General features: G+C 63.0%; 47 protein-coding genes and 1 tRNA gene (1 of these 48 running past the window's edge). 16 read left to right on the top strand and 32 right to left on the bottom strand.

Annotated elements, in window-relative coordinates; genetic code table 11:
- Positions 1 to 736: the 3' portion of an aldo/keto reductase gene (locus FHS78_RS14745; protein ID WP_167095144.1), read on the top strand. It extends 95 nt beyond the left edge of the window; the window shows 736 of its 831 coding nt (coding positions 96-831); its start codon lies off the left edge, out of view; its stop codon occupies positions 734 to 736.
- A 7-nt stretch (positions 737 to 743) separates the two neighbouring features.
- Here the strand turns inward: FHS78_RS14745 and FHS78_RS14740 are convergent, their stop codons facing one another.
- From FHS78_RS14740 to FHS78_RS14715, 6 genes are all read right to left on the bottom strand, one after another.
- A complete protein-coding gene (locus FHS78_RS14740) occupies positions 744 to 1,211 on the bottom strand; it encodes a DUF2269 family protein (protein ID WP_167095143.1) in 468 nt (155 codons plus the stop codon).
- Positions 1,208 to 2,503, bottom strand: coding sequence for an SDR family oxidoreductase (locus FHS78_RS14735; protein ID WP_167095142.1), 1,296 nt, complete (start codon positions 2,501 to 2,503; stop codon positions 1,208 to 1,210). Before FHS78_RS14735 ends, FHS78_RS14740 begins: the two co-directional genes overlap by 4 nt.
- A gap of 109 nt (positions 2,504 to 2,612) precedes the next feature.
- Complete coding sequence (gene tig / locus FHS78_RS14730) at positions 2,613 to 3,998, bottom strand: trigger factor (protein ID WP_425500304.1); 1,386 nt, start codon at positions 3,996 to 3,998, stop codon at positions 2,613 to 2,615.
- A 37-nt stretch (positions 3,999 to 4,035) separates the two neighbouring features.
- A tRNA-Leu gene (locus FHS78_RS14725) sits at positions 4,036 to 4,120 on the bottom strand.
- A 136-nt stretch (positions 4,121 to 4,256) separates the two neighbouring features.
- A complete protein-coding gene (locus FHS78_RS14720; protein ID WP_167095141.1) occupies positions 4,257 to 5,792 on the bottom strand; it encodes an NAD(P)H-hydrate dehydratase in 1,536 nt (511 codons plus the stop codon).
- A 59-nt stretch (positions 5,793 to 5,851) separates the two neighbouring features.
- Entirely contained in the window at positions 5,852 to 6,421 is a 570-nt protein-coding gene (locus FHS78_RS14715; RefSeq protein WP_205305331.1) for a histidine phosphatase family protein, read from the bottom strand.
- A 115-nt stretch (positions 6,422 to 6,536) separates the two neighbouring features.
- On the opposite strand from FHS78_RS14715, the gene FHS78_RS14710 reads away from it, so the two are divergent.
- Positions 6,537 to 6,908, top strand: coding sequence for a DUF4870 family protein (locus tag FHS78_RS14710; protein ID WP_167095140.1), 372 nt, complete (start codon positions 6,537 to 6,539; stop codon positions 6,906 to 6,908).
- A 254-nt stretch (positions 6,909 to 7,162) separates the two neighbouring features.
- On the opposite strand, the gene FHS78_RS14705 is transcribed toward FHS78_RS14710, so the two are convergent.
- From FHS78_RS14705 to FHS78_RS14690, 4 genes are all read right to left on the bottom strand, one after another.
- Positions 7,163 to 7,819 (bottom strand): transglycosylase domain-containing protein, encoded by a 657-nt coding sequence (locus FHS78_RS14705; RefSeq protein ID WP_167095139.1) that lies wholly within the window; start codon positions 7,817 to 7,819, stop codon positions 7,163 to 7,165.
- A 95-nt stretch (positions 7,820 to 7,914) separates the two neighbouring features.
- A complete protein-coding gene (locus FHS78_RS14700; RefSeq protein ID WP_167095138.1) occupies positions 7,915 to 9,468 on the bottom strand; it encodes an acetyl-CoA acetyltransferase in 1,554 nt (517 codons plus the stop codon).
- Positions 9,469 to 9,590: 122 nt separating this feature from the next.
- Positions 9,591 to 10,256 (bottom strand): alpha/beta hydrolase, encoded by a 666-nt coding sequence (locus tag FHS78_RS14695; RefSeq protein WP_167095137.1) that lies wholly within the window; start codon positions 10,254 to 10,256, stop codon positions 9,591 to 9,593.
- Entirely contained in the window at positions 10,253 to 11,431 is a 1,179-nt protein-coding gene (locus FHS78_RS14690) for an aminotransferase (RefSeq protein WP_167095136.1), read from the bottom strand. The genes FHS78_RS14695 and FHS78_RS14690 overlap by 4 nt, the downstream gene beginning before the upstream one ends.
- 343 nt (positions 11,432 to 11,774) lie before the next feature.
- Between FHS78_RS14690 and FHS78_RS14685 the strand changes: the two genes are divergently transcribed.
- Positions 11,775 to 12,113 (top strand): P-II family nitrogen regulator, encoded by a 339-nt coding sequence (locus tag FHS78_RS14685; RefSeq protein ID WP_167095135.1) that lies wholly within the window; start codon positions 11,775 to 11,777, stop codon positions 12,111 to 12,113.
- Between the two features lie 194 nt (positions 12,114 to 12,307).
- Positions 12,308 to 13,717 carry a type I glutamate--ammonia ligase gene (gene glnA, locus FHS78_RS14680; RefSeq protein ID WP_167095134.1) on the top strand — a complete coding sequence of 470 codons (1,410 nt, stop codon included), beginning with the start codon at positions 12,308 to 12,310 and terminating at the stop codon, positions 13,715 to 13,717.
- A 76-nt stretch (positions 13,718 to 13,793) separates the two neighbouring features.
- Here glnA and FHS78_RS14675 read toward each other — a convergent pair whose 3' ends face one another.
- The 4 genes from FHS78_RS14675 to FHS78_RS14660 form a co-directional block, all read right to left on the bottom strand.
- Positions 13,794 to 14,588, bottom strand: a complete 795-nt coding sequence (locus FHS78_RS14675) for an N-acyl homoserine lactonase family protein (protein WP_167095133.1) — start codon at positions 14,586 to 14,588, stop codon at positions 13,794 to 13,796.
- Complete coding sequence (locus tag FHS78_RS14670) at positions 14,585 to 15,355, bottom strand: VOC family protein (protein ID WP_167095132.1); 771 nt, start codon at positions 15,353 to 15,355, stop codon at positions 14,585 to 14,587. Before FHS78_RS14670 ends, FHS78_RS14675 begins: the two co-directional genes overlap by 4 nt.
- Before the next feature lie 521 nt (positions 15,356 to 15,876).
- Entirely contained in the window at positions 15,877 to 17,376 is a 1,500-nt protein-coding gene (locus FHS78_RS14665; protein ID WP_167095131.1) for an SLC13 family permease, read from the bottom strand.
- A gap of 1 nt (position 17,377) precedes the next feature.
- Positions 17,378 to 18,688 (bottom strand): NADH:flavin oxidoreductase/NADH oxidase family protein, encoded by a 1,311-nt coding sequence (locus FHS78_RS14660; protein ID WP_167095130.1) that lies wholly within the window; start codon positions 18,686 to 18,688, stop codon positions 17,378 to 17,380.
- A gap of 140 nt (positions 18,689 to 18,828) precedes the next feature.
- Here FHS78_RS14660 and parE point away from each other — a divergent pair, with 140 nt between their 5' ends.
- Positions 18,829 to 20,889: a DNA topoisomerase IV subunit B gene (gene parE / locus FHS78_RS14655; RefSeq protein WP_167095129.1), complete on the top strand. Its 2,061-nt coding sequence runs from the start codon at positions 18,829 to 18,831 to the stop codon at positions 20,887 to 20,889.
- A 278-nt stretch (positions 20,890 to 21,167) separates the two neighbouring features.
- Positions 21,168 to 22,661 carry a DEAD/DEAH box helicase gene (locus FHS78_RS14650; RefSeq protein WP_167095128.1) on the top strand — a complete coding sequence of 498 codons (1,494 nt, stop codon included), beginning with the start codon at positions 21,168 to 21,170 and terminating at the stop codon, positions 22,659 to 22,661.
- 17 nt (positions 22,662 to 22,678) lie between these two features.
- Here the strand turns inward: FHS78_RS14650 and FHS78_RS14645 are convergent, their stop codons facing one another.
- Complete coding sequence (locus FHS78_RS14645; protein ID WP_167095127.1) at positions 22,679 to 23,410, bottom strand: DUF4396 domain-containing protein; 732 nt, start codon at positions 23,408 to 23,410, stop codon at positions 22,679 to 22,681.
- 127 nt (positions 23,411 to 23,537) lie between these two features.
- Entirely contained in the window at positions 23,538 to 25,001 is a 1,464-nt protein-coding gene (locus FHS78_RS14640; RefSeq protein WP_167095126.1) for a coniferyl aldehyde dehydrogenase, read from the bottom strand.
- Between the two features lie 274 nt (positions 25,002 to 25,275).
- Between FHS78_RS14640 and FHS78_RS14635 the strand changes: the two genes are divergently transcribed.
- The 3 genes from FHS78_RS14635 (at position 25,276) to FHS78_RS14625 (ending at position 28,080) form a co-directional block, all read left to right on the top strand.
- Positions 25,276 to 26,331 carry a GGDEF domain-containing protein gene (locus FHS78_RS14635; RefSeq protein ID WP_167095125.1) on the top strand — a complete coding sequence of 352 codons (1,056 nt, stop codon included), beginning with the start codon at positions 25,276 to 25,278 and terminating at the stop codon, positions 26,329 to 26,331.
- 124 nt (positions 26,332 to 26,455) lie between these two features.
- Positions 26,456 to 27,259 (top strand): enoyl-CoA hydratase-related protein, encoded by an 804-nt coding sequence (locus FHS78_RS14630; RefSeq protein ID WP_167095124.1) that lies wholly within the window; start codon positions 26,456 to 26,458, stop codon positions 27,257 to 27,259.
- 29 nt (positions 27,260 to 27,288) lie between these two features.
- Positions 27,289 to 28,080 (top strand): enoyl-CoA hydratase/isomerase, encoded by a 792-nt coding sequence (locus FHS78_RS14625; RefSeq protein WP_167095123.1) that lies wholly within the window; start codon positions 27,289 to 27,291, stop codon positions 28,078 to 28,080.
- A 15-nt stretch (positions 28,081 to 28,095) separates the two neighbouring features.
- On the opposite strand, the gene FHS78_RS14620 is transcribed toward FHS78_RS14625, so the two are convergent.
- The 10 genes from FHS78_RS14620 to FHS78_RS14575 all read right to left on the bottom strand — a co-directional run bounded on the left by FHS78_RS14620 (position 28,096) and on the right by FHS78_RS14575 (position 36,386).
- Entirely contained in the window at positions 28,096 to 28,560 is a 465-nt protein-coding gene (locus tag FHS78_RS14620; protein WP_246220527.1) for a DUF411 domain-containing protein, read from the bottom strand.
- Complete coding sequence (locus FHS78_RS14615; protein ID WP_167095122.1) at positions 28,557 to 28,946, bottom strand: TfoX/Sxy family protein; 390 nt, start codon at positions 28,944 to 28,946, stop codon at positions 28,557 to 28,559. Before FHS78_RS14615 ends, FHS78_RS14620 begins: the two co-directional genes overlap by 4 nt.
- Before the next feature lies 1 nt (position 28,947).
- Positions 28,948 to 29,310 (bottom strand): HesB/IscA family protein, encoded by a 363-nt coding sequence (locus FHS78_RS14610; protein ID WP_167095121.1) that lies wholly within the window; start codon positions 29,308 to 29,310, stop codon positions 28,948 to 28,950.
- Positions 29,311 to 29,362: 52 nt separating this feature from the next.
- On the bottom strand, positions 29,363 to 29,731 hold the full coding sequence (locus FHS78_RS14605; protein ID WP_246220531.1) for an SUF system Fe-S cluster assembly protein: 369 nt from the start codon (positions 29,729 to 29,731) through the stop codon (positions 29,363 to 29,365).
- 31 nt (positions 29,732 to 29,762) lie between these two features.
- Positions 29,763 to 31,010, bottom strand: coding sequence for a cysteine desulfurase (locus FHS78_RS14600; RefSeq protein WP_167095119.1), 1,248 nt, complete (start codon positions 31,008 to 31,010; stop codon positions 29,763 to 29,765).
- On the bottom strand, positions 31,007 to 32,350 hold the full coding sequence (gene sufD, locus FHS78_RS14595) for a Fe-S cluster assembly protein SufD (RefSeq protein WP_167095118.1): 1,344 nt from the start codon (positions 32,348 to 32,350) through the stop codon (positions 31,007 to 31,009). The genes FHS78_RS14600 and sufD overlap by 4 nt, the downstream gene beginning before the upstream one ends.
- Positions 32,351 to 32,386: 36 nt before the next feature.
- Entirely contained in the window at positions 32,387 to 33,139 is a 753-nt protein-coding gene (gene sufC, locus FHS78_RS14590; protein ID WP_167095117.1) for a Fe-S cluster assembly ATPase SufC, read from the bottom strand.
- A gap of 18 nt (positions 33,140 to 33,157) precedes the next feature.
- On the bottom strand, positions 33,158 to 34,606 hold the full coding sequence (gene sufB, locus FHS78_RS14585; protein ID WP_167095116.1) for a Fe-S cluster assembly protein SufB: 1,449 nt from the start codon (positions 34,604 to 34,606) through the stop codon (positions 33,158 to 33,160).
- Position 34,607: 1 nt separating this feature from the next.
- Positions 34,608 to 35,834: a cysteine desulfurase family protein gene (locus FHS78_RS14580; protein WP_246220526.1), complete on the bottom strand. Its 1,227-nt coding sequence runs from the start codon at positions 35,832 to 35,834 to the stop codon at positions 34,608 to 34,610.
- A gap of 66 nt (positions 35,835 to 35,900) precedes the next feature.
- The gene (locus FHS78_RS14575) at positions 35,901 to 36,386 is read right to left on the bottom strand and encodes an Rrf2 family transcriptional regulator (protein ID WP_167095115.1); all 486 of its coding nucleotides are present in this window, start codon (positions 36,384 to 36,386) and stop codon (positions 35,901 to 35,903) included.
- A gap of 271 nt (positions 36,387 to 36,657) precedes the next feature.
- Here FHS78_RS14575 and FHS78_RS14570 point away from each other — a divergent pair, with 271 nt between their 5' ends.
- Positions 36,658 to 37,350: an alpha/beta hydrolase gene (locus tag FHS78_RS14570; RefSeq protein WP_343041989.1), complete on the top strand. Its 693-nt coding sequence runs from the start codon at positions 36,658 to 36,660 to the stop codon at positions 37,348 to 37,350.
- A gap of 7 nt (positions 37,351 to 37,357) precedes the next feature.
- Here the strand turns inward: FHS78_RS14570 and FHS78_RS14565 are convergent, their stop codons facing one another.
- Entirely contained in the window at positions 37,358 to 38,479 is a 1,122-nt protein-coding gene (locus FHS78_RS14565) for an anhydro-N-acetylmuramic acid kinase (protein WP_167095113.1), read from the bottom strand.
- A 97-nt stretch (positions 38,480 to 38,576) separates the two neighbouring features.
- Between FHS78_RS14565 and tyrS the strand changes: the two genes are divergently transcribed.
- On the top strand, positions 38,577 to 39,833 hold the full coding sequence (tyrS, locus tag FHS78_RS14560; RefSeq protein ID WP_167095112.1) for a tyrosine--tRNA ligase: 1,257 nt from the start codon (positions 38,577 to 38,579) through the stop codon (positions 39,831 to 39,833).
- 9 nt (positions 39,834 to 39,842) lie between these two features.
- On the opposite strand, the gene FHS78_RS14555 is transcribed toward tyrS, so the two are convergent.
- Positions 39,843 to 40,976, bottom strand: coding sequence for a ferritin-like domain-containing protein (locus FHS78_RS14555; RefSeq protein WP_167095111.1), 1,134 nt, complete (start codon positions 40,974 to 40,976; stop codon positions 39,843 to 39,845).
- A 102-nt stretch (positions 40,977 to 41,078) separates the two neighbouring features.
- On the bottom strand, positions 41,079 to 44,567 hold the full coding sequence (locus FHS78_RS14550; RefSeq protein WP_167095110.1) for an AsmA-like C-terminal domain-containing protein: 3,489 nt from the start codon (positions 44,565 to 44,567) through the stop codon (positions 41,079 to 41,081).
- Positions 44,568 to 44,798: 231 nt separating this feature from the next.
- Here FHS78_RS14550 and bcp point away from each other — a divergent pair, with 231 nt between their 5' ends.
- From bcp to FHS78_RS14530, 4 genes are all read left to right on the top strand, one after another.
- Positions 44,799 to 45,416: a thioredoxin-dependent thiol peroxidase gene (gene bcp / locus FHS78_RS14545; RefSeq protein ID WP_167095109.1), complete on the top strand. Its 618-nt coding sequence runs from the start codon at positions 44,799 to 44,801 to the stop codon at positions 45,414 to 45,416.
- 5 nt (positions 45,417 to 45,421) lie between these two features.
- A complete protein-coding gene (locus FHS78_RS14540; RefSeq protein ID WP_167095108.1) occupies positions 45,422 to 46,264 on the top strand; it encodes a ferritin-like domain-containing protein in 843 nt (280 codons plus the stop codon).
- 146 nt (positions 46,265 to 46,410) lie between these two features.
- Positions 46,411 to 47,781, top strand: a complete 1,371-nt coding sequence (locus FHS78_RS14535) for a peptidoglycan DD-metalloendopeptidase family protein (RefSeq protein ID WP_167095107.1) — start codon at positions 46,411 to 46,413, stop codon at positions 47,779 to 47,781.
- On the top strand, positions 47,759 to 48,370 hold the full coding sequence (locus FHS78_RS14530) for a bactofilin family protein (protein ID WP_167095106.1): 612 nt from the start codon (positions 47,759 to 47,761) through the stop codon (positions 48,368 to 48,370). Before FHS78_RS14535 ends, FHS78_RS14530 begins: the two co-directional genes overlap by 23 nt.
- Positions 48,371 to 48,510: 140 nt before the next feature.
- Here the strand turns inward: FHS78_RS14530 and prfB are convergent.
- The 3 genes from prfB to FHS78_RS14515 all read right to left on the bottom strand — a co-directional run bounded on the left by prfB (position 48,511) and on the right by FHS78_RS14515 (position 53,856).
- Positions 48,511 to 49,639 (bottom strand): peptide chain release factor 2 gene (gene prfB / locus FHS78_RS14525; protein WP_425500303.1). Its coding sequence is split into 2 segments (ribosomal slippage): positions 48,511 to 49,572 and positions 49,574 to 49,639, totalling 1,128 coding nucleotides; the frame shifts between segments, so codons are not numbered across the junction.
- Positions 49,640 to 49,708: 69 nt separating this feature from the next.
- Positions 49,709 to 52,228, bottom strand: a complete 2,520-nt coding sequence (locus tag FHS78_RS14520) for a penicillin-binding protein 1A (protein ID WP_167095104.1) — start codon at positions 52,226 to 52,228, stop codon at positions 49,709 to 49,711.
- Between the two features lie 143 nt (positions 52,229 to 52,371).
- Positions 52,372 to 53,856 carry an N-acetylmuramoyl-L-alanine amidase gene (locus FHS78_RS14515; protein ID WP_167095103.1) on the bottom strand — a complete coding sequence of 495 codons (1,485 nt, stop codon included), beginning with the start codon at positions 53,854 to 53,856 and terminating at the stop codon, positions 52,372 to 52,374.
- Between the two features lie 975 nt (positions 53,857 to 54,831).
- On the opposite strand from FHS78_RS14515, the gene FHS78_RS14510 reads away from it, so the two are divergent.
- Positions 54,832 to 57,540 carry an Rne/Rng family ribonuclease gene (locus tag FHS78_RS14510; protein ID WP_167095102.1) on the top strand — a complete coding sequence of 903 codons (2,709 nt, stop codon included), beginning with the start codon at positions 54,832 to 54,834 and terminating at the stop codon, positions 57,538 to 57,540.
- The last annotated feature ends 131 nt before the right edge of the window (positions 57,541 to 57,671 follow it).

Below are 57,671 nucleotides of genomic sequence, written 5' to 3'. Positions count from 1 at the left end.
TGCGCTCGGGATCGGCTATCGGCACATCGATACCGCGCAGATGTACGGCAATGAGGATGCGGTCGGCAAAGGCATCGCCGCCGCGCCCGTTGCCCGGGAAGAGGTGTTCCTGACCACCAAGATCTGGCCGGACAATTTCGGCCATGGCGATCTGATCGCCGCAGCGAAGGAAAGCATCGCCCGGCTGAAGACCGATTATGTCGACCTGTTGCTGCTGCACTGGCCGAGCAAGACCATCCCCCTCAAGGAAACCATGGTGGCGCTCAACGAGGTCCAGACCGCGGGGCTTGCCAGACATATCGGCATCAGCAATTTCACAACCCCGCTGATCGAGGAAGCGACCTCCCTAACCTCGGTGCCGCTGGCGGTCGACCAGGTGGAGTACCACCCCTATCTGTCGCAGGAGAAAGTGCTGGGCGCGCTGCGCGCGCATGGCATGGCGCTCACGGCCTATGCGCCGCTGGCCCACGCCAAGGTCTCCGACGACAAGGTCATGGGGGAAATCGCCAGGGCACATGGCAAGACGCCGGGCCAGATCGCGCTGCGCTGGCTCGTGCAGCAGGACGGGGTGGTCGCCATTCCCAAAAGCGGCAATCCGGAACGCCAGAAGCAGAATATCGAAATCTTCGACTTCGAGCTGTCGGATGACGAGATGGCCAGAATCTTCGCGCTGCAAACGCCCGAGGGCCGGATCATCGATCCCGCCGGCGTCGCACCGGAATGGGATACGGCGTGACGCACGCTCAGATAGCGGGCTTGGTAAGCATGAGCCAGACAATCGCAAGGACTGCGAAAAAGGCGGGAAAGCCGAAGGCGAACCACACCCTGTAGAGCTTGTGGTAGGCGGCAGGCAGTTCTTCCCCTGCATCGCGCGCGGCGACGGCGAGGTTGCGCATCCGGACCTGCATCCAGACAACAGGCAGCCAGAACGCGCCGACCACGACATAAAGGCCGAGAGACACGGCAACCCAGCCGCCGAGCAAGGGCCAACCGACCTCCCGCGCAAGAAGGTAACCGGTAATCGGCTGGGCAATGGCCGCCGTCGCCGTGAAAACGGTGTCCGCCAGAACGACGATACCCGCCACATGCGCCACGAGCGCAGGATCGCGGCTGCGGTTCGAGACGACCATAAAGAAGGCGATGCCGGCCCCCGTTCCGAGCAGAACGGTCGCACCGAGTACATGCAGAAAACGGAGAAGCTCGTAGGTCATCGTTCATTCGCCAGACCGAGCGCCACAAGCGCAAGACCGGTACCCGGAAGGACTTTCACGAACGGCCCTGCCGGATCCGCCCACAAATCCGGCGCCACAAGCGTACCGCCGATGAGATAGGCCACGGACAGGAGGATCATGCCAAGGCAGGCATGACGGGTCCATGGTCGCCACAACAGAGCAGCGCCCAGCGCCATATCGGCCAGGGCGCCACCGACAATGACGGTACTCGCCGCGGCGCCGACGACGCCATGCTCGACCAATAAGCGTTGCGCAGCGTCGAACCCGATCAATGCGACGATGCCCGAACTTAGCCAGAAAAACGACAGCAGCGCGATAATGATCGGGAACATCAGATAAGCTCGCGCGAACCATCTTTCCTGAAGCGTGGACGGTAAGGTTGCAAGGCTGTCTTCCAGCGAGCGGCAAGCGCTCCCGCCTGCGGCTTCCCATGTGGCGGGATTTCCGCGAACGCCTCCCTGCAATGCATGGATTGCATTGCTGCGCAGCGGCGAACGCCACCCCAGCCAGCCAAGCCCGTCTGCCACTCGCGAAAGGAACCACAAGCCGGCGACCGGTATGGGCAGGCGAAAGCGTGGCGCGGGGAAACCCAGCCAACGGCGCAATGCGTCAACGGTTTCCGGCAGACTTCGGCTCCCCTTTTCCGTGATGTCGGCTATGGTGCCGGACGCCACTTCGCCCCTTGCCGAATGCACAACCGCCTGCGCGAGATCATCGACAAAGACGGTCTGAATTTGTGCGGCGGGCAGGATCGCGGGAGAAACCATCGGCAACGCGGCAGCAGCCCTCAAAAGCGCCGTCCCGCCATAGGCGGAAGGGCTTAGTACGAGCGTTGGCCGCAGGATGACCCATCGAACACCGGAGGCCTGGATCGCGGCGTCACCCCGTGCTTTCGAGCGGAAGAACTCGGTCGAGGCGTCTTCCGATACGCCCGCCGCCGATATCTGAACCAGCCGGGCAGAACTTCCTTCGAGGGCGGAAACCAGTCTCATCGCCATGGTTTCATGTATGCCGGAAAGGTCGTCTCTCGCACTTTCCTGCAGGGCACCCGCCGCGTTCACCACGACATCGACACCCCTCAGAATTTTTCGCCATTCATGCGTGTCGACCCTGGTGAGATCACGGATCAGCCATTCGGCTTGAGGGATCACCTGCCGCGCGACCCGTTCATTGCGGCCCATGCCAATGACATCGAATCCCGCTTCCGCGAGAGCTCGCATGCAGGCTGAGCCAATCAGGCCATATCCTCCAAGAACGACCGCCCGTGCCAAATCAAATCTCCCTGCCCGCTCCGCGACAATTCTATCGCGATGCCGTTCCGAAAAACAAAAAGCCCGGAGCTATCGCTCCGGGCTTTCGACGTTCCGAGAACCGAAATCCTCAGTGATCGTGGTCGTGGTCATGATCGTGGTTGTGGCCGGGGACGTCCGCGTCGGGATCCTCGAACAGCTCGTCCTTCGACACCGGCTTTTCGGTGACCGTCGCCAGTTCGGAGATGTAGTCCACCACCTTGTCTTCGAAGATCGGCGCGCGAAGCTCCTGAACGGCCTGCGGGTTCTGCTGGTAGAACTCATAGAGCTGGCGTTCCTGCCCCGGGAACTGGCGGGCGCGCTCGGAGAGCGCCTGGCTCAGTTCCTGCTCGGTCACGGAGATCGAGTTCTTTTCGCCGACTTCGGCCAGCACGAGACCGAGGCGCACGCGGCGCTCGGCGATCTTGTTGTATTCCTCGCGGACCTTCTCTTCCGGCTCGTCCATATCGGCGACCGTCTTGTTCTGGTGCTCCAGCTCATGCTCGAGCTGATGCCAGATCGCGTCGAATTCCTGCTGGACCATGGCCGGCGGCAGCTCGAACTCGTGCAGCTCGTCGAGCTTGTCCAGCATGGCGCGCTTCAGGTGCTGATGCGACATGCGGTCGAAGTCCGACTTGATCTGCTCGGTGAGGATTTCCTTCAGCTTTTCGAGATCGTCGAGGCCGAAGCGCTTGGCGAACTCGTCGTCGATCGTGACCTCGGCGGGCGCCTTCACTTCCTGCACGTTCACCTCGAAGACGGCATCCTTGCCGGCCAGGTGCTCCGCGCCGTAATCGGCCGGGAAAGTGACCTTCACGTCAACCGCATCGCCGGCCTTGGCACCGACGAGCTGTTCCTCGAAACCGGGAATGAACTGACCGGCGCCAAGCTCGATCGCAGCGCCCTCGGCGGACCCGCCCTCGAAGGCTTCGCCGTCGATCTTGCCAATGAAATCGATGATGAGCTGGTCGCCATTCTCGGCGGCTTCGCCTTCGGCGCGCGCCTCGAAATTCTTCTGGTTTTCGGCGAGGCGCTTGAGCGAATCCTGCACCTCTTCATCGGTGACTTCCGCGACCGGCTTCTCGATGGAGATCGTGGAGAAGTCCGCAAGCTCGATGGCCGGGACGATTTCGAAGGTCATCTTGTAGGCAAGGTCGGCATTGCCTTCCATCACCTGCTCGACTTCGCCTTCCAGGTCGATATTGGGCTGATAGGCCGGGCGCAGCTCCTGTTCCTCAAGAGCCTTCTGCGAGCTTTCGCTCACCGTCTCCTGGATCACTTCGCTCATGACCTGCTTGCCGAAGGTCTTGCGCAGATGGCTCATCGGCACCTTGCCGGGGCGGAAGCCCTTCAGGCGAACCTGGTTCTTGAGCTCCTCGAGCTTCGAGCTCAGCTTTCCTTCCAGCTCGCCAGCCGGGACTTCGATCTTCAGTTCGCGCTTCAAACCGTCGGCGTTCGTTACAGTGACCTGCATCATCCAATCCGTTTCGTCTCAAAGAGGGGGAGCCTGTCAGTGGTGCGGGCGGAGGGAGTTGAACCCCCACGCCTTGCGGCACTGGAACCTAAATCCAGCGCGTCTACCAATTCCGCCACGCCCGCAAGGCCCGTCGGCGGCAGTCCCAAACCGGACAGCCACTCCCGAAAATTGGCGCCCTCTATATCAAGGGGATGGGGGGATTGCCAGCAAAAGCCGTCGTTTCCCGGGGAAAGGGTCGGAGACGCCGATTTCGGGCGCTCAGGACAGGGTTTCCAGCAGTTCCCGGCGCACGGCGGGCAGCATTTCGGGCAAGTCCTCGGCGATGAGACCGGGGCCGAAATGGTGGCCCGCCTCGCCATGAAGCCAGACGCCCGCGGCGGCGGCCTCGAAAGGCGGCATGCCCTGCGCCATGAGACCCAGAATGATGCCGCCCAGCACATCGCCCGAGCCCGCCGTGGCCAGTTCCGGCCCGGCATTGGCATTCACGGCAAGTTTGCCGTCCGGCGAGGCAATGACGGTATCGGGGCCCTTGAGGACGATGACGGCGCCGGCCTGCTCGGCGGCCAGGCGCGCCCGGACGAGCTTTCCCTTCTCCCCGGCATTCGCGGTGGAGAGGTCCGGGAAGATGCGGGCGAACTCGCCCTCATGCGGCGTCAGCACGGTGGGACCGGCAAAATAGCCGCGAATGGCGACAAAGAGATCGCGGGGAATTTCGGCGAAGGATGTCAGCGCATCGGCGTCCAGCACCATGGCGGCGCCCGAAAGAAGCGCGGCCAGCACGCATTCGCGCGTCGCGCTGCCGACACCCGCGCCCGGCCCGATGAGGCAGGCATTCTTGCGCTTGTCTTCCAGAATGGCGGTCAGCCCGTCCGGCCCCTTGAAGGGGGCCAGCATGATGGCGGTGAGATGGGCGGCGTTGACGGCCAGCGCATCGGGCGGCGTGGCGACGGTGACAAGCCCCGACCCCGCCCTGAGCGCGCCGCGCGCGGCAAGGCGCGCAGCCCCGGTATGGGCCGCATCGCCCGACAGCACCACCGCGTGGCCATGATCGTATTTGTGAAGCGCGATGGAAGGCCGCGGATAGGCGGGCCACCAGAGGCCAGGCGTGTTGTCGAAGCGGCGCGGGGCGATTTCGTCCAGCACCTTGTCCTCGATGCCGATATCGACGACATGCACCTCGCCGCAATGCGCGCGCCCCGGCAGCAGCCTGTGTCCCGGCTTTGCCCGGAAGAAGGTGACGGTGTGCGCCGCCCTGAACGCCGCACCGCGCACGAGGCCGGTATCCCCGTCGATCCCGCTCGGCACATCGACGGCGAGGACCGGAATGCCCTCCTCCGTGACATGACGGACGATATCTGCGGGCGTCCCTTCCACGTCGCGGGAGAGACCGGCGCCGAAGATCGCGTCGATGACGAGCGATGCGCTTTTCGCCGCGTCGGCGGTCAGGGGATAGACCGGGCCTGCCCAGCGATGCGCGGCCTCGGCGGCGTCGCCCTTGAGGCTTTCCCGCGCGCCCATGAGGAAGACGGTAACCTGCCAGCCCCAGTCGCGCAGCAGACGGGCGGCGATGAAGCCGTCGCCGCCATTGTTGCCCGGCCCGCAGAGAACCGAAACCGGCGCCTTCTCGAAATGGGCCACCGCCGCTTCCGCCACGCCGCGACCGGCATTCTCCATAAGGACGATGCCGGGCTTGCCGCCCTCTATGGTGAGGCGGTCGGCACGGCCCATCTCCTCGACCGTGAGGAGCGCGGCGGGCGTCTTTGCCGGGGCGTGGGGAATCAATGAAGTGGCCATGCGCCCATCATAGCCGGGCGATTGTGGCGGCCAATTGGCGAATTGCCGAAGGCGGGCGATCAATTCACCTTCGTAACGCCTTCGCGGCCTTTCTCGATCAGCCGCAACGCACCGCCGCCCGTCTCGAAGACGGTGACGGAGCAATTGTCCGGCCGGAACGTGACCAGGCGGTCGTCATCCGTGGCGATGCCCGCCGCCACGTTGATCGCGATGAAATGGGAAAAGATCACCGTATCGCCCGGCAGTTCCAGCAGCGCGTCGGCGACGCCCTGCCGCCAGGCCGGAAGATCGACCTTGCCGGCGCCCGCCACGGCCTCGGTCCAGGTACCGGCCATGATCTTGCGCAACCACTCGCCGCGGGATTCGAGATCGTCGATGGGGGACGGGATTTCGGCGACGCGCGGTTCCACTGCCGGTTCACGGTTCCAGCGTCCGGCCAGCGGCATGGAGGTCTCGCGGCAGCGCTTCAGCGGCGAGGTGAGGATGGGGAGCTTGGCCCCTGCCCTGGCTTCGATTTCATCGGCCACGGCTTCGGCCTGCGACTGGCCGAGTTCGCTCAGGCCGGGATCGGCGTCGGCATTCCATCCGGCGGCGGCCTCGCCATGGCGGATCATGTAGATGATGGGCATGTCTTCCCCCGTATTCGGCGCGTTACGTTCTGTGAACCATGATGCGGCCCTTATATCGACATGACCTTGAGAGGGCACTACGCTTTCCACATTACAGGCCGTTAAGGAGGACGAGATGACCGATTCGCCTGATCCCGTACAGAGTGCCGTCACATCGACGGGCGACAATATGGACGGGCCGAAGCTCGTCTATATCCTGTATTTCATCGGCTTCGTGGTGGGTATCACCGCGATTGCAGGGCTTATCGTCGCCTATCTGAAGCGCGGCGAAGCAGGTCCGAACGCCACGACGCATTTCACGTTCCAGATCCGGACCTTCTGGATCGGGCTGCTGTTCAGCATCATCGGCGCCGTTACATCGGTGATCTTCATCGGCGTGCTGATCCTGGCCGCCACGGTTGTCTGGGCACTGATCCGGCTCATCAAGGGCTTCATGCTGGCGAGCGACGACAAGCCGATCCCCGATCCGGCAACCTGGCTCTGGTAAGAGCGAGCATTCAGCCGACCGATTCCCGTCATTGCGAGCACAAGCGAAGCAATCCAGAAGCGACAAGCTTCGCGCCGGATTGCTTCGTCGCTGTCGCTCCTCGCAATGACGAGCGATGAAAGAACTTCTCCCACTAAACGACGGTAGACACGCCTGACTTTATGCAGGGAGACCGCGTTTGCGGGGATAACATGGAAACTGTCGCTCAAGCCGCCTATCTCATCGGTGGCGGACGGGTGAGGGAAAGCAGATATCTACCGGCATCCTTCCAGCCAGACATCGCCATGATTCACAGGCGCGCACTGCGCGGCGACAAGACGTTTAATCCTTCCGACCCTGTCCTCAAGCGCCGCGTCCTCACCTCTCAAATCGTAGGTTGCAGGCGCAATAAGGACAGCGACCAGCCGTAGAAACTCATCTTCGGTAAGTTCGGCGGGAGCGCGCTTGAAGATCGCATCGCTCGCCCGATAAAAGCCAGTCATCCAGCCGTCGGGACCGCGCCCCATTTCCAGGGTATCGAGCCAGAGCGCCATGATCTGCGCCTTATCGAGCCGCTTTTCCAACCCGACGGCATAGCCGGTCTGGCGTATCTTACCGATCCCGGGACGAAACCGGTCAAAGGCCAATCGTTTCGACAGCGATTGGGTAACGGTGGTGGCGCCTGCCCCCTCGGTCGTGAAGTCTATCCCGGCGTGCTCGGCGAAAGCGGGGTCTTCAACCTCGAGCAAGAGGTTCAATCGACCGGGGCCAAGATCGCTTCCTCCCAACCCCGCTGCGATAAGCCTGTCGGCGCGTTGCCGCAGTTCATCGGCATCATGAAGCGCGTCGAAATATCCTTTCGCCCCGTACGCCACGACCAGAACAAGCAATAAGGCCCCGCCAAGCGCCAGATACCTCAATATACGAGACATGCGTATTCCCACACTCTCCCGCCGATCCGGGACGGTTTGCCGTCTACAGCAAAACGGGCCGGATAAACGAAAGGGCCCCGAAAGGCCCCTTTTTCCTATTCCGGCGTGAAGATGTTGACGCCTTCCGGGTCGGCGACGACCGTGCCCGGCCGTCCCAGCTGGTCGCGCTCCACCATATCCTGAAGCGTCGCCGGGTCGTTCGGCGTGTGCGCGACGAAGCGGGCGTCGGTGTCGTCCAGCCGGCCGAAGACGATGGCGAAGTCCGGCCCGTTGCGGCCATGCACGACCGTATAGGTCTCGATCTTCGCCTTGCCATTGGGCGTCTCGTCCACGACGGGATGCTTTTCGGCGTCGATCTCGGCCTGATAGGTGGCGGGCGCCTCGCGCTCCCATTTGCCTTCCTTGGGCAGGGTCGAATAAAGGCCCATGCCGTGTTTGGTCACGTACCAGCCATTGGAGGTGCAAAGCCCCTTCGTGCCCGGCTTTGCGCGCAGCTTGTCCATCATGGTTGCGATGGAGTGCATGACGTAGTTGTTCCCCGCGCCGCCGAAATAAGGCAGGCCGCCCGTGACGGTGAGGTCGCGCGGGTCGTCTTCCGCAATGCCCAGCGCGTCGCGGCCGATCTGCACGGCGGAGGGGAAGCAGGAATAGAGGTCGATATAGTCGATCTCGGAAACGTCCCAGTCGGCCATGCCGAACGCCTTCTCCCCCATCTTCTTGATGGCGGGCGAGGTGTAATAGTTCACGCGCTCGGTCGGGAACCAGAGATCGTTCGCATCGCCGCAGCCATGCAGGAAGACCCATTTCTCCTGCGGAATGCCCAGCTCGCGCGCCTTGCCGACCGACATCATGACGACGGCGGCAGCCTGATCGACCTGCATGATCGCATTCATATACTTCGTATACGGAAAACCGATATAGCGGTTGGCGTCGGTGACGGTGGCGATTTCCTCCGGCGTGCGCTCGACCGGGAACCAGGCCTGCGGATGCTGCGCGGCGACCTTGGTGAAGCGCGACATAAGCTTGCCGACGGCGAGCTTATGCTCTTCCACCGTGCGGCCTTTCTGGCCGCGAATGGCGTTTTCGAACATCGGATAGATGTTCACCGGATATTGCAGCTTGTGGCGCTTTTCCGTTTCGGTGACGCCGGCTTTCTCATTGCCGATGTCGATGCGGTCCTGACCGGGGTTCTCGTCGTGCCAGTCAAGCACCTTGCCCTGGCCCAGCGCGCGCATCATGGTGCCGAAGCATTCCGAGCCCGCTACCAGCGCGATATCCGTGTCGCCTTGCGCGATCTGTTCGGCGGTGTAGTTCACGAGATATTGGGGCGTGTTACCGCCGGTGGGGCCGTAGCAGGTCTTGGCCGGATTGGCGCCGATGAGGTTCGCCAGCGTCTTCGCGGCATTGGGATAGCGCCCGAAGGGGAGACGCGCGCTGTCCGGGCTGTCGGTGATGAAGCGAACGCAGGTGACGGTGTCGACGACATCCCAGAGCTTCTTGCCGAGCCCCGTATCGGAGGCGGCAAGCTCGGCCGCATCGGCCATCAGATGCATGGGCGACTTCGCCTTCTCGACATCCTTTTCCTTCTGGACATTCTGGCCGCACCCGACCAGCACGGGCATGCGATCGTCGAGCTTCACATCTGACATGATTGCCTCTCCCTGCCGCGCCTTCACCCGGCGCATCGCTATTGGTTATTCGTTGGCGCGAGAATACGGATTGACCGCACCCTGTCCAGCAAAGGCGGACGGGTCGTTGCAATGACGCAGGGTCAGAGGGGGTGTTTCTCGCGATAGGCGACGGCGGACAGGATGAAGCGGGCGCCGATCACCAGCGCCTGCTCGTTCACCGCATGGCCGAGACCGGGCATGGCCTGCCCGGCGGCGACAAGACCGGCATCGGTAAGGGCCTTCACCGACTCCATCATGGCGTAGACCGGCACCATCTCGTCCTGCTCGCCATGAATGAGCATGACAGGCGGTTTCGACGTCATGTCGTCGGCCAGCCTGTCCGCACCGACAAGCCCGCCCGCATAGCCGAGGATCGCCACCGGCGTTTCCTTGCGCCTGAGACCGACATGGAGCGCCATTACCGTGCCCTGGCTGAAACCGACCAGCGCAAGCCGGGTGCCGTCGAGGCCGAGCCGGGAAAGTTCTTCATCGATCAGCGTGTCGATACCGCCCCGCGCCGCGTCCGCCTCGTCGAACATGCGGGGATGGCCGACAGGCAGGCGCTGCATCCATTGATAGCCACCGTCGGGACAGACGCTCGGCGCATCTGGCGCAAGGAAGGCGACATCAGGCATGGCGCCCCGCCAGTAATCGGCGAAGGCCATGAGGTCGGCCCCGTTGGAGCCAAGGCCGTGCAGAAAAACGACCAGCCATTTCGCCTTGCCCGAGGCGGCGTCGCGGCGGAGAACGGTGCGTTCCCCGCTCATGCCGCCCTGCCCTTCGCCCAGCCGGCCAGCCGTTCGCTCGCTTCGGTCAGGATGCCGTCCTGCTTGCAGAAGCAGAAGCGGGCAAGATGGGTCGGTACGCCTTCCGAGGCCGCCGAGTAGAAGGCGCTCATGGGCACCGCGGCGACCTTCGCTTCCGTGGTGATGGCGCGGCAGAACTCTTCATCCGTGCCATTGAAGCCGAGGGGGCGAAAATCGGCGGTGACGAAATAGGTACCGTCGGCGGGCAGCACTTCGAGCCCGGCATCCGCCAGGCCTTTGGAAAGAATGTCCCGCTTGGCCTCCAGCGCGCCGGCCAGCCCGGCGAAATAGTCGTCGCCCTTCCCCAGCCCATAGGCGATGGCCGATTGCAGACCGGGGGCCGTGGTGAAGGTCACGAATTGATGCGTCTTGGCGATCACCTCCATCAGCGAGGCGGGTGCGGTGACGTAACCGATCTTCCACCCGGTGAGCGAGAAGGTCTTGCCCGCCGAGCCGATCCGCACGCAGCGCTCGCGCATGCCGGGCAGCGTCATCAGCGGAACATGCCGGTGGCCCGAGAAGACGAGATGCTCATAGACCTCGTCGCAGACGGCATAGGCATCGTATTTCTCCAGAAGTCCGGCAATGGCCGCCAGTTCCGCCTCGGTGAAAACCTTGCCGATGGGGTTCATGGGCGTATTGAGGACGATGAGCTTGGTCTTGTCGCCGAAGGCCGCTTCCAGCGCCTCCACCGGCAGCGACCAGTGCGGGGGCTGGAGGGAGACGGTCTTCACCGTGGCGCCGGCGGCCTCGACCACGGGCCGGTAGCTGTCGTAACAGGGCTCGATCAGGATCGCCTCGTCGCCGGGCCGCAGCAACGCCGTGATGCTGTCATGCAGCGCTTCCGTCGCGCCGGAGGTGACCATCACTTCTTTCTGCCAATCGATATCGAGGCCGTAGAAGCGCCGGTTGGCCGCGCCCACTGCCTCGCGCAGCGCGGGCAGCCCCATCATGGGCGGGTACTGGTTAGGCCCGTCCATGATCGCCCTGGCCGCCGCCGCGCGAATATCGTCAGGGCCTTCATCGTCGGGAAAACCCTGTCCGAGATTAATGGCGCCATGTTCGTTCGCCAGGGTGGACATCACCGTGAAGATCGTGGTGCCGAGAGAGGCGAAGACGGGATTGGCGGGTTTCATGTCGGCTCCGTATCCGTGCCACAGGGCGTTTCGTACCGCTTTTCGCGGGGTGCTGCCCTTGTCGCGGGCGGCGAAAACACTGTCAACCGCGCGGCGGCCGGCTTCTGCCTCAAAGGCCGCTGGAACGAGGGCAAAACCATTGATATGTTGTTGCCTGCAATTTGTTCATTTCGCCTTTTTTGTGTGCATCCATACTGCTCAACAAAAAGGCAAGGCATCGGGTGATGTGCCGCTAACTCTCTGAAAAAACTATGAAATCGTGCCACCGGCCAGTTGGCACGGCCCATGCTATTCAGACATCACATGACGGCGGGCACTGAGGCCCAACCACAAGGAACCCCGGATGAAAAAGATCGAGGCGATCATCAAGCCGTTCAAACTCGACGAGGTAAAGGAAGCCCTTCAGGAAGTCGGTCTTCAGGGCATTACCGTTACGGAGGCGAAAGGCTTCGGCCGACAGAAGGGCCATACGGAACTCTATAGAGGTGCGGAATATGTCGTCGATTTTCTCCCCAAGGTGAAAATCGAAGTCGTGCTGAACGAAGATACGGTCGGCAAGGCCGTGGAGGCGATCCAGCAGGCGGCGCGTACCGGCCGCATCGGCGACGGCAAGATTTTTATCTCCAATGTCGAAGAGGCGATCCGCATCCGTACCGGCGAGACCGGCGCGGAAGCGATCTGACAGAGCGCGACGGCCGGTCCACCGGCGATAAGGCTCACAAGGTCCCATCTGTGAACTCCGGGACCTCAAAAATATCGGAGGCACATCGCAGCGCCCATACAGGGGGACAGGCTCCCGGGTTGCTGTATCGTTTCAAGTTGAGGGGGCGGCCAGACCATGAGCAGCCCCCACCGAGAACAGGGAAAGAGGATCAAATGGCTGACTTCAATTCGGTCCAGGCGCTGATCAAAGAGAAGGACGTGAAATACGTCGATCTGCGCTTCACCGATCCGCGCGGCAAGATGCAGCACGTCACTTTCGACGTGGACATGTGCGACGAAGACTTTTTCGCCGAGGGCACGATGTTCGACGGTTCGTCGATCGCCGGCTGGAAGGCGATCAACGAGTCCGACATGATCCTGCTTCCGGACTGCGAAACCGCAGTGATCGACCCCTTCTACGCCCAGACGACACTGGCGATTTTCTGCGACATTCTGGAGCCCTCCACCGGTGAGCCCTATGGACGCGACCCGCGCGGCACGGCGAAGCTCGCCGAGGCCTATCTCAAGTCCACCGGCATCGGCGACACCGTGGTGTTCGGCCCGGAAGCCGAATTCTTCGTGTTCGACGACGTGAAATTCTCCACCGAGCCCTACAACACCGGCTTCGCGGTGGACAGCGTCGAACTGCCGACCAATTCCAACACGGAATACGAGACGGGCAATCTCGGCCACCGTCCGCGCACCAAGGGCGGCTATTTCCCGGCCAACCCGATCGACAGCGGTCAGGACCTGCGCGGCGAAATGCTGACGGTGATGGGCGAGATGGGCGTCGACATCGAAAAGCACCACCACGAAGTGGCCGCTGCCCAGCATGAGCTCGGCATGAAGTTCCAGACCCTCACCAAGGTCGCAGACCATCTGCAGATCTACAAATATGCGATCCACAACGTGGCGCACGCCTTCGGCAAGTCGGCCACCTTCATGCCGAAGCCGGTCTTCGGCGACAACGGCACGGGCATGCATTGCCATCAGTCGATCTGGAAAGAAGGCAAGCCGCTCTTTGCCGGCAACAAGTATGCCGACCTTTCCGAAGAGTGCCTGTGGTATATCGGCGGCATCCTGAAGCACGCCAAGGCGCTGAACGCCTTCACCAACCCGTCCACCAACTCCTACAAGCGTCTGGTGCCGGGTTACGAAGCGCCGGTGCTGCTGGCCTATTCGGCCCGCAACCGTTCGGCCTCCTGCCGTATTCCCTACGGCACGTCGCCCAAGGCCAAGCGCATCGAGATCCGCTTCCCGGATCCGACGGCGAACCCCTATCTCGCCTTCGCCGCGATGATGATGGCCGGCCTTGACGGCATCGACAACAAGATCGATCCGGGCGCGCCGATGGACAAGAACCTGTACGACCTTCCGCCGGAAGAGCTGCAGGACATTCCGACCGTTTGCGGTTCGCTGCGCGAAGCGCTCGTCGCGCTCGATGGCGACCGCGACTTCCTGAAGAAGGGCGGCGTGTTCACCGACGATCAGATCGACGGTTACCTCGAGCTCAAGTGGGAAGAAAACATGCGGTACGAAATGACGCCGCATCCGGTCGAATACGACATGTACTATTCCTGCTGATCCCTCGGGATCGACAGAACGAGAAGGGCCGGAGCGAAAGCTCCGGCCCTTTTTCCTCGCGCGTCCGGCGTCCCCGTCATGCGGCCTCCCCGCCCTCCTGCCAGAGAAGCGCCACAGCCGGTCTCGTCTCCCAGAGCGACGGTTCGTGGTGAATAAGAATTGTCGCGCCCGCATCCTCCAGATCGGCCAGGCGATCCGCGCTTGCCTGCGCTTCCTTCCTGTCGAAAGTCAGGCCCGGGGGTTGCCGCGTCGCAAGCTGGCGCGCGGTATAAAGTGCATCGCCCGTCATCACGAAGCGGCGGCCCGAGGGAAAAGTGACCTGCAGGCTTTGATGGCCGGGCGTGTGCCCCACCGTCGAAACCAGCACCAGCGCCCCGTCACCGAAGAGATCGAACGTATCGTCATATTCGATCAGCTCCAGCGTCTGGCCATCGCCGAAGAAATCGTCGCGCACATAGCCATGCTTGCCGGTGTCCATGAGCCCTTTCGCGTGCTCATACTCGCTGCGCCGGGCAAGCACGGTCGCCTGCGGGAAGAAACGGTTCATGCCGCAATGATCGTTGTGGAGGTGAGAGTTGATGACGAAGCGGATGCGGGAAGCGTCGATCCCGGCCTCGTCGAGACGGGCGATTAACGTCTCATTCTCCGCATAGTCGGGGACGGTCACCGTCGTGGCGAGATTGCCCCAATAGCCGACGGGATCGGTGCAGACGCAAGGGTGCATGCTCGTATCCCAGACGACCAGGCCTTCCGGATGCTCGACCACGAAACACATGGAGGGGACGCGGCGCAGCTCGCCACGGATACCGCCGCCTTCCAGGAGGCCGATATCGACACCGATATGACCGCAACACGCGGAAAAAAGTTTCATCCGGTCGCCTCCGAAAGGTGGAAATCGCATCCGCAGATACGGACCGTATGCCCCGTCACCGGCAGCCCCCTACGCTGCGCGGTGTCCAGCGCCTTGTCCCGGTCGCGCATGGCAATGTCGATACCGACGACGCCGGTGCCGTCTTCATCCACCGGATCGACGAAACGGATGACGCCGCGCGCCATGCGCAGTTCGGGGCCGTCATCCTCCATGACGATCTCGCCCTGAAGGAGTTCGGCCCAGCGTTCGGCGAGTTTGGCGGGCGCTTTCGACTGGATGGCGACGGCGCGTATGCCGGTCGCATTGTCGCTCCGTGCGTTGCGCCAGTCCTTGCCGGCCGGCGGCCAGTCGCTGTCGGGGGCGAACCAGTCCTCTACGCCCGTGACGGAGTCCACGGAGGTCAGCACGCCGCCGAAATCGCCGGGATGGAAATGGGTGAAGACATAAGAGCCGTCATGCTCGGCAATCTTGCGCGCGCCCAGCCCCATAATGCGGTCGCGATGGGCATGGGCGTCTTCCGATTGCAGGATGACCATGTATCCCGCATCGCCGCCCCGCCTGTGGAGATAGCGCCGCGCCGAGGCGTCGTCCCTGACCGGCTGCACCACCTCAAGGAACTCGCCACCCACCGGCATAACCGCGTTGACGAGACCGAATACGGCAACGCCCGGATCGTTATAGGCGACCTTCAGGTCCAGCACGTCGCAAAGCGGCTCCACAACCGTATCGAGATCATGCGCGACCAGCGCGATCTGTCTCAGCCACATGAAATCCCCTCCATTTATTCTGTATACGTTTTATTTTTAATTCGTACACGTTTCTTTTACGAAACCCGAAGTTCGGTCAGCAGTGCTGACCAACAAAATTGTCGCATCCCGCTAATTTCATTGACGTTTTCGCCGTCACAGGCGTAGCATTTACTCATCAACAACGGAGGAGGTTTAAGAAGATGACCCCACCGGCGCAGGAAATCTCCTGCTGAATATGACACTACACTCACCGTCCCTCGACGCGCATCTAATGCGCCGCCGCGCCAGCCAATCATATAGGCCTTTGCGCGAGGAAATTGCTGGTGTCGGAGGTCCAGACCAGACGAGCGCCACTGAGCGCGCGACAAAGGCGATGAGCATATATTCGGGTTTACATCCCCGAAGGAGTGCGGAAAGCACATCCAGATAGCAACCCCGCAAGGAACGCCCGACAGGATGACCGGGGCTTCCGATAGAGCGGGGTTGCGCCGTTGTCATTCGATCTTCTCCAGACCCTTACCCTTTCCTCATCCCACTGCTTACGCGGCCCAATCCGGCACCACGCCGTGCTGGATACCGAACACGATGGGCGCCAGCCAATAGGCCATGGCAACGATCAGGACGAGAAAGCCGATATTGAGCCAGACACCGGCGCGCGCCATCTGCGGCAGGGTGAATTTGCCGCTGCCGAAGACGATGGCATTGGGCGGCGTGCCCACCGGCAGCATGAAGGAACAGCTGGCCGCCAGCGCCGCCGGCACGGCGAGCAGCAGCGGGTTCTCGCCCAAGCTGATCGCCATGGCGGCAATGACCGGCAGGAATGTCGCCGCGGTCGCGGTATTGCTGGTCAGTTCGGTCAGCAGGAGAATGCAGATACAGACCAGCGCGACCAACGCCAGGAGCGGCATGGCGCTTGCCCCATCGAAGAGACTGCCGATCCAGCTTGCAACGCCCTGTCCCTCGATTGCCGCGGCCAGGCTGAGCCCGCCGCCGAACAGCAGGAAGACATCCCAGGGCAGGCGTTTCGCGGTCTGCCAGTTCATCAGGAATTCGCCTTTGCTCAGATCGACCGGGATCAGGAAAAGCGCAATGCCGCCGGCCATGGCGATGGTGGTGTCGTTGAGAAGCGGAAGCCAGTCCTGCAACAGGGGCCGGAACACCCAGGCGGCCGCGGTCGCCGCGAAAACGATGGCGACATTTTTTTCCACCCTGCCAAGCGCGCCCAGCTTTTCGCGTTCGACGGCGATGAGGCTCCCGACGCCGGACATCTCCACCTTGTCCAGCCGGAAGAGGATGCGGGTCAGGAACAGAAAGGTAAGCGGCAGGCCGATCAGCACGAGCGGCACACCGAGCAGCATCCATTGGGCAAAGCCGATCTGATAGCCATAGGTCTGGTTCAGAAAGGCGGCGAGCAGCGCATTGGGCGGCGTGCCGATCAGTGTGCCCAGCCCGCCGATGGTCGCGCTGTAGGCGACCGACAGAAGCAGCACCAGCGAGAAATCTGCCGCGCCCGCCCTGGCCTCCTTGCTCATGGCCTGATCTTCCACCAGCGCGATGACCGACATGGCAATCGGCAACATCATGAGAGATGTCGCCGTGTTGCTGACCCACATCGAAAGAAGCGCGGCCGCGAGCATGAAACCGGCGACGATATGGCTCGCCTTGCGGCCCATAATGCCGATCAACGCAAGCGCGATACGCCGGTGAAGGCCCCAGCGCTCCATCGCCAGGGCAATCAGGAAGCCGCCGAAAAAGAGGAAGATCAGCGGATGCGCGTAGGGGCTCGCCACCTCCTTGATGGGTGCCACGCCCAGCACCGGCAGCAGGACCATCGGCATGAGGGACGTCACAGGGATCGGTACCGGCTCGCATATCCACCAGGTCGCCATCAGCGCGGCGACACCGGCGACCAGCCAGCCCTCCCCGCTCAGCCCCGCCGGCGCAGGCACGACAAAGGTCAGCAGGAGCAGAGCCGGGCCCAGCAGGAGCCCCAGCTTCTGCCGCCTGCCATAGGCCGACGCTGATATCTCCGGCGCCATGTCAGCTCCGCTTCATGGCTTTGGCGGTCTTCGTCTCGTTTTTCTGATAGTTCCGGAAGGCGGAAAAGGCGCCCATTTTCAGGTCCGGATCCTTGCCGTCGCCCATCCGGATGATCTGAAGGCAGAACCAGCCTTGCTGGCCCCAGCCGTTCAATGCCTTGACGAGGTTGATCGGGCTGTTGGGTCCGAGCGGCCCGGGGCCGATGCGGAGCGTCTTTTCATAGGTGGAGGTTTCCTCCGCCTGGCCGGAGACGAGCTTTCCGGGGATTGCCGAGTCGACGCAGAGCGGCCGGGCAAGGCCGACCACATCCATTTCGCCGCTGGCCAGCGCCGCATTCATGCCCGCAACGCTCCGGAAGCCGCCGGTGACCATGAGCGGCATGGCGACCGTCTTGCGGATATCCGCGGCGTATTCGAGGAAATAGGCCTCGCGCGCAACCGTGCTTTCGCGCCGCGTCTCGGATTTTTCAGGATGCAGCGTCATGTCGTCCGCGCCGATCATGCGGGGCTGCTCATAGGTGCCGCCGGAGATTTCCAGAAGGTCCACCGTTTCGTCGTTGAGCCAGCCGGCGACCTTCATCGATTCCTCATGGCTGAAGCCGCCGCGCTGGAAATCCGCCGAATTGAGTTTCACCGATACGGGGAAATCGCCGCCGACGGCCTTGCGCACCGCACGCACGGTTTCGAGCAGCAGGCGGGCGCGGTTTTCCAGTTTTTCCCCGCCCCACTCGTCCGTCCGCGTGTTCACATCGGGCGAGAGGAATTCGGAAATCAGATAACCATGCGCACCATGGATCTGAACGCCGGTGAAGCCCGTATCGCGCGCCACGGTGGCCGCATGGGCAAAACGCGCAATCACATCGAGAATTTCATCACCGGTGAGCGCCTTGGGTTTGCCGAACTGCGCGCCCGGCATGTCGAGCGGCTTGTCGGTGGGGCCTGCGGGCGTGGGGTTCACCAGCGCGGGCGTCTGCCGGCCCGCATGGCTGATCTGCATCCAGAGATGCGTGTCGTTGACTTTTCCCGCTTCGGCCATGGCGCGGAGCCGGTCCAGCGCCTCGGCGGATTGCGGCCCGTCGATGGCGATATTGCCCGGGCGCTCCAGATAGCGCCGGTCCACCTGGACATTGCCGGTGAGCAGCATCCCCGCCCCGCCCTCGGCCCATCGGCGATAGAGCCGGACATGGCGTTCCGTCGCCCGGTTTTCCGGATCGGCGAGCCCTTCCGTCATGGCCCCCTTGGCGAGGCGGTTCTTCAGCGTGGCGCCGCAAGGCAGCGTCAGAGGCGTGGCGATAGTAGGCTCTTGCGTCATGAATTCCTCCCGATTTTCCTGTTACGGGCATTTTGCACGGGCCGCCGCGAAACGAAAGCACCGGAGGCGCATTGCCGCTATGGCCGCCCGCGCCGTACAATCGGGCTCGATTCGTTTCACCCCAGCATTCCGTAGAGTTCATGGCCGCCCGCAAGCCGTCCAAATCCGCCCCCGACGACACCGACGATCTTTTCTCGGCCCCGCCCGCCAAAAGCGAGAGCAAGGCGGCCAAGGCGCCCGCGAAGCGCAGCCGCGCGAAATCGTCCGATGGCAATGACGGCTATTCGGCCAAGGATATCGAGGTTCTGGAGGGGCTCGAGCCCGTGCGGCGGCGGCCCGGCATGTATATCGGCGGCACGGACGAGAAGGCGCTGCATCACCTCTTCGCCGAAGTGCTCGACAACTCCATGGACGAAGCAGTCGCCGGTCATGCGGACTGGATCGAGGTGACGCTGCATGAAGACGGCAGCCTGACCGTGGGCGACAATGGACGCGGCATTCCGGTGGACCCGCATCCCAAATACAAGAACAAGTCGGCGCTGGAAGTGATCCTCACCACGCTGCATTCGGGCGGCAAGTTCGGCGGCAAGGCCTATGAGACATCGGGCGGCCTGCATGGCGTGGGCGTTTCCGTGGTGAATGCGCTGGCGGATCGTTTCGAAGTGGAGGTCGCGCGCGAACAGACGCTCTGGACGCAGGTCTATGAGCGCGGCGCGCCGAAGACGAAGCTCGAAAACAAGGGCAAGGTGCATAACCGGCGCGGTACGCGGATCACCTTTCATCCGGATGCGGAGATTTTCGGCAAGGGCGCGGCCTTCTCGCCCAAACGCCTTTACAAGATGGCGCGGTCAAAGGCCTATCTTTTCGGCGGCGTCAAAATCCGCTGGAACTGCGCGGCGGAGCTCATCAAGGACGACACGCCCGGCGAAGAGGAGCTTCACTTCCCGGGCGGCATTCTCGACTATCTGAAAATCGCCATCGAGGGCGCGGACAATGTCACGCCCGAGCCCTTTTACGGCAAGCTCTCCAAGGCGGGCAGCCATGGCTCCGTCGAATGGGCGATCGCCTGGATCGGCAATCGGGACGGCTTCGTCAGTTCCTACTGCAACACCGTGCCCACCCCCGAAGGCGGCACGCATGAACAGGGCATGCGGCAGGCGCTCACCAAGGGCCTGCGCGCCTATGGCGATCTCGTGGGCAACAAGAAGGCGAGCCAGATCACGGCGGACGATGTGCTGTCGAGCGCATGCGTGATGCTCTCGGTCTTCATCCGCGAACCGGAATTCCAGGGCCAGACCAAGGAAAAACTCGCCACCGCCGAAGCGGCAAAGCTCGTCGAGCGCGCCATTGGCGACCATTTCGACCATTGGCTGACCGCCGCCCCCCAGCAGGCCAACAAGCTGCTGGAATGGGTGATCGACCGCGCCGAGGAACGGCTCAAGCGCAAGCAGGAGAAGGATGTCGCGCGCAAGACCGCGACGCGCCGGCTGCGGCTTCCCGGCAAGCTCGCCGATTGCAGCCAGTCGGCTGCGCAAGGGTCGGAGATCTTCCTCGTCGAGGGCGACAGCGCCGGCGGTTCGGCCAAGCAGGCACGCGACCGCGCCCGGCAGGCGGTGCTGCCGCTTCGCGGCAAGATCCTGAACGTCGCCTCGGCCAGCGGCGCCAAGATGGCGCAAAGCCAGCAGATCCAGGATCTCATCCAGGCGCTCGGCGTGCGCACCGGCTCGCATTACCGGGACGAGGATCTGCGCTACGACAAGGTCATCATCATGACCGACGCCGATGTGGATGGGGCGCATATCGCCTCGCTCCTCATCACCTTCTTTTACAGCGAGATGCCGCAGCTCATCCGCAACGGGCATCTCTTTCTGGCGGCCCCGCCCCTCTACAAGCTGACCCAGGGCGGCAAGACGGCCTATGCACGCGACGACGCCCATAAGGACGAGCTGATGGACAAGGAGTTCAGCGGCAAGGGCAAGGTCGAGGTAAGCCGCTTCAAGGGCCTTGGCGAAATGCTGCCCGCCCAGCTCAAGGAAACCACCATGGCGGTCGGCAAGCGGACGCTGTTGCGGGTGATGGTGCCGGAGGAAGAGACCGCGGAGACCTCCTCCGCGATCAACCGGCTCATGGGCAACAAGCCCGAGATGCGCTTCCAGTTCATCCAGGAACACGCGGCCTTCGCCACCGACCTCGACATCTGATTCCACAGGCCGTGCCGGACAATTCTGAGGCAATGCAGCCACAGGTGGCGACCAAGTCCCTATCCGGGACGGGGTTACCCCGCCATTCGGTTGACAATTTCGCGGAAGACCGTATTTTCCGGCACAAATTCGCTGAATGCGCGGAATTTCATCCGCGCGACAAGCTGCTTACTCGCCAGATCCTGGCCGCAGCATCAGGCCAACGAAACAGCGACGTCCGATGGAGACGACCTCCCATCGGCGACTTTCAGGCCCGGAACACGCAAACAGGTTGATGTATGACATTTGACGAACTCGGTCTCACGCCGGAAGTGCTCAAGGCTGTTGCCGAAACCGGCTATACCGAGCCCACGCCCATTCAGGCGCAAGCCATCCCCCATGTTCTCGCCGGCAAAGACGTGCTCGGCATCGCCCAGACGGGGACGGGCAAGACGGCCTCCTTCACCCTGCCGATGATCGACAAGCTGTCGCGGGGCCGGGCCAAGGCGCGGATGCCGCGCTCTCTCATTCTCGAGCCGACGCGCGAACTCGCCGCGCAGGTCGCGGAGAATTTCGAGAAATACGGCAAGTATCACAAGCTTTCCATGGCGCTGCTGATCGGCGGCGTATCCTTCGGCGACCAGGAAAAGAAGCTCGATCGCGGCGTGGACGTGCTGATCGCAACGCCGGGCCGCCTGCTGGACCATTGCCAGCGCGGCAAGGTGCTGCTGACGGGTGTGCAAGTGCTCGTGATCGACGAAGCCGACCGCATGCTCGATATGGGCTTCATTCCGGACATCGAGGAAATCTGCCGCAAGATTCCCTTCACCCGGCAGACGCTTCTCTTCTCGGCCACCATGCCGCCGGAAATCCAGCGCCTTACGGAAAACTTCCAGCATGCGCCCGAGCGCGTCGAAGTCGCCCGCGCCTCCTCCGCCAATGAGCGGATCAAGCAGGCCCAGGTCAAGATTTCGCGCCGTGACCAGAAACGCGACGCGCTGCGCCACATCATCGACACCGAGAATGTGAAAAACGCGATCATCTTCTGCAATCGCAAGCGCGACGTTTCGGTACTCCACCGCTCGCTCGACAAGCACGGCTATTCGACCGGCGCCATTCATGGCGACCTCGACCAGAGCACGCGCATGAAGACGCTGGAGGGCTTCCGAAGCGGCGAAATCCGCCTGCTGGTGGCCAGCGACGTGGCGGCGCGCGGTCTCGACATTCCCGATGTCAGCCATGTCTTCAATTTCGACCCGCCGACCCATGCGGAAGACTATGTCCACCGTATCGGCCGCACGGGCCGCGCCGGCAAGGAAGGCGCCGCCTTCACGCTGGTGACGCCTGAAGACCGGAAATATATCGAAGCGATCGAAAAGATGCTCGATACGACGATCCCGGTACATGAGATCGGTGCCGACAAGGAAGACACCGATTCCAAGGCCGAAGCGGAAGCATCGGCGCCGGAAACCGGCGAGGAAGAAACCGAGCCCAAGTCCCGCCGCCGGGGCGGCCGGAGCCGGAAGAAGAAGACCGACGAGGCGCAGCCCGCCGCCGAAGCGAGCGCGCCGGAAGAGGCAGAGGCCGAAAAGCCCGAGCCCGCGGCCGAGGAAAAGCCGCGTCGTACAAGGGGCGGACGCAATCGCCGCCGGGACCGCGACGATGACGACGACAAGATCGTCGGCATGGGCGATCACGTTCCCGCCTTCATGCTGCGGGAAGTGAAGCTGCCGCGACGGCGCAGTACCGATGAAGAAGACGCATCGGCGGAGAAAGAAACGGAAGAGGCCTGAGGCTTCTTTCTTTTTGCCTACATCGCTTCCTTGATGCCCACCCGGATCAGCCACCAGTTGACCGGATAGGCCGTGGCGAAGCCGGCCAGCATGGCAATCTGCATCATGAACCAGAATTCGGCGCTGGAGACCTTCAGCGGCACGCCCAGAAGCGTGCCGAAAATCCAGAAATGCGCGATGGCCATGAAGCCGTACATGCCGACCTGCCAGGAGGTGAGCGACAGCGTATCGGCCTTTACCGCTTCGACGATCCCCTGCCCGACGGACAGGCCGCGCATCGGCTTGATGGTGAAGTACTGGAACGCGATGCCGAACGCGAAGGCGAAAACGAAATCCACGATCCAGACGGCATAAATCTTCTCCGGAAAGATGGTTTCGTAGCCGGCCCAGATCGCGATGGCGGGCACGAAGAAGACCAGCCATTCCGCGACAAGGTCGCCCAGCATGCAGCCCGCGCCGCAATGGCTCGTCCCCTTTGCGACAACGGCCGGGAACGGCGTGTTCGCCTTGTTCGGCGGCGTCGCATTCCTCTCCATGGCGTGTCGCACTTTCGCATCGGTCGCCAGACGCCCATAGACGAAATAACCCGCCAGGGCGAAGAGCCCGCCGAACAGAGCCGTTACCGGCCAGACCACGCTCATGATCCACATATGCTGAGGGTGACGGCGTTCGTCGACAATGATGATCGCGGCACAAACCGCGCCCAGTGCCAGAGAAGCGATCGACAGAATATGCAGCCAATAGGGCATCTTCCCTCCTCCCGCTCTGGCCTAGGCGTGAAATCTGGCAGGAAAAAGGAAATTCCGATTACACCACAAGACAAACGAAAAAGGGCGGTCCCGAGAGACCGCCCTTTTCCTTGCCCGTCTTCGGGGCCTATTTCTTGATCATGCCCATCAGCCGCTTGCGCGACTTCGAGGTGTAGGGCGGACGGAACATCTCCGCGACCATCTTCGCATTGGACTGCTTGTAGACGGCCTTGGCGTGGCTGAACGTGCGGAAACCGTCGATACCGTGATAGGCGCCCATGCCGCTCGGGCCGACGCCGCCGAACGGCAGATCTTCCATCGAGACATGCATGATGACGTCGTTGACCGTCACGCCGCCGGATGTCGTGCGATCCAGCACGGTGCGTTCTTCCTTCTCGTCCTCGCCGAAATAATAGAGGCCGAGCGGACGGGCATGACCGTTCACATAGTCCAGCACCTCGTTCACCGAGCGATAGGACTTCACGGGCAGCACGGGGCCGAAGATTTCGTCCTGCATGACCTTCATGTCGTCCGTCGGGTTCACGACAATCGTCGGCGGAATCTTGTGCGCCTGCTGCTGGCTGAAATCCTCGTTGGCGGGATTGATCTCGACGATCTTCGCGCCCTTCTGCTTCGCATCGTCGAGATAGGAGTTGATGCGGTCGTAATGGCGCTGATTGACGATGGAAGTGTAGTCCGGATTGTCCTTGATGGTCGGATACATCTTCGTGATGGATTTCTGCGCCTCGTCGACGAAGCTGTCGAGCTTGGCCTCCGGCACGAAGACATAGTCCGGCGCGAGACAGATCTGTCCCGCATTGAGGGTCTTGCCCGTCATGACCTTGGCGGCCGCTTCGTCCATCTTCGCCGTGTCGGAGACGATGACCGGCGACTTGCCGCCCAGCTCCAGCGTCAGCGGCACGAGGTTTTCGGCCGCCGCGCGCATGACGTGATAGGCGATCGAGGTCGCGCCGGTGAAAAGCAGATGATCGAAAGGCTGCTTGGAGAAGGCCTGGCCGACCGCCGGACCGCCCGTGATCACGGCCACTTCCGTCTCGTCGAAGGCGGAGCGGAACATCCGCGCCATCAGTTCGGACGTCGCCGGCGTGAACTCGGACGGCTTGATCATGGCGCGGTTGCCGGCGGCGAAGACGCCCGCCAGCGGCGTGAAGGTGAGGTTCACGGGGAAGTTCCAGGGCGAGATGATGCCCACCGTGCCCAGCGGCTGATATTCGACCCGCGCCTTGGCGCCGAGCAGACCGAGCGGGAACTGGACTTTCCGCTTTTCCGGCTTCATCCACTGGCGCAGATGCTTCTTGGCGTGTTTCAGCGGGTTGATGGAGCCCATCACATCGGCCATGAGCGACTGGTCATGGCTGCGATGGCCGAAATCGGAGGCCATGGCCTCCACGATTTCCTTCTGGTTATCCACGACCAGCGCAATCGCCCGGTCGAGCCACTCGATCCGGCGTTCGGCGCTGATCGGCCCGTCGGCGATATGCGCCGCCTTCTGCTTGTCGAGAATCGCGCGGATCGACTGGGAAATGGCTTCTATATCGGCTTCCTGAGAATTCTGCTCCGCTACGCTCATTGGCGCCCTCCTGTCCCCGCCGCACCAACTGGCGGCGCGTTTGAATTGCTTCCCGGCTGTCCGGCCTCATATGCCGGCTCGTTTATCGGGATAATACATAATTCCCCGGTCATTGAGAGCCCCTCGCATTTTCCGGCAGCGGGGCGGGTTTTAAGACCTTATCGACCAGAAAAATTGCCATTTTCCGCCGGATTTACCTGGCTGTAACCGTATCGGCCTAGGCTCCAACTCAAGGGAAGCGACCGCAGGGTACGGTCAGCCGATGGGGCATTCGATGACATCCGAGAAGATCCTTTCCGCCGGCGAGTGCAGCGCGCGGGCTATCGAACTCATGGCGGAACACGGCATTGCGCCGGTGCCTGAAAACTATGCGCTCTGGTACCGCTATGCTTCGGGCCAGACCCCCGATCTCAACCAGGCGCTGGACGAACGGCTGTCGAGCGGCCGGCCGATCGACGCCGCCACCGCCGAGGAGCTTCGCGAACGCTATCTGAGCGATGCCAAACTCGCCGCCGTCACGCTCGAAACCGGCGAAAGGCTGAATTCCGAACTGAACCAGATCATCGAGATCATCGAATCCTCCACCGGCAATTCGACCGCGTTCGGCCATTCGGTCCGCGAGGCCAGCGCCGGACTGTCCGCGAAGTCCACCCCGGCCGATGTGCGCAACGCGGTGAAATCGATCCTCGAGGCCAGCCGGGACATGGAAGCCCGCAGCCAGGAACTGGAGGAACGGCTGAAAGCCACCAGTTCCGAAGTGACCGAGCTTCAGCAGACGCTGGAGGCCGCCCGCAACGAGGCGCGAACCGATGCGCTGACGGGAGTGGCCAACCGCAAGGCGTTCGACGAAACCCTCGCCCGCGAAATCTCGCATGCCCGGGAGACCGCGCAGCCGCTTTGCCTGCTGATCGGCGATATCGATCATTTCAAGAAATTCAACGACACGTTCGGCCATCGCACGGGCGATCAGGTGTTGCGCCTCGTTGCGAGCTGCCTCAACAACGGCACGCGGGAAAGCGACACGGTGGCGCGATATGGCGGCGAAGAGTTCGGCGTTATCCTGCCTTCCACGACCACGAAGGATGCCGAGCAGATCGCCAACAAGATCCGCGAGGCGGTCCAGTCGCGGGAGCTGGTGAAACGCTCCACCGGCGAGTCCCTCGGGCGGGTGACCATGTCTCTGGGCGTGGGCTCCTTCCGCCCTTCCGACGAATCCTCCAGCCTGATCGAGCGCGCCGATGCCTGCCTGTATGACGCAAAACGGAACGGTCGCAATCAGGTTCGCAGCGAGTTGAGCACCGCCCCGGACAGCCGGGCCGTGGCCGGCTGATCCGCCCATCCGATTTTACGCAACGTCTCTCTGAGGCCGCTTCGTCACCGGCAAAGCGGCCTTTCGCCTGTGCGCGCAGACGACTATCCTCCCCGCAAACAAGCCTTCAGGGAGGGACTACCCCATGAATACCGACGGGGAAACGATCAAGCTCGAAATCGCGGATGGCATCGCCCTCCTGACGCTGAACCGGCCCGACGTGCTGAACAGCATCAACATGAAGCTCATCGAGGAAGTGCGCGAAGCGGTCGCCAAGGTGGCCGCCACCCCGGATGCGCGCGTGCTCGTGCTGACAGGCGCCGGCCGGGCGTTCTGCGCGGGCGCCGACCTTGCCGCCCAGGGGCAGCGCGAGGAAGGCATGAGCATCGGTCAGGGCGTCGCCCATGGCATGACCGTCGGCTTCAACCCGATGGTGCGGGAACTGGCCGAACTCGAAAAACCCAAAATCGCCGCCGTGAACGGCACGACGGCAGGCGGCGGCGTGGGCCTTGCGCTTTGCGCCGACATCGTGATCGCGGCGAAATCCGCCTCTTTCATTCAGGTCTTCGGGCCGAAGCTCGGCCTCATTCCGGATATGGGCTGCACATGGTTCATGCCGCGCCTTGTGGGGCTTGCCCGTGCCCGCGCGCTTGCACTGACCGGCGACAAGCTGCCGGCGGAGACGGCCGCCGACTGGGGGCTCATCTGGAAATGCGTCGAGGACGATGCGCTGATGGAAGAAGTCATGACGCTGGCGGGCAAGCTTGCCCAGGGGCCGACCAACGCCTTTGGCGAAATCGTCAAGGCGCTCGACGTTTCCGGGCGCCATACGCTGGCCGAGCAGCTCGACTATGAGCGCGACATTCAGGGGCAGCTTGGCGATCACCCGAACTTCGCGGCGGGCGTGAAAGCCTTTCTCACCAAGACGAAACCGGAATTCCAGCCATAAGAACCGAACTGCAATCAGGGAGTAGAAACATGGATTTCGAACGGGTCAAACTCGACATCGACGGCGGCGTCGCCAAGCTGACGCTGAACCATCCGGAAGTGATGAACGCCGTCTCGCCCGAAATGCTCGGCGGGCTGATGGACGCAATGGACGAGGTGGAGACCAAGTCCAACGGCGTGCGCTGCCTGGTGATGACCGGCGAAGGACGCGGCTTCTGCACGGGTGCCAATCTTCAGGGCCGGGGCGACAATTCCGGCAAGGTGCCGGATGCGGGCGCGGCGCTGGAATCGCTCTACCACCCCTTCCTTCGTCGCCTGCGCAATCTCAAGGCCCCCTTCATCACCGCGGTGAACGGCCCGGCCGCCGGTGTCGGCATGAGCTTCGCGCTGATGGGCGACATGGTGCTCTGCGCGAAATCCTCCTACTTCCTGCAGGCCTTCCGCCGTATCGGGCTGGTGCCGGATGGCGGCTCGACCTGGATCCTGCCGCGTCTCGTCGGCAAGGCGCGCGCGATGGAGCTTTCGCTGCTGGGCGAAAAACTGCCCGCCGAAACGGCACTGGAATGGGGCCTCGTCAACCGCGTCTATGACGATGAAAAGCTGATGGACGAAGCCATGACGCTGGCGAAAGACCTTGCCGGCGGCCCGACGCGCTCGCTTGCCGGCATCCGCCAGCTTTATTGGGAGAGCACGGACAACACCTATGAAGAGCAGCTCAATCTGGAACGGCAGCTTCAGCGCGACATGGGGTATTCGGCGGATTTCCGCGAAGGCGTGAAGGCCTTCCTGCAGAAGCGCCCTGCCGAATTCAAAGGCGAATAAACCGTTTGAGGCCGGTCAGAAGGTCGCGTAGACCTTCGGCCGGCCGTTTCCGAAAGCCAGCACATCGACCGGTCCGGCTTTCGGCCCCGGCATTCCCGGCGTACCGACGGGCATGCCCGGCACCGAGATGCCCGTGACGCCTTCGGGCCGCTCCTTCAGAAGGCGGCGGACGACAGAGGCGGGCACATGACCTTCCACGACATAACCCTCGATCAGGGCTGTGTGACAGCTTGCCAGATCGGATGTGATGCCGTGGCGGATCTTGCGGACGGCCAGGTCGCTATCCTCAAGCATGCGAATTTCGAAGCCCGCTTCGCGCATATGGTCCGCCCATAGTTCGCAGCAGCCGCAGCCCGGCGCCTTGTAGGCGGTGCCGCGAATGACGGCGGCGCGGGCCGGAAGACTTGCAAGCGGCGACAGCGCGACCGATCCAAGCACCGCCATGCCGCCCAGAAGCATTTTCCGCCTGTCGATCTTCATCCCGCCCTGCTCCGCTTTTTCGTTTTCGGTTTCTTGCCGGCCTTTGCCCGCATGGCCGCGCTCAGGGCATCACGTGCCCAGGCGACCATTTCGTCGGGATCATCGTAAAGCCTTTCCGGCACTTCGTAATAGGACATTGAAATGGCCTTGCGCGCCTGCCCGTCCCTTGGCGGCGGCTGGTACATGAACGGCGTCTGTCCTTCTTCCTCGAAGGCGGAGCGGTTCTGGTCGTCGACCTTGAAGTAGAGCGTTTCGCCGGCGATGAGGCCGAACATCAGATCGTCGAAATAGACGCCTGCGCCGCCGAACATGGCGCGGATCCGCACGGGGCCCAAGGCCTCCAGCTGTTCGCGGACAAAGGCCTTGTACTCCGCGCCGACGGCCATGTCAGTCGGCCTGCGCGGGAACGATGGTCACGCTCTCGCCGCAGCCGCATGCATCGGTTACATTGGGATTGTTGAAGCGGAAGCCGCTTGAAAACTTGTCGATCTCGTAATCCATCTCGGTGCCCAGCAGGAAAAGGATCGCCTTGGGGTCGATCAGGATCTTCACGCCGCGATCCTCGACCACCTCGTCCATGGGGTTCACCTCCTCGGCGTAATCCATGGTGTATTCCATGCCTGCGCAGCCGCCATTCTTTACGCCGATGCGCACACCGACATATCTGCCTTCCGACGCCGACATGATCGCCTTCATCCGCTCCGCGGCGCGATCGGTCAATGAAATAGCCTTGGGCCTTTCGCGTTGCATTGCCATTCTCCTTAACCCCTGAAATGGCGTTTCAGGGGGTCTGCTTCAAGCCTCAATACATGTTGAGCGCAACGCGCGCCTCGTCCGACATGCGGCTCGGGTCCCAGGGCGGATCGAACACCATGTCCACATCGACGTCGTTGACACCCTCGACCGTGCGCACGGCATCGGCCACCCATTCGGGCATCTGCCCGGCGACCGGGCAGCCCGGCGCAGTCAGCGTCATCTCCACCTTCACGTCGCGGTCGTCCGACACATCGACCTTGTAGATGAGGCCCAGCTCATAAACATCGACCGGGATTTCCGGATCGTAGACGGTCTTGAGCGCGGCGATGATGTCATCGGTCAGCCGCTCAAGCTCTTCGGGCGGGATGGCAGAGGGGGTCTCCGCCTCTTCTCCCGGTGCCTGCGTTCCGTCCATCGCCTTTACATCTTCGGTCGTCATCCTGCCCTCATCCGAAGAATTTCCTGGAGTCGATCAGCGCGTCGACCAGCGCATCGACATCCTTCGTCGTATTATACATGGCGATGGAAGCACGCGATGTCGCCCCCACGCCGTAGCGCTCCATTACCGGCTGGGCGCAATGGTGCCCGGCGCGCACCGCGACGCCCGCGCGGTCGATCACGGTCGCAATGTCATGGGCATGCGCATTGTCCATCACGAAGGAGATGATACTGCCCTTCCGCTTCGAGGTGCCGATAATGCGCAAGCCTTCGACCTCCGACAGACGCCGGGTCGCATAGTCCAGCAGCGTCATCTCATGCGCGAAAATGGCCTCGCGGCCGATATCCATCATGTAGTCCAGTGCCACGCCAAGCCCGATGGCCTGTGCGATGGGCGGTGTGCCGGCCTCGAAACGATGCGGCGGGTCGGCATAGGTGATCTCGTCCATCGCCACTTCGCGGATCATTTCGCCACCGCCGCGATAGGGCCGCATGGCGTCGAGATGTTCACGCTTGGCGTAAAGCAGCCCGATGCCGGTCGGCCCGTAGAGCTTGTGGCCCGAGCAGACGTAAAAGTCGCAATCCAGCGCCTGAACATCCGTCGGCATATGCACCGCGCCCTGGCAGCCATCCACCAGCACAGGCACATCATGCTCATGCGCGACGTCGATCATTTCCTTCAGCGGCGTAATCGTGCCGAGCGCATTCGACATTTGCGACATGGCGACGAATTTGGTGCGCGGACCGAAGGCGGCCTTGTAGGCGTCGAAATCGACATCGCCTTCATCGGTCAGCGGTATCCATTTCAGCACCGCGCCGAAGCGTTCCCGCAGGAAATGCCATGGCACGATATTCGAATGATGCTCGAGCAGGCTGAGGATGATCTCGTCGCCTTCCTCGATGCGCGGCTCGGCCCAGGACGACGCAACCAGATTGATCGCATCCGTCGCGCCCGCGGCGAAGATGATTTCCTCTTCCTGCGCGGCATTGAAGAATGTCCGGGCCGTCTTTCGCGCTTCCTCGAACTTCTCCGTCGCCGCATTGGAGAGATAATGCATGCCGCGATGAACATTGGCGTATTCGTGCAAATAGACATCGCTGACCGCGTCGATCACCGCTTTCGGCTTTTGCGCCGAAGCGGCGCTGTCCAGATAGACGAGCGGCTTGCCATAGACCTCGCGCGACAGGATCGGGAAGTCAGCGCGGATCCGCTCCACGTCGAATGCCTGTTTTTCATTCAATGCAGGCGCGTTCATACGATGTCCTCCGCCGAAAGGCTGCCGGCCTCGAACCAGCCCGCGACCAGTGCTTTAAGTTCGGCGCGCGCTTCCTCATGGGGCGCATAGTCCAGCGCTTCGTCCAGAAACGCCGAAATCAGCAATTGCCGCGCCGTCATCTCGTCGATCCCGCGCGAGCGCAGATAGAAAAGCGCGTCCTTGTCCAACTCGCCGATGGTCGAGCCATGCGCGCATTGCACGTCGTCGGCATAGATCTCGAGTTCCGGCTTGGCATTGACCGACGCATCGCGCGAGAGCAGCAGTGCATTGGTCATCTGACGGCCATCGGTTTTCTGCGCGTCGGGGCGCACGATCACCTTGCCCTGAAAGATGCCCTGGGACCGGTCGTCGAGTACGCCCTTGAAATGCGTGTGGCTGTTGCTTTCCGGCACGGCATGGTCGACCACGCAGAACTGGTCGGCATGCTGTTCTCCGCGCAATGCATAGGCACCGTTCACATGGGCTTCCGCCTCGCCGCCCTCGAACTCGACGAAGGTCTGGCCGCGCGATACGCCCGCGCCGAGAATGAGCGTGAAGCTGTCCAGCTTCGCCTTTTCCGACAGGGCCGCGCGCATGGTCGATAGATGCACGGCCTTTGCCGCCTCGTCCTGCAGCTTGATGTGATTGAGGGTCGCCCCGATGCCGAGGGACACTTCCGTCACCTGGTCGGCGAAATAATGCGCCGCGCCCGCCGAGGCATGGGTCTCGAACACGGTCGCCTGCGCATTCTTTTCCAAACGCACGAGATTGCGCGCATGGGATGCGCCGTCATCGGCGGCGAGAAAAATGAGGTGCAGCGGTTTGTCGAGCGCCACGCCTTCCGCGACATGCAGCGCCACACCGTCCGCCATCAGCGCCAGGTTGAGGCCGGAAATGGATTGCGCCTGCGGATTGGTGTCGAAGCGTCGTTCGATTGCCGCCTTGGCCCAGTCCTGTTCCAGTGCCTCGGCCAGGGGCCGAAGCGCGACACCCTCCGGCAGCCCATCCATATCGGAAAGGGCATGATTGAGACGGCCATTCACGAAGACGATCTTGTGCCGGTCGATGGCATGGAAAAGCGCCGCGCCTGAACCCGCGTCTCCTTCCGGCAGCAACACCGCACCTTGATGAGCCGGTGCCGGGGCGAAGGCGGCTTTCTCCAACACGTCGCGCAGGTCGGTATATTTCCAGTCTTCAAGGCGACGATGCGGAAGTCCGGCATCGGCCAGTTCGCGGATCGCGGCCTCGCGCCGCGCAGCCAGCCAGCCACCCGCGCCGGGCAGCGCATCGCGCTCCCGCTCGAAAGTGTCGATAAAACTCTGCGCTATCGCGTCAGTCATTTGTCTCACTCAAAAACGTCAATTCAGGGTGCCGATTCACGCCGCTTCGTCGGCGCCATATTCCGCGTAGCCCGATTTTTCCAGCTCGAGCGCCAGCTCCTTGCCGCCGGTCTTCACGATGCGACCCTTGGAGAGCACATGCACCTTGTCGGGCACGATGTAGTCGAGCAGGCGCTGGTAATGCGTAATCACCAGCATGGAGCGCTCGGGCGAGCGCAAGGCGTTCACGCCTTCCGACACCGTCTTCAGCGCGTCGATATCGAGGCCGGAGTCGGTTTCGTCCAGTATCGCGAACCAGGGTTCCAGGATCGCCATCTGGAGGATTTCCGCGCGCTTCTTTTCGCCGCCCGAGAAGCCGACATTGAGCGGCCGTTTCAGCATCTCGTCGGTCACGTTGAGGGGCTTTGCCTTTTCACGCACCAGCTTCAGGAACTTTACCGCGTCCAGTTCCTCCTCGCCGCGCGCCTTGCGCTGCGCGTTCAACGCCGTCTTGAGGAAAGTCATGGTGGTGACGCCGGGAATTTCGATCGGATACTGGAACGCGAGGAAGATGCCCGCCGCGGCGCGCTCGTCCACGCTCATTTCCAGCACGTCCTGCCCCTTATAGGCGATGGAGCCTTGCGTGACCTCATAGCCCTCGCGGCCCGACAGCACGTAGGAAAGCGTCGACTTGCCCGACCCGTTCGGTCCCATGATGGCGTGCACCTCGCCTGCGCCGACCTCAAGGTCGATCCCTTTCAGGATCTCGTTGCCGCCGACTTCCACGTGCAGGTTCTTGATCTCAAGCATTACTCTTTTCCTCTCGCGTCAACCGACGCTGCCTTCAAGGCTGATGCCGACGAGCTTCTGCGCCTCGACGGCAAATTCCATGGGGAGCTGCTGCAATACGTCGCGGCAGAACCCGTTGACGATGAGCGCGACCGCCTCCTCTTCCGGCACGCCGCGCTGCATGCAATAGAAGAGCTGTTCGTCGCTGATCTTCGAGGTCGTCGCCTCATGCTCCAGAATGGCGGTCGGGTTTTTCGCCTCGATATAGGGCACGGTGTGCGCGGAACATTTATCGCCGATCAGCAGGCTGTCGCATTGCGTGAAGTTGCGGACGTTCTCCGCCTTCTTGTGCACCGAGACGAGCCCGCGATAGGTGTTCGACGAGCCGCCGGCGGAAATGCCCTTGGAGACGATCCGGCTCGACGTGTTCTTGCCGAGATGGATCATCTTGGTACCGCTGTCCACCTGCTGCTTCGTGTTGGAAATGGCGATGGAATAGAACTCGCCGCGCGAATTGTCGCCGCGCAGGATGCAGCTCGGATATTTCCACGTGATGGCGGAGCCCGTCTCCACCTGCGTCCAGGAAATCTTCGAGTTCCTGCCCCGGCAGTCGCCGCGCTTCGTCACGAAGTTATAGATGCCGCCCTTGCCTTCCTCGTCGCCGGGATACCAGTTCTGGACGGTGGAGTATTTGATCTCCGCATCGTCCATCGCCACCAGTTCGACCACGGCGGCATGAAGCTGGTTCTCGTCGCGCTGCGGCGCGGTACAGCCTTCGAGGTAGCTCACATAGGAGCCCTCTTCGGCCACGATGAGCGTGCGTTCGAACTGGCCGGTCTGCTTCTCGTTGATCCGGAAATAGGTCGACAGCTCCATCGGACAGCGCACGCCCTTGGGGATGTAGACGAAAGATCCGTCGGAAAAGACGGCGGAGTTGAGCGTCGCAAAGAAATTGTCCGTCACCGGAACGACGCTGCCGAGATATTTCTTCACCAGCTCCGGATAGTCGCGGATCGCTTCGGAGATCGGACAGAAAATGACGCCCGCTTCCTTCAGCTTTTCCTTGAAGGTGGTGACGACGGACACGCTATCGAAGACGGCATCCACCGCGACGCCGGCCAGCATCTTCTGTTCCTCGAGCGGGATGCCGAGCTTCTCATAGGTTTCGAGAAGCTTGGGGTCCACCTCGTCGAGGCTTTCCGGCGCGACGGTCTGCTTCGGCGCGGCGTAGTAATAGGCGTTCTGGTAATCCATCGTCGGATAGAACACCTTGGCCCAGGTAGGCTCCTTCATGTTCTTCCAGCGGCGGAAGGCTTCCAGACGCCATTCCAGCATCCACTCCGGCTCGTCCTTTTTCGCGGAGATATAGCGAACGGTATCCTCCGTCAGGCCGATAGGGGCCTTTTCGGATTCGATCTCGGTGGAAAAGCCATATTTGTACTTCTCCACTTCGCCAACGGTTTCGACTGTCTCCTTGACGGCCGCCATTTCAACTCTCCACTTCCGCGAGCGCCGCGTTGCGCCCGCTTGTCTCACTTCCGTCCGCCAGAGGCCGCTTCTTCGCCTTCACATAGGCGCGCGACCAGCTTTCGACGAACCGGTTCACATCGTCCTCGGTGCTGTTCCAGCCCAGGCTCACCCGGACCGCACCCCTGGAAATTTCGTCCTCGACGCCCATCGCATCGAGTACATGCGGCCGCCCTACCTTGCCGGAAGAACAGGCCGCGCCGGCGCTGACGGCAATGCCGTCGAGATCCAGCATCATCACCAGCCGCTCCGCGTCGAGGCCGGGGGCCGAAACATAGCTCGTATTGGGCAGCCGCGCCGCCCTGGCGCCGAAGAACACCGCATCGGTCGCGATGTCCGCAATCCGCTCCTCCAGCAGGTCGCGAAGAAGCGAAAGCCCGGAAAATCCGTCCAGCGCCGCGTTCGCCGCCCGGGCCGCCGCGCCGAAGCCGGCAATGCCCGGTACATTCTCGCTGCCGGCCCGGCGCCGCATTTCCTGCCCGCCCCCAAGCTGCAGCGGTTCGACGGACAGGCCGCTACGGAACACAAGTGCGCCCGTGCCCAGAGGACCGCCCAGCTTGTGCCCGGCCAGGAGCATCATGTCCACATCCGCATCCGTGAAATCCACGGACAGCTTGCCCGCCGCCTGCACCGCATCGGTGAGCAGCAATCCACCCGCTTCATGCGTCAGCTCGGCTGCGTCCTTTACCGGCTGGATGACGCCTGTTTCGTTGTTCGCCCACATCAGCGCGACCAGCGGCTTGCCCGGCTCGGCCAGCAGGGTCTTCAGTGCCGCGAGATCGGCCACGCCATCGGCATCCACCGGCAGCCATGACAGCGGCAGGCCGATGGCCTCCGCCGGGGCCCGCACCGCGCTATGCTCCACAGTGCAGACGATCAGCCTTTCGACATCCGCGCCGGCCCTTGCCGCATGAAGGGCGAGATGGGCGGCCTCGGTGCCGCCGCTCGTGAAGACGAGCCCGGCATCACCCGCGTTGACCAGCGCCTTTACCTGGCTCCGCGCCGCCTCGACCAGCTTGCGCGCCGCGCGCCCTTCCGCATGCACGGAGGAGGCGTTGCCCAGCCCCATGCCCGGCGCGGCCAGCGCACGCATGACCGCCGCCGCGGCTTCGGGCCGCAGCATGGTCGTTGCGTTGTGGTCCAGATAGGCGCGTTTCATCGTCATCGCCTTGTTATCACCCTGCGACATTCATTCCGGGCCCCGATCGGCACCGGCGGGAGCCAGGGGCGGAAGCGGCCCGGAGGAGATGGAATTTCAGCTCGCGGCGGCGACAGGTGCCCGGGCGGGAAGCTCTTCCGATCCGGGCCGCGTCACCATGGCTCCGCCTGCGAGGCGGCCGTCGATCACGTCGCCCAGCGACACGGAATTCAGATAGACGTGAATCTGCTGGCTCAGGCCTTCCCACAGATCATGCGTGATGCACCGGCCCGACGAGGCGAGACAGCCCTTCGGCGAACCCAGTTCGCAGCGCGTCGCCTTGATCGGCTCGTCCACCGCCATGATGACGTCCGAAATGCGGATGGCGTCGGCACCCCGGGCGAGCAGATAGCCGCCGCCGGGACCGCGCACACTCTTGACCAGGCTGCCACGGCGCAATTTGGCGAAAAGCTGCTCCAGATAGGACAGCGAAATTTCCTGACGCTCGGCGATCTCCGCGAGAGCGACCGGATTGCCGCTGGAATGACGCGCCAGATCGGCCATGGCCATGACCGCGTAGCGGCCTTTCGTTGTCAGCTTCACGACATACTCCTTTTACGTCGGCACCGGTCGGAGCGCGCGAAAAGCTTGCAAACCAGTCCAATGCCTGTGTTAAGAACATGCGCCCTGAGACATGGCGATGCCCTATCTTGCTTCCGCAGTGCAGCACAAAGGCCGCCGGACCTCTTGGAAGCCGTTTCCATGGGGCGGGAATTTCCCGACCTCTTAAGTCAACTATCTAGCACCTCGTACCGATTTTTCCAGAGGAAACAGGCAAAATCGGCGAAAATAATTCCCAGATAGACCATCGGGAATAGCCCTTCCCAGCGTTAATGCCGAGAAAGCACACATGCCTGAAGTGATTTTCAACGGTCCCGCCGGCCGTATCGAAGGCCGTTACCATCACAACAAGACCCCGAATGCGCCGGTCGCGCTGGTGCTGCACCCGCACCCGCAATTCGGCGGCACGATGAACAATTCCGTGACGCTGGCCCTGTTCCAGACCTTCCTGGAGCGTGGCTTTTCGGTCATGCGCTTCAATTTCCGGGGTGTGGGCCGCTCCCAGGGCGCGTTCGATTCAGGCATTGGCGAGCTTTCGGACGCCGCCTCGGCGCTGGACTGGCTGCAGGCGCAGAACCCGGATGCCGGGCAGTGCTGGATCGGCGGCTTTTCCTTCGGCGCCTGGATCGCCATGCAGGTGCTGATGCGCCGCCCGGAGATCGAGGGATTCATCTCCGTCGCGCCGCAGGCCAATATGTACGATTTCTCGTTCCTGGCGCCCTGCCCCTCATCGGGCCTGATCCTCAATGGCAGCGCCGACCAGGTCGCGCCGCAGGCCGATGTGCAGAAGCTCGTCGAGCGTCTCAAGACGCAGAAGGGCATCACCATCGAACACCAGACGATCGAGGGCGCCAATCATTTCTTCGAGAAGCACCTGAACGACCTCGTGGACGTCGTCGGCGGCTATCTCGACAAGCGGCTCGCCCAGGCTCCCGAGAAGGGCTGATCCTTCCTCAGGCCAGCGCCCGGCCCGCGCGGTGAAGCCGGCCGCCCGTCATCGGTTCGGGCACGCCGGTCGTGCCGGGCTCGCTCAGGGGCAGGCCGCGCAGCGACCTGACCGCCAGATAAGCGAAGGCCTCCGCCTCGATATTGTCGCCTTCCCAGTCCACATCCTCCGCCCGGACGACGCGGGAGGGAATGCGCGCACGCAGTTCCTCCATCAGGACGGGATTGTGCCGCCCGCCGCCGCAAATGATGAAATTGCGGGGCAGTTCCGGCATATGCAGCAGCGAGCGCGAGATGGCCGCCGCCGTAAAGGCGGTGAGCGTCGCCGCCCCGTCGGCGGGAGAGAGATGCGCGACCGCCTCGTCGGTGAAATCGAACCGGTCGAGCGATTTGGGCGGGCGGCGTAGAAAGAAGGGATGGTCCATCATCCGGGCCAGCGCCTCCTCGTCGACATCGCCCAGCCGGGCCAGCTCGCCATTGGCGTCCATCGGTTCGTTCAGATGGCGCTGCGCCCAATCGTCCACCAGCGCATTGCCGGGACCGGTATCGAAGGCGATCAGCGTGCCGTCCTCGCCGATAAAGGTCACATTGCCCACGCCGCCGATATTGACGACGGCGACCGTGCCCGGAAGGCCCATGCTGCGCACAAGTGCCCTGTGATAGAGCGGCACGAAGGGGGCGCCCTGCCCGCCCGCGGCCACATCCGCGGCGCGGAAATCATTGACGACGTCGATGCCCGTCAGGCTCGCCAGCACCTCGCCCAGGCCGATCTGCACCGTCCGGCGCCTTTCGGGCTGATGCAGCACCGTCTGGCCGTGGAACCCGATCAGGTCCACGTCATGCGCAGCAAGCCCGGCCTTTTCCAGCAGGGCCTTCACCGCCTTGGCATGAACGAATGTCAGATGGCGTTCGGCTTCGGCGACCACCTCCGGCATGGGCGCACCAGGCTCCCAGCCCATCGCCTCCTCCAGCGCCATGCGCAGCAAAAGCCGTTCTTCCCGGGTATAGGGAGTGGACATGGCCGCGCCGCGCCTCAGCAGGCCCTCGCCGTCCGTTTCGAGCAAGGCTGCGTCCACACCGTCAAGGGAGGTGCCGCTCATCAGGCCAATGGCGCGGATTGCACGGGGCATCTTCTTCTCACGTCCGTTTTGCGTCTCGTGAAACCATGCTACATGACCACGGCTCCCGCAGCACCCTATCCGACACGAGAACCGATCGAGCCCGACAATGAACGCCTACAAGTCCGATTTCCTGCGCATTCTCTCCGAGCGCGGCTTCATCCATCAGCTTTCCGACGAGGCGGCGCTCGACGAAGCCGCGCTGGAAAAGGCTGTGACGGGCTATATCGGCTTCGATGCGACGGCGAAAAGCCTTCATGTCGGCAGCCTCGTCCAGATCATGATGCTGCGCTGGCTTCAGAAGACCGGCCACAGGCCGATCACCCTGATGGGCGGCGGCACGACCCGCATCGGCGATCCGAGCTTTCGCGACGATGCGCGCCCGCTTCTGACCGATGAGCAGATCGACGACAATCTGGCCGGCATCAAACAGGTCTTCGCCAAGTTCCTCACCTTCGGCGACGGGCCGACCGATGCCGTGATGGTCAACAACCGCGACTGGCTGGACGAGCTGAAATATATCGATTTCCTGCGCGACTACGGCCGTCACTTTTCGGTCAACCGCATGCTCAGCTTCGACAGCGTGAAGATCCGGCTGGACCGCGAGCAGAATCTGTCCTTTCTCGAATTCAACTACATGATCCTTCAGGCCTACGACTTCGTGGAACTGAAACGGAACTATGACTGTGCGCTGCAGATGGGCGGCTCCGACCAATGGGGCAATATCGTCAACGGTATCGAGCTGGGCCGTCGCGTGGACGGCGCGCATCTCTACGGCCTGACGAGCCCTCTCCTGACCACGGCCTCGGGCGCGAAGATGGGCAAGACGGCCGACGGCGCCGTCTGGCTCAATGCGGATATGCGCAGCCCTTACGATTACTGGCAGTACTGGCGGAACACGGAAGACGCCGATGTGGGCCGCTTCCTCAAGCTCTTCACGGAGCTGCCGCTGGACGAGATCGCGCGGCTCGAAAAACTGGCAGGCGCGGAGCTGAACGAGGCGAAGAAGATCCTCGCCACCGAAGCGACCGCCATGTGCCATGGCCGCGAGGAAGCGGAGAAGGCGGCGGAAGCGGCCCGCATCGCCTTCGAGATGGGGGCGACGAGCGCCGACATGCCGACCGTGGAAGTTCCGGCTGCCGATCTCGACGCCGGCATCGGGGTGCTGAGCGCATTCGTGACCGCGGGGCTTTGCAGCTCCAACGGCGATGCACGGCGCCAGATCAAGGGCGGCGGCGCGCGCATCAACGATACTCAGGTGACGGACGAAAAGACGTCTCTGACGAAAGAGAGCCTGACCACGGACGGCGTGATCAAGCTCTCCATTGGCAAAAAGAAGCATGTGCTCCTCAAGCCCGTGGCCTGAGGAGACCTCTTACTCGGCAGCCGTACCGCCCAGGGCGAAAACGGCATTCCCGCCGCCTGCGCCGTTCAGCTCCTGCAGATATTTGATGCCCTCTTCGGCAATGTCGTCGCCGACCATGCGGTCGCCTTCGCCGTAGAGTTCCTGCATATCCACATAAGCTGCGTATTTCGGTGCCGTACGCTCGGTAATGATGCCGGCCTTCAGCAGCGTCTTGATCAGGACCCGGAACACATTGGTCGATTCCTGAAGATCGCTCCGCATATTGCGATCCGTCAGCGCTTCGGCCAGCGCGCCCTGCACCCAGCGCCAATCGAGACCGAGACGCTCGTAGATTTCCTTCTTCTGCTCGGGCCCGGAAGAGTTGCGCATCAGCGTCATGAAGACCTCCAGCGCCCAGTCCTCGATCAGTTCGCGTTCCGATTCCGGCAAGCGCGGCACGGTCCGGTCCGCCCAGATCTTTCCGAATTTGTGGTGGAAGGCTTCATCCGTCATGACGAGCTGCATGAGACGGCGCAGCAGCGGATCGTTGGTCTTGGCATAGAAGGTCGCGAAGGTGCCCATGGCGAGGCCTTCCACGATCATCTGCATACCGACGAGCTTCTTCCAGACGAGCGGCGAGGCCACGATCTCGTTCAGAAGCTGCTCCAGCACCACGCCGCAGGCGGTCGGCTTGCCCCAGCGGGCCTGGATGTATTTCGCAAAACCCGTCACATGGCGCGCTTCCTCGCGCGTCTGGTTGGCCGCATATTCCTGCGCGCCGGGATCCTTCAGGATGTGACAGAGGCTGGCTGACAGCGCCAGCGCGCCCTGCTCCCCATGCAGGATGGAGGACATGGTCCAGCGCACATTCTCGTTCACCAGATAGATTTTCTGCTTCTCGTCCAGCTTGTCGGAAACGGCCGTCTTCAGCTCCATGTTGAAGTCGGACGGCATCAGCAGTTCGCGCTCGAGATCGAAGGGCTGGCCGTAGTCGATATATTTGTCGTCCAGCGGATCCCAGAAGTGATCGTGCGTGGCGGAAATGATCTTGTCGAAGGCCGACGACCTCGTGCCGTAGCGATCGACATCCATCATGGCCGGAAAGTCGTCCGGTGCGACCGCCTCATAGGCGGAATCCACCGTCATCTTTTCATTGCTGCTCATCTTCTCTACTCCTCCCAGAGCGATATCTCCCTGAGATGGAGGATAGCATTTGCGGAGGCCGACTACGCAATAGCCTATTTCATCGTTTTCTAAGGCGGAAAGTCAGGGTGTGCCGGGTGCCCGGGATTTTCCGGCAGGTTTTTCCGCCGCATCGGGCGCGGGGGCATCTTTCCGGCCGGTTTCGGCCTTTTCTTCCTTGTCGGGCATCTGGCTGCCGAATTCGAAGAGACGGCGCAGGAACCCCGGCGCCACGACCGAAAGCGGGTTCACCAGGACGTCGGGATTATCGGAGGCGCCGCGAATGCGATAGGTGAAGCCGAATATGCCCTCCCCCTTGCGCCCCACGATCAGCGGGCCGAGCAGCGGTACTTCGCCCAGAATGGAATTGATCGTATAGGCGGGCACAATCGTCCCTTCCAGGCTCAGCATATTGTCCGCCAACTCCACAGTGCCGGACGCCGTAATGCCGATCGCCGGGCCCGAGGCACGCGCATCGTCGACCTCCAGGCTGGAGCCGTCCAGGGCGAAGGGCATTTCCATCCGCTGGAAGAAAATCCCCTCGCCCGCCAATGTGTCGCGGATGCCGGTCAGAGAGCCCACCGTCAGCAGGTTCGCCAGGACCGGGGCATCGACGACGCGAAACTCGTCGATCGCCACACGACCCGCCAGCGACGGCGAGATCTTGTCGTCCGTAAAGACGCCCTCGGCCATCAACTCGCCGCCGGTGATACTTTCGGAAATACCCAGCACGCCGATCAGCGCGCCGGCGTCCAGCGCGTCCAGTCGCATCCGCCGCTTGCCGTCCGCGGCGATTTTCACGCTGCCCGTGATCTTTTTGCCTTCAGGATCGGTCGCGCTCAGATCGGCAAGATAGAGCCGCCCGTCCACGAAGGTGAGGTCCGCGGCGGGCACCTTCAACAACAGGTCGCCGTCGCCTCTCACCTGCAGGAGCCGGGCGACGACGCGGATGCGCCTCGCCCTGTCCTGCGCCGCCTCGCGGATCGGCAATTCCGGTTTCGCGTCCAGCCCTTCTTCCTCACCGCCCCCGGCACCCAAAAGGCCGGTACTGTCGATGCTCGCGCCCGTAATATCTATGCGCAGAGCGGCGTCGGTTCCCTTGCTCGTGCGGAGCATGAAATCGTTTTTCGGCCCGAGTTTCACCACCGGCAGGTCGGCCTCCCGCAGGTCGCCCTCCGCGCCCAGCGTCAGCGAGCCGCGCAGGTCGATCCGGTCGCCCTTCATATCCAGATCGGCTATCCGGTATCCGCCATCCTCGAGAAATGTGATGTCCGCGCTGACGGTCGCCGCCCTGCCGGGCTCCTTCGTCCAGCCAAGGACAGGCGCCCGCACGGTGCTCTTCGTGACATCGGCGGCGACGCTCACATCCCTGACGGACTTGCCATCACCCGAGAGGGAGGCATCGATGGTCATGGGGCCGGATATGACGTTGCCCAGCGAAAGATCAAGCGCCTTGCGGCCCGCATCGTCCAGCACACCGCTAAGACGATATTGGGAAGACGGTCCCTTGCCGGCAGTAAAGCGTTCCTTCCACTGAAGGTCGAAGGGTCCGACCGCGTTGAGCGAAACCTTGCCGGTGGCCGACATGCCCTGCCGCGCCACATCGATGGAGAGCGTGCCGCCCGTGACGGAAATATCGGGCTGAATGTTCGGGATGGCGACATCGATCGCCTGCGCCTTGCCGGAGAAGTCGACATCGTCGAACGTCACTTCCTTGACGAGCGGCAGGCTGATATGGCCGTCGACACGCCCCGTTCCGGCCACCTTCGCCGGGTCGAGGCCGAATTTGCCGATGAGGTTGAGCGGATCGTGGTCCAGCAGACCGAGCAGGTCGCTGGTTTTTCCGGCCATCGTGAAATCGATGACGCCCGGCTCCTTCTTGTTGTCCAGCTTGTGTTTGATGAAGTGGCCGTTGCTGAACGCCACATTCCGCGCCTCGTCCAGCCGGACCGTGCCGCCATCCACCCAAGCCTCGAATGTGTCGCCGGTGAGCTTTGCACGGCCCGCCACATCTTCGATGGGCGGCATGCCGTCAATATAGCTGACGTCGGTCCCGTCCATACTGAAAGTGAAATCGACCGCGTCCTCGGGCAGCGGTGTGCCTTCCTCCACCTGCGCCAGCATGCCGTCGGGAATGTTCACATCATACCGGCCGCCGAAAACGCGGCCGCCCTGCATATTCTCCACCACCCATTTGCGCGCGCCGTCGGCCACCGGCAGCGGCCAGATATCGAGCAGTTCGGGCAGGGTGAGATTGTCCAGCGTACCGTTCAGCTCCAGCACGGGCGAGGTTTCGCCCATCGCCAGGTTTCCGGACATGGTCACCTTGCCGCTTCCCGTATCGACGGCGAGACGGTCCACTTTCGCGGCCAGGGCATCCAGGTCGAGCTGGCCCCTGAGCACCATGGTGCTCGCCTCGACCGGCCCCTCGAAAAAGCCCGGCACTTCTGTGCGGAAGCCGGTGACCTTGAGGTCGAGCCCCAGTTCGGAGGGACTGAACCCGCGAATATCGTTGTAGACGAGCGTGCCCGTCGCATCGGCGGCATGAGGCCCGGCGCGCAGCGACAGGGTCTTGAGCGCGATCTCCCGCTTGTCGCCGTCCAGCGTCAACTCCGCATGCGCCATTTCGAGCGGCAGTTCGGTGTTCCACGGGTCCGGCAGGTCGATCCGCCCCTCGCCCGCGTCGATGGCAAGCGTCGCGCCCTCGATCCGTCCGTCGCGATAGATTTCCAGGTCCCCGGTCAGCGCCAGCGGTGCGTCGAAAATGCGATAGGCGTCGAAGGCGGGCGACATCTGGGCCAGACGGGCGGGATTGAGGTTATCGAGCTGCGCGGCGACCTTCGCCATTTGCGCATCGGGCGGCAGCGTACCGTTCAGCGAGAGATGCGCCGTGGTATCGCCGATCCTGAGGTCGGTTCTCAGGGCACCGGCCAGCGCCTGCCCGTTGCGGGCGACATACATATTCGCGTTGGGGGCCACGAACTCGACATCGTTCACCCGGTCGATGAAGTGCAGCGTGCCCTGCCGGACACCCACCCGGCGCAGATGACTGAGAAACGGGATCGCCGGATCGTCTTCGCTCAGCGACGCCATGAGCATGGCGAAAAGCCCCGCGGACTGCCCGTACTCGTCCGGCGCGCTCTGCTCTTCCCGTCCGTTATCGGACAGGCCCAGCGTGATGCCGGAGGGATCGCGTATGATGGCGAATTCGACGCCGTAAAGACGGATCGTCGTCGGCGCGACCGTGCCGACCAGCAGTGCCGGAACGCTGAGGCGGAACGAGAGCTGGGGGACGCGGGCGACCACATTGCCTTGCGCGCCCTTGAGTTCCACCCCGACAAGGCGGAGCGAAAGACGCCGGTCCTCCGCCGACCAGGCAATGACCGTATCCTCCAGCGACAGCTCGCCGCCGTTCAGAGACGGGTTCACCGCGTCGACGATGGTCTGGTTGAGGAGCGAAACCGGAACCGGGCCGGTGCTGAGCCGCCACGCGAACACCGCCAACAGCACCGCGGCGGCGGCCACGGCCACGCCCACGATTTCCAAAAGGATTTTACTGGTACGGCGGATCAAGACGGACTCATCGAAGAAAAACACAATCCGGATAATTCAAGACATCAAAAATACGGCGAAAGCGAGTCCCATGGGGAAGGAAATCCCCTATTCGCTCCCGAACCGCATCGCAATGCATTCGGCCTCTGGCTTCGCGCAGCCGCAAATGCATATTAGGGATCATTCGGAAGATCGGAGTTAACGGCCCGCTTTCCGACAAAGGCGGGATCAACGGGGTAACGAGAGGTCGACATGGCGACAACACCGGGCAAGAGCGCATCGAAACCGAAGACCAAGGCCGGCGCGGGCGCATCTACGACAAAAACGCGCGGCGCGGCCAAATCCGGCGCTTCGGCGGCGAAAAAAACCGCCTCGACCAAGGCGGCGGCCAAAGCGGCCGACAGCCCCTTCCCGCCGGAGGGCAAGAAAGCCCCGGCCTTCTCGCTCCCCGCGGATGACGGCAGCACGGTCAAGCTCAAGGATTTCGCGGGCCAGAAGGTCGTCATCTATTTTTATCCGAAGGACAACACGCCGGGCTGCACGACGGAGGCCATTGCCTTTTCGGCCCTCAAGAAGCAGTTCGACAAGGCCGGGACGGTGGTGCTGGGCGTCTCCAAGGACAGCGTGCAGAAGCACTGCAATTTCCGCGACAAGCACGACCTGACCGTCCGGCTCCTCTCCGACGAGGAGGGCAAGATGATCGAGGCCTATGGGGCGTGGCAGGAGAAAAGCCTCTATGGCCGCAAATTCATGGGGATCGTCCGCAGTACGCTGCTCCTCGACGAAAAAGGCGTGGTGCGGCGGGTCTGGCCGAAAGTGAAGGTCAAGGGCCATGCGGAAGAGGTTCTCGAGGCGGCCAGGGCCCTCTGACGCCAATGACGATCCGCGCCTTTCCGTCTCTGGTCCATGCGGCCTGCGCCGTGCTCGCAACCCGGGAGGCAAATGCCAAGGCCGCGCTGGCCCGGGAGGCGGCGGCTGCCTGGAAAAGCGGCACGCTGGCGCTTCTGCCCGCCGCAGGCGAGGCGCCCGCCCCGCCTCTCCGGCCCGGACGGCCCGATGCGCCGCCATTGCTGCCGCCTTCGGAAATGCCGCGCCGGAGCTTCAAGGGCCGGCGGGGACGGTTCGCACTCCTGCATGCTGTCGCCCATATCGAGCTGAATGCGATCGACCTCGCCTTCGATATCGTCGCCCGTTTTGCCGGACAGGATTTACCACGGGCCTTTTTCGACGACTGGATAAGCGTCGGCAACGACGAAGCCCGGCATTTCGCCCTGCTTCAGGCGCGGCTGGCCGCCATGGGCGGGCGCTATGGCGACCTGCCGGCGCATGACGGCTTGTGGGAGGCCGCGGAAGAAACGCGGGCCGACCTTATGGCCCGGCTGGCCGTGGTGCCGATGGTCCTGGAAGCGCGCGGCCTCGACGTCACGCCGGGGATGATCGACCGGCTGGAAGCGGCGCAGGATACCGAAAGCGCGGCCGCGCTGCGCATCATCTATGAGGAGGAAAAGCGCCATGTCGCGGCGGGCGCTGCCTGGTTCCGCCATCTCTGCGAAAAGGAAGGCCGGGACCCCGAGACCGCTTTCCATGAAACCGTCAGGCGGCACTTCCGGGGCGCCCTCAAACCGCCCTTCAATGACGCGGCGCGGCTGGAGGCTGGCATGCCCTCCTCCTTCTACGAACCGCTGGCCCAAATCCTGCGTGACGAAGCGGCGAAATGAGACAAACAACCAATTGCCACAAATCAGCGCTCTATGAACGGCTGTTAACCATTAACATCAAAACGAAACGTGGCTATGTTGATATTCTGTCTCAAAATGGGTGAGATAGTCGCTAGGATCACGGGGGATTTGGGGCATTGAGGGGCATGCACCGTCAAAATGCCGGCTGGCTGGGCCGCATTCTTACTTTTTGGCGCCATCACTACACAGAACGCCAAATCTACATCCGCAGTCATGGACAGGTTCAGTTCATGTCGCTGCCGCCGCTCACGCAGGCGGTATTCGCGGCCATTGCCTTCCTGTTTCTGGGCTGGGTCGCCTTCTCCTCGGTCAATGTGGTGTTCAAGGAACAGATCATCGCATCCAAGGACCAGCGTTACCGCAAGATGCAGGGCGCCTATGAAGAGCGCATGGCGCAGCTTCAGTCCGCCTATGACGAACTGAACGGTCAGCTTGTCATCTCGGAAGAGCGGTTCCTTGCAACCACTCGCCAACTTGAAGAAAAACACCACCAGCTCGCCGCCCTGATGGCCGCGCGGCAGACCGCGTCGAACGAACTGGACGTGATGCGCCAGCGCTATGCCGCGACGAGCAAGCCCCCCAGCGACGACGACCGCGGCAATTCGCTTCTGATGCGCGCCGACCAGGCGCCGACCAGGACCACCGTTCTCAACACGACCACCCGCCCGCAGCAATCGGCGGAGCTGGAGTCGGTCGGCGGCCCGGCCCAAAGCGAGAGCGGCATCGACTTTTCCAGCCTGCTTCGCGGCTACCAGAATGAAACGGCGTCCCATATCGAGACGCGCCTGGATGCCCTGGCGGACGCCCAGCAGTCCTTCATCAACACGGTCGAGGAAAAGACGGATCGTCGGGTTCGCGAGCTCAAATCCATCATCCGCATGACGAGCGTCGTCGATCCCGACACCTTTGTCGGACGCACCGCCTCCGGCGACAGCGATGCAGGCCGGGGCGGTCCATTCATCAGCCTGACCGGCAACGCGGATGGCGACGGTGAGGACCATACCCCCTTCACCCGACAGCTCTTCAGGGTTAGCCAGAACCTCAAGGAAGAGGCGAAACTTACTGAATCCATTTCCAAAATCCCCCTGGCGTCGCCTCTGGCCCATTATCGCATCACCAGCGATTTCGGCCCCCGCCGGGATCCGTTCAACGGGCGCATGGGGTATCATCCGGGGCTGGATATGGCCTCGGCCTACGGCGCGCCGGTTTATGCGCCGAGCGAGGGCGTTGTCACATTTGCAGGCTGGAAGAGCGGCTATGGTCGCTTTATCGAGATCAGCATCGGAAACGGTTTTACGACGCGGTACGGCCATCTGAGCCGGGTCGACGTCAAAACTGGCCAGAAAGTTGCATTCCGACAGGTCATAGGCAGGGTTGGGTCAACCGGCAGGAGTACCGGTCCTCATCTTCACTATGAGGTGAAGTATGACGGCATTGTCCGGGACCCGTTAAAGTTCATTGAGGCAGGGCAATATGTTTTCTCGAAGCAAGGATAAAGACGCCGCCGCCAGCACCGGCAACGCAACACCGAGCATGGCGCCGACGCCTGCGCCTTCTCAGTCCCGTCGTCCGTCGTCGGGTGTGCGTACCGCGCCGTCCATCATTTCCAGCGATCTGGTCGTGCATGGCAATCTGACGGCGACCGGCGACATTCAGGTCGACGGTACGATCGAGGGCGACATTCGCAGCCAGTCGCTGACCATCGGCGAAAAGGCGTCCATCACCGGCGAGATCGTCGCCGAGGACATCGTCGTCCGCGGCCGGGTACACGGCACCATTCGCGGACGCCGCGTGCAGCTTGCCTCCACCAGCCACGTGGAAGGCGATATCCTTCACGAAGCGCTGGCGGTCGAAACCGGCGCGTTCTTCGAAGGCGCCTGCCGTCATTCCGACGATCCGATCAGCCAGCCCGATGCGTCGTCGACGCCGCGCCCCGCGCCGCGCCCGGCCGAGGCCAGCCACATGTCCAGCAACGATACCGGATCGCGCCCGGCGGCGGCTTCCTCGTCGGCCGAGAAACCCGGCGAAAGCCCGGTTGTGGTCAAGGATGGCGGTGTTGTCGTGAAGCGCCCCGCGGCGCAGTAAACGATACGCTCCGGTCTACTGCCCCCCGCCCCCCTGCAAGGGCCGTAGACGGGACGACTGAATCGAAAAGGCCTCGCCGGTTGTCCCCGGCGAGGCCTTTCTCGTTCGCAGCCGGCGAGGCCCTTTCAGGCGATTTCCCGTCAGGCAATATCCTCGACGGCTTCGTTCTTGCCCTCGATACGGGCGGCAAGCGAGGCGGCCATGAACTCGTCGAGGCCGCCATCGAGCACGGCCTGCGGGTTGCCGCTTTCCACACCCGTGCGCAGATCCTTCACCATCTGATAGGGCTGCAACACGTAAGACCGGATCTGGTGGCCCCAGCCGATATCGGTCTTGCTGTCCGCCTCCGACTGGGCCGCCTCTTCGCGCTTCTGCAACTCGGTTTCGTAAAGGCGAGCCCGGAGCATGTCCCAGGCGGTTGCGCGGTTCTTGTGCTGCGAGCGCTCGTTCTGACAGGCGACGACGATGCCGGTAGGAATATGCGTGATGCGCACGGCGCTATCGGTCGTGTTGATGTGCTGGCCGCCCGCGCCGCTCGCTCGGTAGGTGTCGATGCGCACATCGCTCTCGCTTACCTCGATATCGATCTTGTCGTCGATCACCGGGTAAACCCAAACGCTGGAAAAGCTGGTATGGCGGCGCGCGGCGCTGTCATAGGGCGAGATACGCACCAGCCGGTGGACACCGCTTTCGGTCTTGAGCCAGCCATAGGCGTTATGGCCCTTGATGAGCAGCGTGGCGGATTTGATACCCGCCTCTTCGCCGTCATGGCGTTCCATCAGCTCGACCTTGTAGCCCTTGCTCTCCGCCCAGCGCGTATACATGCGCAAAAGCATCTGCGCCCAGTCCTGGCTTTCCGTGCCGCCCGCGCCCGCATGGACTTCGAGATAGGCGTCGTTGGAATCGGCCTCGCCGGACAGCATGGTCTCGATCTGGGCGGCCTGTGCTTCGTCCAGCGCCGTCTTCAGCGCCTGCTCGGCCTCGCCCACGATGCTGTCGTCGCCTTCGGCCTCGCCGAGTTCGATCAGTTCGACATTGTCGGTCAGGGCCGCTTCGAGCGAGCGGTAGCGCTTGATCGATTCCTCCAGCCGCGTGCGCTCGCGCATCAGTTCCTGCGCGGTGTCGGGATCGTTCCAGAGATCGGGGTCTTCGGCCTTTGCCGTCAGCTCGTCGAACCGTTTGAGGGCGCTATCCCAGTCAAAGATGCCTCCTCAGCAGTTCGAGCGACTGCTTGAGTTCGTCAATCGTGACCTGGGTTTCGGCGCGCATGGATTCTCGTCTCCGTTCAAGAGGGCCGGAAAATAGGCGTTGGGGCGAGTGCTGTAAACCCGTGAGACGCTAATAGAGACCGCCCGTGCCGGCACCGACCGAACCGTCGCCATAGGAGCTGCCGGAGGGTGCATCGGTGCCGGTATCGTCATTGCGCTGCCCCAACCCGCCCACGACATCCGGCTGGCCGCCATTGTCGTTGCCGGCCGTCGGCGCCGTGCCGGTCTTGAAGGCTTCCAGCACGACGTGCTGCGTACCGGAACCTGCGAGCTTGCCCGTATCGCCGTCGATCTTCACGAAGTTGATGCCGGGCGGAATGCGGAAAGGGATGGCCGGCTTGTCGGCCAGCGCGCGCTGCATGATGTCTGCGAAGATCGGTGCGGCCACGCGCCCGCCGGTTTCGGCGCGGCCCATGGGGATGGGGTCGTCGAACCCGACATAGACGCCTACCACCAGGTTGGGCGAGTAGCCCATGAACCAGGCGTCGCGTTCCTCGCTCGTCGTGCCTGTCTTGCCCGCCAGCGGCTTCTTGACCTTGCGGGCGGCGGAGCCGGTGCCGTGCTGGATCACGCCTTCCAGCAGCGAGGTGACCTGATAGGCCGTTTGCGGGTTTTCGACCTGGGGACGGTCGTCGGGCAGTTCGGGCGGCAACATGCCCGGTTCCCAGGGCGCGTCGCAATCGGGGCAAGCGCGCTTGTCGTGCTTGTAGACGGTGCGGCCGCGACGGTCCTGCACACGGTCGATCAGCGTCGGCACGACGTCCTTGCCGCCATTGTCGAGAATGGCATAGGCGGAGGTCATGCGAAGCAGCGTCGTGTCGCCCGCGCCCAGCGCCATGGAAAGGACCGGCATCATGTCGTCCATGACCCCGAACTTCCTCGCATAGGCGGCCACCTTGTCCATGCCCACATACTGGGCGAGCCGGACGGTCATCACATTGCGCGAATGAACGAGGCCGTAGCGCAGCGTCGAAGGGCCGCGGAAATTATGTTCGTAGTTCTGCGGCTTCCAGAGTTCCTGTCCCGGCCCGGGGTCGAGCACGAAAGGCGCATCGAGAACGAGGCTCGCGGGCGTAAACCCGCTGTCGAGCGCAGCGGCATAAACGAAGGGCTTGAAGGAGGAGCCCGGCTGGCGCATCGCCTGAACGGCGCGGTTGAACTCCGACAGGTCGTAGCTAAAGCCGCCCTGCATGGCGAGGACGCGGCCCGTATGCGGATCCATGGCGATGGCGGCGCCGTTCACCGCCGGCACCTGCCTCAGCGCATAATGATCGGGCGTCGCGTCGCCTGCGACCGGCTTGCCGTCCTTGTCCACCGGCTCGACATAAACGACGTCGCCCACGTCCAGCACATCGCCGGCCTTCTTCACCTCGGGGCCCAGATAGACCTTGCCGACCGTCTTGCGGGCCCATTTCATTTCGCTGAGCGGGATCGTGCCTTTCTGCGTTTCATCGGCGAATTTGCCGCTGGGCAGCCGTTTCGGACGAATCCCGATCTGCGCCTTGCCGGTCTCCACGCCAAGCACGGCAGCAAGCGTCCACGGCTCGAGATCTTCAGGGAGATCGGTGCCGGTCAGTTCGTCGCGCCAGTTCGCCCCTGCTTCCAGTTTCTTCAGCGGGCCGCGCCAGCCATGGCGCCGGTCATAGGCCTCGAGCCCCCGGCGCAATTCTTCGGTGACGATCTGCTGGAGACCTGTGTCGATGGTCGTGCGAACGGAAAGGCCGCCCTTGAGCAGCTTGTCATTGCCATAACGGTCCACCAGCTCGCGGCGAACCTGTTCAACGAAATAGCTGGCGTCGGCGATCTGCACGCCGGGGTCGCGCATATCCACCACGAGGTCGGTGGCCTGTGCTTCCTTTTCCACTTCCGGCGTGATGTAGCCGTCCTCCGCCATGCGGCCGATGACCCAGTTGCGGCGGGCGACGGCGCGATCGTGATGGCGATAGGGATGGTAATTGGCCGGCCCCTTGGGCAGCGTCGCCAGATAGGCGGCCTCGGCAACGGTGAGATCGTCGAGGGACTTGTCGAAATAGTTGAGCGCCGCGGCGGCCACGCCATAACTGCCCGCGCCCAGATAGATCTCGTTCAGATAGAGTTCGAGGATCTGGTCCTTGGTGTAGGCATGCTCCAGCTTGATGGCCAGAAGCGCTTCCTTGATCTTGCGGTTGAAGCTCACTTCGTTCGTCAGCAGAAAGTTCTTCGTCACCTGCTGCGTGATGGTGGACGCGCCGACCAGGCGCCGTCCCCTGATGACGTTCAGGACATTGTCGAACACGGCGCGCACGATGCCTTTCGCATCGATCCCGCCATGCGAATAGAAATTCTTGTCCTCGGCGCTGAGGAAGGCGTGGATCACGCGGCGCGGTATCACGTCGATCGGCACATAGAGACGCCGCTGCTCGGCATATTCGCCGATCAGCCGGCCATCCGCCGCATGAACCCGCGTCACCACGGGCGGCTCGTAATTGGCGAGCTTGCTGTAATCGGGCAAATCCTGGTTCAGGCGCCAGACGAAATAGCCGCCCGCCAGCAGACCCACGAACATGAGCGTCAGGAAAAACGCCGATATAAACGCCAGTATTCTAACCATCGGGCTCCACACGCCACCCTGTTCGTCTGCCCATCGGCAGATGGTCTCAATTCGGCGAGACGCCCTGCCCTGAAGTTCTGCTAGATAGCAAATATGGCGCCTGCATGGCAGCGCCGATTACCGCCATGGTGAACGCGCCGGCCCTATTCGGGCGCTTCGGCCAATCTTTCGCCGAAATACCGATCCACGGCCTTCACAAAACTCCGCGATACCTTTTTGCGCCACGAAGATGACGTTAATTCGCGTTCATCTCCCGAATTCGTCAGAAAACCGAGTTCGACCAGCACGGAAGGCACATCGGGCGCCTTCAGCACGGCGAAGCCTGCGAAGCGATGGCTCTTGCGGAGCATATGGGTCTGCGCGCTCGCATAATCGACCAGCGAACGGGCAAAGCGCGACGAGAAATTCTTGGTCTCGCGCTGTGCGAGGTCGATCAGGATCCCCGTCACTTCCGGAGACTCGCCCCCCAGGTCGACGCCGGCGATGATGTCGGAGGCGTTTTCCTTGCGGGCAAGCGCCGCGGCTTCCTTGTCGGAGGCAGTCTCGGACAGCGTATAGACCGACAGGCCCCGCACGCTGGGCTTGCTGATGGAATTGGCGTGGATCGACACAAAGAGGTCGGCGTTGTATTGCCGCGCGATCGCCACGCGCTGGCGCAGCTTGATGAAGCGGTCGGTGCTGCGGGTCAGGCGCACGTCATAGCGGCCCGTCGCGCGAAGCTGGTCTGCGAACTCCTTCGCGAAGGCCAGCACCACATCCTTTTCCTTCACGCCGGACCGGCCGATCGTGCCGGGATCGACGCCGCCATGGCCCGGATCGATCACCACGACGCGGCGGCCGATCACGCCCGCGGCGGGCCTCTCGATGGGGATCATCGTATCGGGCAAGGCCGCGACGGCGGCGGCATCGTCATCGGGCCTGTTCTGCGCGGCGAATGTGCCTGCATCCGTGGATGCGATATCCAGCACGATACGCCGCCCGAACCCGGCCTGGGGTTCAAGCTCGAACTTGCGGTCCACGACCGCCGGTCCCGTCAGATCGAGAACGATGCGGGAGCTGTCGTCGCCGAAGCGGCCATAGCGGAAACCGCTCACCACGCCCACCGCCTGCTTGCCGGTGCCCTCCGGAAGCCTGAAATCCACATGCTGGAGGTCGATGACGAGGCGATAGGGATTGGAGACGGTCGAAATCTCATAGACGACCGGGTCGGCGCCGTTCAGTTCGAGGACGAAGCGGGTCTCCCGGCCGTGATCGCCCAGTCTTGCATTCGTGATCGCGCCGACCGGACCGTCGGACCTGGCGGCGGTCGGCGCCGGTTGCGTGACGGGCGAGGTTTGGGGGTCCGGAAGGGCCGTGTCCCGGACGGGTGTGTCGCCCGGATCCGCCTCGGCCTCCTTGAGCGCCCCGAGTACGAGATTTCTCAATTCGTCGCTATCGAGACCCGCCTGCCCGGGCGCGGCGGCCTGCGATTGCGGCGCGGGCAGCGGCACCGGCTTCTCGGCGGATGCCGGAACGGGCGACAGGAACTGGAAGGCGACGAGCAGGAGCGCGGACAGGAAAAAACGCGAGGCGGCGCACAATCTGCCTGTTTCCGCCCCTTCAAGACGGTTCGGCCGGCCGGAACTCATGAACGCTTCTGTCACAGGCGCAATCCCGATCCCATCCGGGTCATGCCGGATTCCTCGCCTCCCGAGGGGTATGTCTCGCCCCGGACGGGAGCCGGGCGGCACGCCGCGTCGAAAGACGGCAAAGACCTCGATACGGGTTTTTCGCAATGCACGAAGCACCCTCGTGAAAAAGATTAAAGCAATGATACTTCAAAATCGGTTAACACGTCCAAAATTAAAGGAATTTCAATGAACAAGGTGGTTAATGTCTGCGACCGGAGGCATGGTTCGGCTGTTGGCGGCGCCTGAAAAGGCGTGCTTGCCAAATCGGACCGGCAAACGGTAAAAACAGCATATTGGCCGACATGGCTCCGCATCTGCGGATTCGGTCGGCTTCCCCGAGGAATTCGGGCAGACAGTTTCGCGCAGCCGAGTAAGGCCCAATCCCGCATCGCCCCAGGGCATGCCGTTTTGCACCGCTTGGGTTGCTTCGTTTCAGCCTCGCCCGCATCCGTCATCGCCTGTCCGGGCGCGACCGCTTGAGTTATGGCGGCAGGGCGCTTTCAAAGCGCATGGGGCCATACCGGCCTCCACCGCCGCAGAGATCTGCCAAACAGCAGCTCCGAGCGCACCCGGATTTCGGCCAGGACGGAAAATCGCCGGCACCCCGGCGCGCCGCCGCAAGGCGCGAAATGGGTGCAAAGGAAGAGATGCTAAACGCGGTTACGGAGCGAATCGACGAGTTCGGCAGAAGCGCCCCCGAGATATGGGGCTGCCGCCCTGTTGCGCCGGTTTCCGGCACGCAGGCGCGCCGCGCACTCGCCCGCCGCCGCGATATTTACCGATTAAATCACACCCAGCTTGCAGCCCCGTCACCGCGCCGGACAGGCGCCGGACGGACGCATGCCCAAACATCAGGCGCCCTCGCGCCGAGCTTGCCCATAGCCAATCCGCTATCGGAAGCCGGTCATAGAAGGCGCTGTGGAGAATTTCCATATGGGAAAGAAGATGCTTATCGATGCGGCCCACCCGGAAGAAACCCGGGTCGTGGTCGTCGCCGGCAATCGTGTCGATGAATTCGACTTTGAATCGGAAAGCAGGAAGCAACTCAGAGGAAACATATATCTGGCCAAGGTGACGCGTGTGGAGCCCTCGCTCCAGGCGGCCTTTGTCGAATATGGCGGCAACCGCCACGGTTTCCTCGCTTTCAGCGAAATCCATCCCGACTACTACCAGATCCCCGTCGCCGACCGGGAAGCGCTGATCCGCCAGCAGGCCGATGAAGCCCGCCAGGCCGCGGCCGAAGAGGATGCCGAGGACGAGGCCCCGCGCAAGAAGCGGGGCGCCAAGGCCGCGAAGCAGAAGAACGCCGAAGAAACCGCCGAAGCGGTGGCCGATGACGGCGAAGCCGAGGATGAGGCGGGCGCCGACGACGCGCTGTCGGATTCCGACGAAGACTACGTTCAGGAAGACACCGCCGAATATGGCGACGAGGAAGACGCCGTCATCGAGCTGGAAGAATCCGATGCGACCGGCAATGGCGAGACGGAAATCGTGCTTTCCGACGAGACCGTCGAGAGCATGGGCGACGAAGACGCGCTGGAAGAGGCGGAACCGCGCAAGAAGCGTTTCAACTACCGCTCCTACAAGATCCAGGAAGTCATCAAGCGCCGCCAGATCATTCTCGTGCAGGTGGTGAAGGAAGAGCGCGGCAACAAGGGCGCGGCGCTGACGACCTATCTGTCGCTCGCCGGACGTTATTGCGTCCTCATGCCGAACACCGCGCGCGGCGGCGGCATCTCCCGCAAGATCACCCAGGCCACGGACCGCAAGAAGCTCAAATCCATCGCCGAGTCGCTGGATGTGCCGGAGGGCATGGGCCTTATCGTCCGCACGGCGGGCGCCAAGCGCACCAAGGCGGAGATCAAGCGCGACTACGAATATCTGCTGCGCATGTGGGAGAGCGTTCGCGAACTCACCCTGCGTTCCAGCGCCCCCACCCTTGTCTATGAGGAAGGCAGCCTCATCAAACGGTCGATCCGCGACCTCTACGACAAGGATATCGACACCATCCAGATCGAGGGCGATGAGGGCTACAAGGAAGCCAAGAACTTCATGCGCATGCTCATGCCGAGCCATGCGAAGAACGTGCAGCCCTATAAGGAGCGCCAGCCGCTCTTCCAGCGTTTCCAGGTGGACCAGCAGCTCGATTCCATGCTGGACCCGGTGGTGACGCTGAAGTCGGGCGGCTATGTGGTCATCAACCCGACCGAGGCCCTCGTCTCCATCGACGTGAACTCGGGCCGCTCCACCAAGGAACGGAATATCGAGCAGACCGCGCTCCGGACCAATCTGGAAGCGGCGGAAGAAATTTCGCGCCAGATGCGTCTGCGCGACCTTGCCGGCCTCATTGTGATCGACTTCATCGACATGGATGAGAACCGCAACAACCGCGCGGTGGAACGCAAGCTGAAGGAATGCCTGAAGCATGACCGGGCGCGTATCCAGGTCGGCCGGATCAGCCATTTCGGCCTGATGGAAATGTCGCGCCAGCGCATGCGCTCCGGCGTGCTGGAAAGCTCCACCGTCACCTGCCCGCACTGCAAGGGCACCGGCCTCATCCGCTCCGTGGAATCCATGGCGCTGCATGTGCTGCGTGCCGTGGAAGCCGAGGCGATCAAGGGCAAGGCGGAAGCCTTTACCGTGCGTGTGCCGACGGAAGCCGCGATCTACATCCTCAATCAGAAGCGCGCGACGCTGCTCGACATCGAAGACCGCTACAACGTGTCGATCTATGTCGAAGGCGATGCGACCCTGTCCGGCTCCGACCATGAGGTCGAAGTCGCCGAGCCCCGCAAGCGCACCCGCACGCGGCCGGCCATGGGGGCGATCAATATCGAAAGCACCTATGCCGACGAACCCGGCGAGGACGCGGCAGCGGAAGAAGACCGCTCCGAGGACGAGGAAAGCGAACAGGCCACCCGCGACGATGACGAAGAGAGCGGACGCCGGAACGGACGCCGCCGTCGCCGCCGCCGGAAGCCGCGCGACGATGCCTCCGCCTCATCCGCCGAGGAAGGCGCCGCATCGCCCGCCGACGAAGAGAGCGACGAACCGAAGGCCGAGGCCGACAACGACGCGGAGACCGGCGAAGAGGAAGGCGACGACGGCGATCAGCCGCGCAAGCGCCGCCGCCGCGGACGTCGCGGCGGGCGCCGCAACCGGCGTCGCAGCGAGGAACAGGGCGATACGGAGCAGCAGGAAGGCGAGACTTCCGGCGATGCGGTTGCCGCTGACGACAGCGATTCCGGCGACGACAGCGGCGATAACGCCGTCGACAGCGACGACGGAGACGGCGAGGAAGAAGAGATCCTTCTTTCCTATTCGCGTGAAGAGGTCCACACCTCCGAAAAGGAAACCGACGAAGACGAGAACGATCTGACGCCGGATGACTTTCAGGACGAGATCGAAACCGAGGACGAAGTCCCGGTGGATGTCTTCATGGAAGGTGAAGAAGCCGTCGAAGAGCACTCCGATATGGAAGAGGAAAAGGCAGCGGATGAAGCTGCGTCCTCCGACGAGGAAGAGCAGCCGGAAACCGATGCGGAGCCTGAAAGGGAACCCGTCACGGCGGATACCGACGAGAGCGGCGACGCCGACGAGCCGGACCGCCCTGCCCGCCGCGGCTGGTGGCAGCGCCGCTAGACGGCTTTGCGGATCGTTCCGCTCAAAACAACCCAGCTAGAGCATTTTCCCATCGTTTTGAATCGTTTGGGATTCCCAAATCAGACGTGATCTGATTCAACATACGGGCTGGAAGAGGAGGCCAGCTCGGA

Origin of the sequence: Parvibaculum indicum (assembly GCF_011762095.1) — a bacterium.
Taxonomy (GTDB): Bacteria; Pseudomonadota; Alphaproteobacteria; order Parvibaculales; family Parvibaculaceae; genus Parvibaculum; species Parvibaculum indicum.
This window is presented reverse-complemented; position numbering and strand designations above follow the sequence as displayed.

Bases quoted from the DNA above. Each gene is read 5' to 3' on its own strand.
- FHS78_RS14715 (WP_205305331.1), bottom strand. From the start codon at position 6,421: ATGCCCATCATCTACATGATCCGCCATGGCGAGGCCGCCGCCGGATGG.
- FHS78_RS14600 (WP_167095119.1), bottom strand. From the start codon at position 31,010: ATGAACGCGCCTGCATTGAATGAAAAACAGGCATTCGACGTGGAGCGG.
- FHS78_RS14685 (WP_167095135.1), top strand. From the start codon at position 11,775: ATGAAAAAGATCGAGGCGATCATCAAGCCGTTCAAACTCGACGAGGTA.
- sufC (WP_167095117.1), bottom strand. From the start codon at position 33,139: ATGCTTGAGATCAAGAACCTGCACGTGGAAGTCGGCGGCAACGAGATC.
- FHS78_RS14615 (WP_167095122.1), bottom strand. From the start codon at position 28,946: ATGGCCGTCGGCGCGGAGTACAAGGCCTTTGTCCGCGAACAGCTGGAG.
- sufD (WP_167095118.1), bottom strand. From the start codon at position 32,350: ATGACTGACGCGATAGCGCAGAGTTTTATCGACACTTTCGAGCGGGAG.
- FHS78_RS14515 (WP_167095103.1), bottom strand. From the start codon at position 53,856: ATGAGTTCCGGCCGGCCGAACCGTCTTGAAGGGGCGGAAACAGGCAGA.
- FHS78_RS14660 (WP_167095130.1), bottom strand. From the start codon at position 18,688: ATGACGCAAGAGCCTACTATCGCCACGCCTCTGACGCTGCCTTGCGGC.
- FHS78_RS14695 (WP_167095137.1), bottom strand. From the start codon at position 10,256: ATGAGCGGGGAACGCACCGTTCTCCGCCGCGACGCCGCCTCGGGCAAG.
- glnA (WP_167095134.1), top strand. From the start codon at position 12,308: ATGGCTGACTTCAATTCGGTCCAGGCGCTGATCAAAGAGAAGGACGTG.
- FHS78_RS14535 (WP_167095107.1), top strand. From the start codon at position 46,411: ATGCACCGTCAAAATGCCGGCTGGCTGGGCCGCATTCTTACTTTTTGG.
- FHS78_RS14625 (WP_167095123.1), top strand. From the start codon at position 27,289: ATGGATTTCGAACGGGTCAAACTCGACATCGACGGCGGCGTCGCCAAG.
- FHS78_RS14510 (WP_167095102.1), top strand. From the start codon at position 54,832: ATGGGAAAGAAGATGCTTATCGATGCGGCCCACCCGGAAGAAACCCGG.
- FHS78_RS14670 (WP_167095132.1), bottom strand. From the start codon at position 15,355: ATGTGGCTGAGACAGATCGCGCTGGTCGCGCATGATCTCGATACGGTT.
- FHS78_RS14630 (WP_167095124.1), top strand. From the start codon at position 26,456: ATGAATACCGACGGGGAAACGATCAAGCTCGAAATCGCGGATGGCATC.
- FHS78_RS14720 (WP_167095141.1), bottom strand. From the start codon at position 5,792: ATGGCCACTTCATTGATTCCCCACGCCCCGGCAAAGACGCCCGCCGCG.
- parE (WP_167095129.1), top strand. From the start codon at position 18,829: ATGGCCGCCCGCAAGCCGTCCAAATCCGCCCCCGACGACACCGACGAT.
- FHS78_RS14605 (WP_246220531.1), bottom strand. From the start codon at position 29,731: ATGGACGGAACGCAGGCACCGGGAGAAGAGGCGGAGACCCCCTCTGCC.
- FHS78_RS14640 (WP_167095126.1), bottom strand. From the start codon at position 25,001: ATGAGCGTAGCGGAGCAGAATTCTCAGGAAGCCGATATAGAAGCCATT.
- FHS78_RS14580 (WP_246220526.1), bottom strand. From the start codon at position 35,834: ATGTCGCAGGGTGATAACAAGGCGATGACGATGAAACGCGCCTATCTG.
- FHS78_RS14740 (WP_167095143.1), bottom strand. From the start codon at position 1,211: ATGACCTACGAGCTTCTCCGTTTTCTGCATGTACTCGGTGCGACCGTT.
- FHS78_RS14620 (WP_246220527.1), bottom strand. From the start codon at position 28,560: ATGAAGATCGACAGGCGGAAAATGCTTCTGGGCGGCATGGCGGTGCTT.
- FHS78_RS14665 (WP_167095131.1), bottom strand. From the start codon at position 17,376: ATGGCGCCGGAGATATCAGCGTCGGCCTATGGCAGGCGGCAGAAGCTG.
- FHS78_RS14635 (WP_167095125.1), top strand. From the start codon at position 25,276: ATGACATCCGAGAAGATCCTTTCCGCCGGCGAGTGCAGCGCGCGGGCT.
- FHS78_RS14690 (WP_167095136.1), bottom strand. From the start codon at position 11,431: ATGAAACCCGCCAATCCCGTCTTCGCCTCTCTCGGCACCACGATCTTC.
- bcp (WP_167095109.1), top strand. From the start codon at position 44,799: ATGGCGACAACACCGGGCAAGAGCGCATCGAAACCGAAGACCAAGGCC.
- FHS78_RS14675 (WP_167095133.1), bottom strand. From the start codon at position 14,588: ATGAAACTTTTTTCCGCGTGTTGCGGTCATATCGGTGTCGATATCGGC.
- tyrS (WP_167095112.1), top strand. From the start codon at position 38,577: ATGAACGCCTACAAGTCCGATTTCCTGCGCATTCTCTCCGAGCGCGGC.
- FHS78_RS14645 (WP_167095127.1), bottom strand. From the start codon at position 23,410: ATGCCCTATTGGCTGCATATTCTGTCGATCGCTTCTCTGGCACTGGGC.
- FHS78_RS14520 (WP_167095104.1), bottom strand. From the start codon at position 52,228: ATGGTTAGAATACTGGCGTTTATATCGGCGTTTTTCCTGACGCTCATG.
- FHS78_RS14565 (WP_167095113.1), bottom strand. From the start codon at position 38,479: ATGCCCCGTGCAATCCGCGCCATTGGCCTGATGAGCGGCACCTCCCTT.
- FHS78_RS14700 (WP_167095138.1), bottom strand. From the start codon at position 9,468: ATGTCAGATGTGAAGCTCGACGATCGCATGCCCGTGCTGGTCGGGTGC.
- tig (WP_425500304.1), bottom strand. From the start codon at position 3,998: ATGATGCAGGTCACTGTAACGAACGCCGACGGTTTGAAGCGCGAACTG.
- FHS78_RS14540 (WP_167095108.1), top strand. From the start codon at position 45,422: ATGACGATCCGCGCCTTTCCGTCTCTGGTCCATGCGGCCTGCGCCGTG.
- FHS78_RS14710 (WP_167095140.1), top strand. From the start codon at position 6,537: ATGACCGATTCGCCTGATCCCGTACAGAGTGCCGTCACATCGACGGGC.
- sufB (WP_167095116.1), bottom strand. From the start codon at position 34,606: ATGGCGGCCGTCAAGGAGACAGTCGAAACCGTTGGCGAAGTGGAGAAG.
- FHS78_RS14705 (WP_167095139.1), bottom strand. From the start codon at position 7,819: ATGTCTCGTATATTGAGGTATCTGGCGCTTGGCGGGGCCTTATTGCTT.
- FHS78_RS14555 (WP_167095111.1), bottom strand. From the start codon at position 40,976: ATGAGCAGCAATGAAAAGATGACGGTGGATTCCGCCTATGAGGCGGTC.
- FHS78_RS14650 (WP_167095128.1), top strand. From the start codon at position 21,168: ATGACATTTGACGAACTCGGTCTCACGCCGGAAGTGCTCAAGGCTGTT.
- FHS78_RS14610 (WP_167095121.1), bottom strand. From the start codon at position 29,310: ATGCAACGCGAAAGGCCCAAGGCTATTTCATTGACCGATCGCGCCGCG.
- FHS78_RS14530 (WP_167095106.1), top strand. From the start codon at position 47,759: ATGTTTTCTCGAAGCAAGGATAAAGACGCCGCCGCCAGCACCGGCAAC.